Source organism: Marmoricola sp. URHA0025 HA25, from assembly GCF_054059435.1.
In genome coordinates this window covers 1-57,671 of sequence record NZ_JBSSCD010000001.1, presented here as the reverse complement: position 1 = coordinate 57,671, position 57,671 = coordinate 1, and the positions used below count along the sequence as shown (strand labels likewise).

44 protein-coding genes and 2 pseudogenes are annotated in these 57,671 nt (G+C 65.6%); 23 read left to right on the top strand and 23 right to left on the bottom strand.

Features of this window, described 5'->3' with window-relative positions; translation table 11 throughout:
- Positions 1-199: 199 nt before the first annotated feature.
- The 3 genes from ACVW00_RS00230 to ACVW00_RS00220 all read left to right on the top strand — a co-directional run bounded on the left by ACVW00_RS00230 (position 200) and on the right by ACVW00_RS00220 (position 4,244).
- On the top strand, positions 200-343 hold the full coding sequence (locus ACVW00_RS00230) for a hypothetical protein (RefSeq protein ID WP_457108894.1): 144 nt from the start codon (positions 200-202) through the stop codon (positions 341-343).
- Positions 344-1,063: 720 nt separating this feature from the next.
- Entirely contained in the window at positions 1,064-3,199 is a 2,136-nt protein-coding gene (locus ACVW00_RS00225) for a hypothetical protein (protein WP_457108893.1), read from the top strand.
- Between the two features lie 28 nt (positions 3,200-3,227).
- Entirely contained in the window at positions 3,228-4,244 is a 1,017-nt protein-coding gene (locus ACVW00_RS00220; RefSeq protein WP_457108892.1) for an MBL fold metallo-hydrolase, read from the top strand.
- A gap of 342 nt (positions 4,245-4,586) precedes the next feature.
- Here the strand turns inward: ACVW00_RS00220 and ACVW00_RS00215 are convergent, their stop codons facing one another.
- The 6 genes from ACVW00_RS00215 to ACVW00_RS00190 all read right to left on the bottom strand — a co-directional run bounded on the left by ACVW00_RS00215 (position 4,587) and on the right by ACVW00_RS00190 (position 11,000).
- Positions 4,587-5,519: a hypothetical protein gene (locus tag ACVW00_RS00215; RefSeq protein WP_457108891.1), complete on the bottom strand. Its 933-nt coding sequence runs from the start codon at positions 5,517-5,519 to the stop codon at positions 4,587-4,589.
- Entirely contained in the window at positions 5,512-6,063 is a 552-nt protein-coding gene (locus ACVW00_RS00210) for a hypothetical protein (protein WP_457108890.1), read from the bottom strand. The genes ACVW00_RS00215 and ACVW00_RS00210 overlap by 8 nt, the downstream gene beginning before the upstream one ends.
- A gap of 488 nt (positions 6,064-6,551) precedes the next feature.
- Positions 6,552-8,081, bottom strand: coding sequence for an AMP-binding protein (locus ACVW00_RS00205; RefSeq protein WP_457108889.1), 1,530 nt, complete (start codon positions 8,079-8,081; stop codon positions 6,552-6,554).
- Positions 8,082-8,359: 278 nt separating this feature from the next.
- The gene (locus ACVW00_RS00200; protein ID WP_457108888.1) at positions 8,360-9,376 is read right to left on the bottom strand and encodes an ABC transporter permease; all 1,017 of its coding nucleotides are present in this window, start codon (positions 9,374-9,376) and stop codon (positions 8,360-8,362) included.
- Positions 9,373-10,155 carry an ATP-binding cassette domain-containing protein gene (locus tag ACVW00_RS00195; protein WP_457108887.1) on the bottom strand — a complete coding sequence of 261 codons (783 nt, stop codon included), beginning with the start codon at positions 10,153-10,155 and terminating at the stop codon, positions 9,373-9,375. Before ACVW00_RS00195 ends, ACVW00_RS00200 begins: the two co-directional genes overlap by 4 nt.
- The gene (locus ACVW00_RS00190; RefSeq protein ID WP_457108886.1) at positions 10,152-11,000 is read right to left on the bottom strand and encodes a sugar ABC transporter substrate-binding protein; all 849 of its coding nucleotides are present in this window, start codon (positions 10,998-11,000) and stop codon (positions 10,152-10,154) included. Before ACVW00_RS00190 ends, ACVW00_RS00195 begins: the two co-directional genes overlap by 4 nt.
- A 195-nt stretch (positions 11,001-11,195) precedes the next feature.
- Between ACVW00_RS00190 and ACVW00_RS00185 the strand changes: the two are divergent.
- The 3 genes and pseudogenes from ACVW00_RS00185 to ACVW00_RS00175 all read left to right on the top strand — a co-directional run.
- Positions 11,196-12,137 (top strand): annotated as a pseudogene (locus tag ACVW00_RS00185) (FGGY family carbohydrate kinase); the annotation flags it as partial.
- A gap of 27 nt (positions 12,138-12,164) precedes the next feature.
- On the top strand, positions 12,165-12,848 hold the full coding sequence (locus ACVW00_RS00180) for an FGGY-family carbohydrate kinase (RefSeq protein ID WP_457113056.1): 684 nt from the start codon (positions 12,165-12,167) through the stop codon (positions 12,846-12,848).
- Positions 12,845-14,086 carry a hypothetical protein gene (locus ACVW00_RS00175; RefSeq protein ID WP_457108885.1) on the top strand — a complete coding sequence of 414 codons (1,242 nt, stop codon included), beginning with the start codon at positions 12,845-12,847 and terminating at the stop codon, positions 14,084-14,086. Before ACVW00_RS00180 ends, ACVW00_RS00175 begins: the two co-directional genes overlap by 4 nt.
- 68 nt (positions 14,087-14,154) lie before the next feature.
- On the opposite strand, the gene ACVW00_RS00170 is transcribed toward ACVW00_RS00175, so the two are convergent.
- Complete coding sequence (locus tag ACVW00_RS00170) at positions 14,155-14,907, bottom strand: DeoR/GlpR family DNA-binding transcription regulator (RefSeq protein WP_457108884.1); 753 nt, start codon at positions 14,905-14,907, stop codon at positions 14,155-14,157.
- A gap of 121 nt (positions 14,908-15,028) precedes the next feature.
- Here ACVW00_RS00170 and ACVW00_RS00165 point away from each other — a divergent pair, with 121 nt between their 5' ends.
- The 3 genes from ACVW00_RS00165 to ACVW00_RS00155 are packed head-to-tail and all read left to right on the top strand — an operon-like array spanning position 15,029 to position 17,353.
- The gene (locus ACVW00_RS00165; RefSeq protein WP_457108883.1) at positions 15,029-16,021 is read left to right on the top strand and encodes an alcohol dehydrogenase catalytic domain-containing protein; all 993 of its coding nucleotides are present in this window, start codon (positions 15,029-15,031) and stop codon (positions 16,019-16,021) included.
- Complete coding sequence (locus tag ACVW00_RS00160) at positions 16,018-16,806, top strand: triose-phosphate isomerase (RefSeq protein ID WP_457108882.1); 789 nt, start codon at positions 16,018-16,020, stop codon at positions 16,804-16,806. The genes ACVW00_RS00165 and ACVW00_RS00160 overlap by 4 nt, the downstream gene beginning before the upstream one ends.
- A gap of 52 nt (positions 16,807-16,858) precedes the next feature.
- On the top strand, positions 16,859-17,353 hold the full coding sequence (locus tag ACVW00_RS00155) for a YjbQ family protein (protein WP_457108881.1): 495 nt from the start codon (positions 16,859-16,861) through the stop codon (positions 17,351-17,353).
- 293 nt (positions 17,354-17,646) lie between these two features.
- Here ACVW00_RS00155 and ACVW00_RS00150 read toward each other — a convergent pair whose 3' ends face one another.
- From ACVW00_RS00150 to ACVW00_RS00135, 4 genes are all read right to left on the bottom strand, one after another.
- Entirely contained in the window at positions 17,647-18,165 is a 519-nt protein-coding gene (locus ACVW00_RS00150; protein WP_457108880.1) for a M48 family metalloprotease, read from the bottom strand.
- 317 nt (positions 18,166-18,482) lie between these two features.
- Entirely contained in the window at positions 18,483-18,671 is a 189-nt protein-coding gene (locus ACVW00_RS00145) for a hypothetical protein (protein ID WP_457108879.1), read from the bottom strand.
- Positions 18,672-18,706: 35 nt separating this feature from the next.
- Positions 18,707-19,651 carry a DUF4192 domain-containing protein gene (locus ACVW00_RS00140; protein WP_457108878.1) on the bottom strand — a complete coding sequence of 315 codons (945 nt, stop codon included), beginning with the start codon at positions 19,649-19,651 and terminating at the stop codon, positions 18,707-18,709.
- Between the two features lie 207 nt (positions 19,652-19,858).
- Entirely contained in the window at positions 19,859-20,347 is a 489-nt protein-coding gene (locus ACVW00_RS00135; RefSeq protein ID WP_457108877.1) for a hypothetical protein, read from the bottom strand.
- Positions 20,348-20,625: 278 nt separating this feature from the next.
- Between ACVW00_RS00135 and ACVW00_RS00130 the strand changes: the two genes are divergently transcribed.
- The 3 genes from ACVW00_RS00130 (at position 20,626) to ACVW00_RS00120 (ending at position 22,779) form a co-directional block, all read left to right on the top strand.
- Positions 20,626-22,224: a ParB/RepB/Spo0J family partition protein gene (locus tag ACVW00_RS00130; RefSeq protein WP_457108876.1), complete on the top strand. Its 1,599-nt coding sequence runs from the start codon at positions 20,626-20,628 to the stop codon at positions 22,222-22,224.
- Between the two features lie 82 nt (positions 22,225-22,306).
- Positions 22,307-22,546, top strand: coding sequence for a hypothetical protein (locus ACVW00_RS00125; protein WP_457108875.1), 240 nt, complete (start codon positions 22,307-22,309; stop codon positions 22,544-22,546).
- Positions 22,543-22,779 (top strand): hypothetical protein, encoded by a 237-nt coding sequence (locus ACVW00_RS00120; protein WP_457108874.1) that lies wholly within the window; start codon positions 22,543-22,545, stop codon positions 22,777-22,779. The genes ACVW00_RS00125 and ACVW00_RS00120 overlap by 4 nt, the downstream gene beginning before the upstream one ends.
- Before the next feature lie 50 nt (positions 22,780-22,829).
- On the opposite strand, the gene ACVW00_RS00115 is transcribed toward ACVW00_RS00120, so the two are convergent.
- Together ACVW00_RS00115 and ACVW00_RS00110 are read right to left on the bottom strand one after the other, a co-directional pair.
- Complete coding sequence (locus ACVW00_RS00115; RefSeq protein WP_457108873.1) at positions 22,830-23,342, bottom strand: hypothetical protein; 513 nt, start codon at positions 23,340-23,342, stop codon at positions 22,830-22,832.
- 28 nt (positions 23,343-23,370) lie between these two features.
- Positions 23,371-23,736: a hypothetical protein gene (locus ACVW00_RS00110; RefSeq protein ID WP_457108872.1), complete on the bottom strand. Its 366-nt coding sequence runs from the start codon at positions 23,734-23,736 to the stop codon at positions 23,371-23,373.
- Positions 23,737-24,041: 305 nt separating this feature from the next.
- Between ACVW00_RS00110 and mobF the strand changes: the two genes are divergently transcribed.
- Positions 24,042-29,996, top strand: a complete 5,955-nt coding sequence (gene mobF, locus ACVW00_RS00105; protein WP_457108871.1) for a MobF family relaxase — start codon at positions 24,042-24,044, stop codon at positions 29,994-29,996.
- A gap of 182 nt (positions 29,997-30,178) precedes the next feature.
- Here the strand turns inward: mobF and ACVW00_RS00100 are convergent, their stop codons facing one another.
- A complete protein-coding gene (locus ACVW00_RS00100; RefSeq protein WP_457108870.1) occupies positions 30,179-30,487 on the bottom strand; it encodes a hypothetical protein in 309 nt (102 codons plus the stop codon).
- An 828-nt stretch (positions 30,488-31,315) separates the two neighbouring features.
- Here ACVW00_RS00100 and ACVW00_RS00095 point away from each other — a divergent pair.
- The 8 genes from ACVW00_RS00095 to ACVW00_RS00060 all read left to right on the top strand — a co-directional run bounded on the left by ACVW00_RS00095 (position 31,316) and on the right by ACVW00_RS00060 (position 40,136).
- Positions 31,316-32,569 carry a CaiB/BaiF CoA transferase family protein gene (locus ACVW00_RS00095; RefSeq protein WP_457108869.1) on the top strand — a complete coding sequence of 418 codons (1,254 nt, stop codon included), beginning with the start codon at positions 31,316-31,318 and terminating at the stop codon, positions 32,567-32,569.
- Entirely contained in the window at positions 32,569-33,063 is a 495-nt protein-coding gene (locus ACVW00_RS00090; RefSeq protein ID WP_457108868.1) for a MaoC family dehydratase, read from the top strand. The genes ACVW00_RS00095 and ACVW00_RS00090 overlap by 1 nt, the downstream gene beginning before the upstream one ends.
- 20 nt (positions 33,064-33,083) lie before the next feature.
- A complete protein-coding gene (gene betA, locus ACVW00_RS00085) occupies positions 33,084-34,775 on the top strand; it encodes a choline dehydrogenase (protein ID WP_457108867.1) in 1,692 nt (563 codons plus the stop codon).
- Positions 34,776-34,815: 40 nt separating this feature from the next.
- A complete protein-coding gene (locus ACVW00_RS00080) occupies positions 34,816-36,279 on the top strand; it encodes an aldehyde dehydrogenase family protein (protein ID WP_457108866.1) in 1,464 nt (487 codons plus the stop codon).
- A 116-nt stretch (positions 36,280-36,395) separates the two neighbouring features.
- The gene (locus tag ACVW00_RS00075) at positions 36,396-37,499 is read left to right on the top strand and encodes a hypothetical protein (RefSeq protein WP_457108865.1); all 1,104 of its coding nucleotides are present in this window, start codon (positions 36,396-36,398) and stop codon (positions 37,497-37,499) included.
- On the top strand, positions 37,493-38,143 hold the full coding sequence (locus tag ACVW00_RS00070) for a bifunctional 4-hydroxy-2-oxoglutarate aldolase/2-dehydro-3-deoxy-phosphogluconate aldolase (RefSeq protein WP_457108864.1): 651 nt from the start codon (positions 37,493-37,495) through the stop codon (positions 38,141-38,143). The genes ACVW00_RS00075 and ACVW00_RS00070 overlap by 7 nt, the downstream gene beginning before the upstream one ends.
- A complete protein-coding gene (locus ACVW00_RS00065) occupies positions 38,140-39,102 on the top strand; it encodes a sugar kinase (protein WP_457108863.1) in 963 nt (320 codons plus the stop codon). Before ACVW00_RS00070 ends, ACVW00_RS00065 begins: the two co-directional genes overlap by 4 nt.
- A gap of 182 nt (positions 39,103-39,284) precedes the next feature.
- Positions 39,285-40,136: an IclR family transcriptional regulator gene (locus tag ACVW00_RS00060; protein WP_457108862.1), complete on the top strand. Its 852-nt coding sequence runs from the start codon at positions 39,285-39,287 to the stop codon at positions 40,134-40,136.
- Between the two features lie 142 nt (positions 40,137-40,278).
- Here the strand turns inward: ACVW00_RS00060 and ACVW00_RS00055 are convergent, their stop codons facing one another.
- From ACVW00_RS00055 to ACVW00_RS00035, 5 genes are all read right to left on the bottom strand, one after another.
- A complete protein-coding gene (locus ACVW00_RS00055; RefSeq protein WP_457108861.1) occupies positions 40,279-41,964 on the bottom strand; it encodes a CocE/NonD family hydrolase in 1,686 nt (561 codons plus the stop codon).
- 143 nt (positions 41,965-42,107) lie between these two features.
- Complete coding sequence (locus ACVW00_RS00050) at positions 42,108-43,112, bottom strand: sugar ABC transporter substrate-binding protein (protein ID WP_457108860.1); 1,005 nt, start codon at positions 43,110-43,112, stop codon at positions 42,108-42,110.
- Positions 43,113-43,255: 143 nt separating this feature from the next.
- On the bottom strand, positions 43,256-44,020 hold the full coding sequence (locus tag ACVW00_RS00045) for an ATP-binding cassette domain-containing protein (RefSeq protein WP_457108859.1): 765 nt from the start codon (positions 44,018-44,020) through the stop codon (positions 43,256-43,258).
- The gene (locus ACVW00_RS00040; protein ID WP_457108858.1) at positions 44,017-45,075 is read right to left on the bottom strand and encodes an ABC transporter permease; all 1,059 of its coding nucleotides are present in this window, start codon (positions 45,073-45,075) and stop codon (positions 44,017-44,019) included. Before ACVW00_RS00040 ends, ACVW00_RS00045 begins: the two co-directional genes overlap by 4 nt.
- A 29-nt stretch (positions 45,076-45,104) precedes the next feature.
- On the bottom strand, positions 45,105-46,517 hold the full coding sequence (locus tag ACVW00_RS00035) for an APC family permease (protein ID WP_457108857.1): 1,413 nt from the start codon (positions 46,515-46,517) through the stop codon (positions 45,105-45,107).
- Between the two features lie 911 nt (positions 46,518-47,428).
- Here ACVW00_RS00035 and ACVW00_RS00030 point away from each other — a divergent pair.
- Together ACVW00_RS00030 and ACVW00_RS00025 are read left to right on the top strand one after the other, a co-directional pair.
- Positions 47,429-49,483 carry a site-specific DNA-methyltransferase gene (locus tag ACVW00_RS00030; RefSeq protein WP_457108856.1) on the top strand — a complete coding sequence of 685 codons (2,055 nt, stop codon included), beginning with the start codon at positions 47,429-47,431 and terminating at the stop codon, positions 49,481-49,483.
- Positions 49,480-52,023 carry a DEAD/DEAH box helicase gene (locus ACVW00_RS00025; RefSeq protein ID WP_457108855.1) on the top strand — a complete coding sequence of 848 codons (2,544 nt, stop codon included), beginning with the start codon at positions 49,480-49,482 and terminating at the stop codon, positions 52,021-52,023. The genes ACVW00_RS00030 and ACVW00_RS00025 overlap by 4 nt, the downstream gene beginning before the upstream one ends.
- A 338-nt stretch (positions 52,024-52,361) precedes the next feature.
- On the opposite strand, the gene ACVW00_RS00020 is transcribed toward ACVW00_RS00025, so the two are convergent.
- The 4 genes and pseudogenes from ACVW00_RS00020 to ACVW00_RS00005 all read right to left on the bottom strand — a co-directional run.
- The gene (locus ACVW00_RS00020; protein ID WP_457108854.1) at positions 52,362-53,021 is read right to left on the bottom strand and encodes a hypothetical protein; all 660 of its coding nucleotides are present in this window, start codon (positions 53,019-53,021) and stop codon (positions 52,362-52,364) included.
- On the bottom strand, positions 53,018-55,150 hold the full coding sequence (locus tag ACVW00_RS00015; protein WP_457108853.1) for a type IV secretory system conjugative DNA transfer family protein: 2,133 nt from the start codon (positions 55,148-55,150) through the stop codon (positions 53,018-53,020). The genes ACVW00_RS00020 and ACVW00_RS00015 overlap by 4 nt, the downstream gene beginning before the upstream one ends.
- Before the next feature lie 66 nt (positions 55,151-55,216).
- Positions 55,217-57,124, bottom strand: coding sequence for an endonuclease/exonuclease/phosphatase family protein (locus ACVW00_RS00010; RefSeq protein ID WP_457108852.1), 1,908 nt, complete (start codon positions 57,122-57,124; stop codon positions 55,217-55,219).
- A gap of 55 nt (positions 57,125-57,179) precedes the next feature.
- Positions 57,180-57,671 (bottom strand): annotated as a pseudogene (locus ACVW00_RS00005) (ATP-binding protein); the annotation flags it as partial.

Genomic DNA, 57,671 nt, shown 5'->3' with positions numbered 1-57,671 from the left:
CTCACCGAGCCGGGCAATGTCTGTGAGTCCCCCACCGCCCGCGCGCCGGCGCCGCGCCGTCGTCGCCTGGGGAGGCCCGGGCCGTCCGGAGAGGCTCTGCCGAGCTGCGGCGGGTCGCGCTGCGCGCCAAACTTCGTGGTCCGGTCGTCTCGGCGGGTTTCGAGATCGCGCACATTCGTTCACAGGACGGCTCTCGGGCGTGATCCACCAGATCGTCGTCATGGCGACATTGAGGTTTGTCCACGCCTATCTGGGCACCAAGGACGCGGAGCTGGCCTGCGACATCCCGGGTCTGATGCCACGCAGACGGGTCATGTCGTGCCCACAAATTGCGCCAAAATGACGCCCCGAAACCCTGCATGCGATCTCTGCACTGGGTGAGCAGCTCGCCAGCGCGCTCATGAGCCACCACTCCCCGACCCGTCGAGTAGCGGTCCCTCATGAGTTCTGAGGCCACAACGGCGCGGGTGGATCGCCGTTCCGATCCGGATCAACCTGTTCGAAGTGGAGGTCAGAAGGACCAGGACGTCACTGGGTCCCATCAAATCGAAAGTACGGCGGACCCGTCAGTGACTGGCGCGACTTCGAAGCGGGTATGCCGATTGGGGGCGTGGGCGTCACGCCGCCGACCTGAAACCGCTGGCTCCCGGCCAAATCGCTACGCCGCTCCGTTGGGGGCGGGGCGTCCATGCGCGGTGTTTATGCGCGTCGGGCGCCGGCCCGGGTCGCGCCTGGTGCAGAAGGCAGTCACGCGTAGACGCTCGGGTCAACATATGGTCCCTAACGTCTGGTCAGCGAACTGGTCCGGCCCACCTTGTGTGTTCAGGCCTCGGTCCCACGGCCCGCTCGGATACTCTTCACGCGTGGTATACCACTCCTTGCAAGGTGCACGAGGCGGGTTCGCATGGCCTCTGGCTCGTTGCACCTCCACGGGGCCTTGGAGGGTCGAGACGGACTGCGCTCCCCGCATGGTGGCTCGTAAAGGCTGTGGCGTAACTGCCGATGAGCGAGGTTGGATGGAACGCGGACCCGTGCTTCCGCTTAACTTCAACAGGTTGGACTAGTGGACTTGTACGGTGGCCAAGACAGCGGACTTCGAGAGTTCTCGAGCCCGCTTGAGGCGCTGAAGGATGTAAGTGACGTAGAGCTTCGCGGCGGCATTCTCCACTTGTTCGAGACAGCCCGGACGCTTGGCGATGTCGGTGACGTGGACCTGGTCGTGCTTTCAGCTCGTCGTCTGGCATGTCTGTACCAGTTGGTTGTGAACGCTGGCTTTGAGCCAATCAGTTCTGTGCCGGTGGTGTCCGATAGGTACTTCGACGTTGGTCGCGACTGGACTGGCAAACGAATCCTCATTCTTGACGACTCGGTCGTGGTGGGAACGACGCTCTTCCGCTTGACGGAGTCGGCCAGGGCTCTTGTTGGTCCGACTGGCTCTGTCTCATGCGCGGCGGTGTGCGTCGACGAGGAACAGCGCGCCGACTACTTGCTCGACGCCATCGAGTTCAAGGCGTTGAACGTTCGCGCTTCGAAGGCTGTCGACAGGTTCGCAACGGATGTCGTGACGGCGCTGTTCCGCAACGGCATTCCTTTCTTTAGCGACTTCCCCGCGACTTACGCGTTCACCGTTGAGGAGTCAGCCTGGGGTGATTGCCTAGCGGTCAATCGTTGGCATGTGGCGGACGTGACCGCGCCCCTAATCCCCGACGAACCGAGGTCTGCGTACGTTCACGTTCCGACGACGAAATCGATCGAAGCGGCATTGCGCGTTCTGCCGGCGTCGGTCGAGTCGCTGGTTGAAAGTTTCAAGGTCCGTTCTTACGCGGCGAAGTTCCAGCCTTCGGACACCATCACCGAACCGTACGTCCGAGTTCGACTGGTGCCGATTGCTCTGGTTCGTCCAAGTTCAGAAGACGCGTTGGACCGCGCACTCCGCGACATCGCGACGCAGACGCGTAGCGATTGGTTGGCGAGCGCTGTTGAGCGTTTGGAAGGGGAAGGTAAGCATCGACTGTTGCAGATGCTTGTGGCCACGCAGGTGTTGGCGCATGTCCTTTCTGAGAAGGCGTTCCATAGGGCGTTTTCGATGTCGAGTGTCGAGGCTCTCGATTCGCTTCCGTTGGGTCTGTATTTTGCTGCCGATGCAGAGGCTTTCAGCGAGTGCGCCAATCGTCTGACGCAGGTGTCTGCTAGTCGCGTGCGGCGCCGTCCTGCGGTTGATGTCAGGTTCGACCGTCCGACTCCTTCTCCACTACTTGCGGACAACCAGCTGGACGAAGTCCTCTGGCTTCAGCGCGAAATCGTTGCCGCCCACGGCGTCGTTCCAGAAGAGCCTCAGGCGGGTGCGCTGACGAAGGTCGGCTTGATCTTCTTCCACAGCATTGCCAGTGTTTTTGGGTACATCGACCAACGGTTCGAGAAACCGCAAAGGCAGCAGATTCGGCAACTAGATTCGATTTCGGCATATAGGAAGCACTACGCATCGAGCGAGGTGCGTGTGTTGGATCAGGGCCTGACGTTGCGGGAACTTACCGAGAGCCTGGCCCCGGAAAGTCTCAACGGTCCGCCGTGGCTTCGGTCGATTGTTTCGTTGGGGATCGACATCGGCAACGACCTCGGCATCATTGTCCCCGCCACCCAGAAGGACCCGCGGTCGGGCCTGATCTACCGCTGCTACCGACTCGGAGAGACCGCACACCTCGCCGCACGCCCACTATTCGAAGCAGCTTGGACGCAGCAGTGGGATGAGCTGACCCGACGGGTCGAACAAGGGTTCCCGATCATGTCAACGACTGCCGACCTCAAAGTTGCGTTTACATCGCCCAAGGAACTGTCCTTCACTTTGGACCCGTCGGCCCTCAAGAACTTGCGGGAAGCGGTCATCAGGGTCGTTCCGAGCATGACTGTCCAGGGACGGTTCGCGGGAACTGTCACACACGTCGAGGCAGATCACTTCCAGGCGGACATCGTCCGCGAACCCGGCGGCGACGCCGGCTATGGTTCCTTCCAGGTCAACCAAGTGGCAGCCGAACAGCGCCACTCGTTGCGCGAGGGCATTGAGTTCTTCTGGACGCTTTACGCGTCCGAAGGAAACGGCGAACCGCAATCACGGATCCGGTTGGTACTCCGTCGGCCATTCGACCGCGCCGTCATTCGGCGTGACGTTGCCAAGCTCGCGCAGCGCGGTGGCACCGAATAGTAGACCCCCCGCCGCCGACGAGATCGAAGTGACGTTGCTCGGCCGCGGAGTGGGTGAGTCCTGCGTCGTGCACTACGGCGACGGCAACTGGTTGATAGTGGACAGCTTCACTCAAAGCAACGCGAGCAATCAGCCTGTTCCGGCCGCACAGACGTATCTCGAACGTTTGGGCGTTGGGCCCCGCGCCGTGAAGCACATCGCGATCACTCATCTGCACACGGACCATTACAGAGGCACTGAGGCGCTTCACACGGAGTACGAGCAGGCAAAACTATGGGTGACAGACGCTTTGTCCGAGAAGCGCTTCAAGGGACTGCTGGTGGACGAGACGGAGTCGGTGCTGTCCGAGCTCAGCCGTGCGGTCAATTCAGCGTCTGGTCGTACGGACGGCAGCGGGAACGAACTGCTCGGGTATCTAGCTTGCGGCATGACTCTCGTCGAAGACGAGGTCGATGGGCTCCGCATCAGATCGCTCGCGCCGACGACCACGGCAGTGAACGCAGCTGCCAGAGACCTCGCCAAGGCGCTCAAGGAGGATCACCTCGCTCGGAAGTTTCTTCGCGATGACAACCGAACGAGTGCATGTCTGCATATTCGCGCGAAGGGCGTCACTGCTCTCTTGACCGGAGACGTGATCAACCATGGCAAGTTCGGATGGCACGCGATCCTCGGCGACGGTCGCAACGCCAACCTCCCACCCGTTGGGCTCGTCAAAGTCCCTCATCACGGGAGCGTCGAGGCACATCATCCACCGATGTGGGATGGCCTGGTCGAGCGTGGTTCACCGTCGTTGGTCGCTCCGTACTGGCCCTCAGCTATTCCGAGGGCGGAGGGCATCAAACTTCTTACCGACCGGGGACCGGTGTGGCAGGCGCACGAGTCTTCGTCACCGCAGACCGTCGCAGGGAACACGTTCGAGATCGCAGAGACGACCGGCGTCATTCAGGCAAGACGCACTGCGAGCAGGGATTGGGACGTCAAGTTCGCAGCGCCGGCGTTCCACATCCCGTCGACAGCAACGCCCGTATCTGCGACTGCTCCGTAACGGCTGGGTGACCCGGCCGGTGTCGCGAGAGCGTTCTCTACTGACAGTCAACTAGAAACGGGGACAGCCCAGCCCGGTGGCGGATGAGCGTAGGTGCCGGCGATCGACGCGACGGTTGTAGGAGCGCTGGACAGCACTACCGTCGAGCATCGGACATCGAGCTATTTCGCAACGGTGCAGGTGTGCAACAGATCGCTTCCAGCCTTCGCGAAGCAGAGGAAGACATACGAGCAACGACTGCCCATGCAGGCAACACCATGTACGGGACGCGCTCGGGCGCTTCAATCCACCGCTTCGGAGCGTGCCGTCATGGGCACCCGAAGGACGCTATCCCCACTTTGGCTACCGAGCAGCCTTCTTGTCCGCTCGGAAGCCGGACTGGGTGAGTGCTCCGTAGAACAGATCTTCGTTGAGAAACTGGAGCACCTCGGGGATGTCTTCATCCTCGAACGTGAGTCGGTTCTTCGAATCCACGAGTCGATCGGGGTCGAGACCGACCTGTGTCATGGCTTCCCGAAGCTCGGAGGGATCGACATCTTGGAGATGGCCCCTCGTCGTAATCGCCTCCAGTCGACGCTTCAATCGCGAGTCGCGCAGCGTCCGCGCCTCTAGCCGCTTCGCTCCCTTCCTAGTCATTGGCACGTGATTTCGAAGTGTCTCGACCCAGTGCGGAACCTGCGCGGCCAGTTCGTCATTTGCTCGAAAGAGTGCAGCGAACGCGGTCTGGCTCAGGACAAGGACATGGTCATCTTGGAAGACGAGATCGACCTGATCATCGAACCCGAAGATCGGCTCTTCGACCCGGGTCAGGGAGTCGCTCAAACTGGTGAACCATTTGCCTCTCCTGAGACCTCGGCGCGGATTGCTTCTCCGAAGGAAGACGGTCCGATCATTCGGATCATCGCCACAAGTGAGCGCGTAGAAGGACAGGTCGGCTGCGGGCAGATCGTCCGCGTTCAGGCGTGGCAGGTCTGACGCAGATTCAAGAGCCTCAGGCAGATTGGTGAATGCAACGTCCGAGGCCAAGAGAGGCGCACCGCCGATCGACTCCCGCGAGGCGACGAGATAGGTCTCTGGCGTGACCTCAGCGTCAGGAGTCCACGCTTCCGCCTCACGATTAGTAAGTGCGGCAGACACGTCCTCGAGCACGTCGCGGAACTCGTCAGCTACCTCAGCGACCATCGGGATCCGCGCGAGCTTCGTCTTTGTCCCCGACCGCCAACCGACAGTGAGAGTCAGGGCCGCAGACAGATCTACAGGCGAATAATCAGCCACGTGGCCGCCTCTCCAGGGCCGTGAGCTTTAATCCGCTAGCCGCGAACGGAAGCGCTTGAATGGTGTCACCGGTTCGCGGCTCAACGTGGCTGAGTAGCAACGTTCGAGTTCCCCCGCTCGTCTCGACATCATACAAATGGAGTCCGAGCAGCAACAAAAATGGATTCACGAGCACGAGGTCCGTTCCGAGCGCAAGTGTGACGATCAAGGCTAGGAAGATGCCGACGACGACCAGGTCCGACGGCTTGTTGACATCGGCCGTCACGAAGGGCAACAGATACGACAGGAGGAAGGCGGGGACCTGAGAACTCTCGTCCTTGACGGACGAGAGAACGAATGGATCGGCGCTCAGAGCGTTTCGAGCTCGCACCATCGCGAACAAGCTCACCACCGAACCGAGAGCGATCGCAGCGAGCAAGAGCGCCAACCGAGGATGATCGCCGACCAGTCGCACAGCGAACATGAGAAGCATTGGCGCATACGCCGAGAGGATAAGTCGGAAGCGCACCCGTTCCCTCTGTTGACCATCCGCGCGCCGCAGCATGCAGCAACCCTGGGACCATCCTTCCGGTTCGCACCGACATAGGTAAGTGCCTCCCGAATCCGTCGGTCGCCGTAAGGCGATCATGTTGGTAGCCACACGTCCTCGGCTCTGAGACATGCAAGGTCGACGTCGAGCCGCGCGGATCGCCTGCGCGACGCGTCCACGTGCCGTCGCGTGCCGAACTTGACGATGGACATGCCGTGATTCGTTAAGTGGCAGAAACCGTGCGCACGCTGCCCTCCCTCGCTGAGCTGTAACCGCTACTCGTCATATCGTGGGATTGCCGATCCCCGGCAGTCCGGCCTCAGGCAAGGTCCGAACAGCTCATTGGCAGCGAGGTGGGCGGCCACCTCATCGGTCACCTGGACTAATACCGGTCGGCATCGTTGGCCTGCCATCACGCCAACCTAGGCCAGCGATCTACTGCAGCACAGCCGCTGCGGCGGCGTGTGCGTGACTACTCAGATCTGTAACCCGAGGGGTGAGATTCAGGGGTCTGTGGGGGATTGGTTGGTTGGGCTGGTTCTATTGCGCAGTTCAAAGCGTTGGACCTTCCCGCTCGGTGTTTTCGGGAGGGCGTCGACGTAGTGGATTGTGCGCGGGTAGGCATGTGCGGCGTAACGAGTCTTGACCACGGTCTGAAGGTCAGTTGTGAGGTCGTCGGAGGGTTCGTCACCGGCTTCGAGGACCACGAATGCGACTAAGACCTCGCCGCGTAACTCGTCGGGTGCTCCGACGACTGCGGCTTCAGCGACGGCGGGGTGGGTGACCAGAACACTTTCGACCTCGAACGGTCCGATCCGGTACCCAGCCATGAGGATGACGTCGTCGTCACGGGAGCGGAAGAACACATTTCCGCGGTCGTCGATCGAGCCGACGTCACCGGTGAGGTACCAGCGTCCGTCGTCGGTGACGCGTTCCGCGGTCCTATCGGGATCACCGAAATAACCCCTGAACCAAGCGAGCGGGCTTTGCTCCATATCGATCGCGATAGCGCCTTCGATGACGTCGACGGTGAACCCCGGGAGTGCCCTGCCCATTGACCCCGGTTCTGGGTCTGTAAGTACATCTGAATGCCACCCGTTGGCGATCACCATGCCCTGCTCGGTCTGCCCGTAGTGATCACGCACCTCGACTCCCCACGCGCGCGAAGTCCACGTCGGCACGTCAGGGGTCAGCGGCTCCCCGGCCGAGGAAGCCACCCGAACTGAGAGGCTCTGGGCGGTGGGCTCAGCGCGCAAAGCCCGGTACACCGTCGGCGCGGCGGCGAAGTTGGTCACCCCGAACCGACGGATCACCTCAGCCGTCAAGGCCGGGGAGAACGGGGCATTGAGCAGTAGGTTCGAACGGCCAGCCGCCAGCGGGCCGAGGATGCCGTAGTACAGCCCGTAGGCCCACCCTGGGTCCGCCGCGTTCCAGAAGACGTCGTCCTCGCGCAGGTCCAACCCGAAATGAAGGTAGGAACAAAACGACGCCAGCGCCCGGACCGGGATCGAGACGGCTTTCGGGTCGCCCGTAGTCCCGCTGGTGAAGAGGCGGACCAGTTCGGTCTCGCCACCGAAGGGCCCTGCCTGTGTCCAGGGAGCCGCGTTCGGAATCAGCGTCGCCAGCTCCTCGGCAACGACCACGTCCAGATCACTGATCTGTGCAATCTTCTCGCGCTGATCGGCACCAACCACGGCAACACTCGCTCCCGATCGTCTCACCCGCAGTTCGACCGCCGGCGCCGCGAACGCCGTGAACAACGGCACATGAACCGCGCCGAGCCGCCAGATCGCCAACAACACCACCGGCAACAACTCGGTCTTGCCCATCAACACAGCAACCCGGTCACCGGCAACCACCCCCCGGGCCGACAGCACGCTGGCAAGCCGGCGAGATCGGTCACTCAGCTCACCAAAAGAGACATCGCGGCCCGTCAGGTCCGGGCCAACCGCCGTGAACGCGACCCTCGCGGGATCGTGGCCGTCACACAACACCTCCGCGGCTTGAACGTCGCGTGAACCGAACCGCTCCAACCACCCCGCAACCTCAACAGCTCCGACTCTCGGTCCCATGGACATACCCCTTCAGCTACCTGTAGTGATGACCACGACATCGGCATGCCTGAACGTCCCGGACCGTTCGTCGCGATCTAGCGGTCCTCCCGATCTGTTGCGCCCACACACAGGCGACCCGCAGGTACGCGTCCAGAACACGTGTCCGCGATGCCAGGCGTGGCGTTCACGCCAGACGATGGTCCTCGACACGCCCAAGCAGGGCCATCGCGAGTCCCCGTGCCTGCGACAGCCCTGCGTCACCGTCGTTGCCGATACAGGCGCTCGCGTCGGAGGTGATCAATTGCCACGGCGCCAATCAGGATCGCGCCGATGACAATCTGGTTGTACTGCGGAGGTATGCGGGATACGACGAGCGCGTTTTGCACCAGGGACAGCAGTACGGCGCCCAGGGCGACACCGGTAATCGACCCCAATCCGCCCAACAGGCTGACGCCACCGATCAGTACCGCGGTGATGACCGACAGGGTCACTGACGGGCCGCCTGCGGAGACCTGGCCTGCGCCGATCCGGGCAGCGTGGACAATTCCAGCGAACGCAGCCGTCGCGCCAGCGATCACGTACAGCCACAGATCGAGTCGTCCGACGCGCAGACCGTTTCCGACGGCGGCTTGCCTGTTACCGCCGAGAGCGCGAATGTTGATCCCGAAGCGGGTCCATTCCAACAGCACCCAGAAGATCGCCCCGATGACCGCGGCGTCGAGCACGATGTACGGCACGCCTAGGACTTTGCCCTGTCCCAGCGTCTGAAACTCGAGCGGCAGAGGGAGCACGTCCATACCGCCGGTGATCTGTGCGTTCGTGCCGACCAAGACAAAGAATGTCCCTAGCGTTGCAATGATCGGAGGAACATGGAGAAAAGCGATCACCGCGTGATTCACGAGTCCAACGAGGGCACCGCCTAGCACTCCAAGCAGCACGGCGAGAGCAAACGGCATGCCGTCGACCATGAAGGACGACGCGGTCAGGGCGCCGAAAGTGAAGACAGCTCCGACGGAGAAGTCCAGCCCCCCGCCGACGACGAGCAGCGCAGCTCCGCATCCCATCACGAAGTAGATGACAGCGCCGTTCAGGATCTCGGCGATGTTGCTCGGCGTGAGAAATGCCCCGTTGCGGATCCAAGCAGCCATGCCAATCGCGACGATGACGAGGACCAACGTTGCCTCCTGCCGGATTAGAAGGGCACTCCATCGGCCCGAGCGTCTGGCAAGCGTCGTCGTGTTCACATCGCGTGTCGCCGAGCCCTGCGTGTTCACGCCGACTTCCCCGATGTCTGGACCGAGTCGCCTTCATTGGGGACCCACAGCCCGGTGATCATTGAGATCAGCTGGTCACGGGTGACATCGACGATCCGACGCGTTCCGACAGTGTTTCCAAGGCGGAGAACGGTGACCCGATCTGCGTGTGTCATGACGAACTCCAAGTCGTGGCTCACCAAGATCACGGCTTTGCCGGCGTCGCGCAGACCATCGATGATCTGCCCGACCTGGGCTGATTCCCGGACACCGAGGGCAGCGGTCGGCTCGTCTAGGAGAACGATGGGCTTGTCCATACGAACGGCGCGCGCGATGGCGATCACTTGCCGTTGTCCGCCTGAGAGCAAGCCAACCGGTGTTGAAACGTCCTCGACACGTGCGCCGAGTTCCCGTAGAACGGCCGCCGCCTCGCGGTTCATCCGCTGCCGGTCCAAGAACAACGCCCACCGCCGCGGCAGGTTGCCTAGTGCCATGTTCGCCGCGATGTCGAGGCATTCGACCAGTGCGAGGTCTTGGTACACGACGGCGATCCCGCGATGCTGACTCTCGACCGTGTCGAGGTGGCTAGCAAGATCTTCGCCCTGAATCGCGATACTGCCGTCGTCGCGTTGGTGGATGCCGGCAAGGATCTTGATGAGCGTCGATTTCCCGGCACCGTTGTCGCCCACGATCGCGTGGACTTCATGGCGCTCGGCTCGTAGATTCACGTTCTCGAGCGCATTCACTGAGCCGAACGCCTTCGAGACGTTTCTAATCTCCAGGGCCGGAGCGTCGCTCATCCCCATCCCTCGGCCTGCAACGACTTGAGCTCGTCATCGTTCGCGATCTTGGTCTGCACAGTGATGCCGGACTTGCCCTTCCCGTCCTTCGCCCACGAGATCGCCGTTTTCACGATGTCCTCACCTTCCTGGCAGAAGTTCTGGAGCAGCTGGCCGGCCGATGCACCGCTTGCGAGCGCTTCTTTTCCTCCGTTGTCAGGCCCGTTTCCGATGAACACAATGCCGGAGCTCTTCCCGCCGCGCGACTTGATGGCCGCCACTGCGCTCTGCGTGGTGGTGCCCATATGCGAGGCAATCACGTTGATGTCCGGGTGTGCTGTGAGCAGAGCGTTGACCTGGTCGAGCGCTTTTGCCGAGTCATCGTTGGTGAATACTTCTCCTGCAACGGAGACGTTCCCCGCCGTCTTCGCCTCCTCTTTGAAGCCGTCGAGCCACAACTTGCCCTGGCCGGTGTCGGAGACGGCGACGAGGCCGACGACCTGTTTTCCGCCGCGCGCCGCCACGGCATCTGCATACAACTTGCCCAGGGCCTTCCAGTCAAAGCCCGCATTGAAGTCCGCGCCGGTGTCCGGCCCCCCGGTCCCGTACGCGGTTCCGGTGACGATTCCTGCGTTCTGCGCCTGCTTGAGCAGCGCTGCGAAGCCGTCACTTGCGGGGTAGGTGACGATGATGTCCTTCTTGCTGGAGATCGCCTGCTGCACCTGCTGTGACATCTCCGTCGCATCGGCGGGCGAGGTCGGGCCGCTCTCGGCGTACTCGACGCCCTGACGCTTGGCTTCGGCGGCCATGCAGTCATTGAACTTCGACCACTGCGGGTAGTCCGGCAGGGGATTCACGAACTGCATGGACAGAGTCCGGTCGGGGTCCTTGGTTGCCTTCGTGCCCGATGGGTCCGAGCTGCTACAAGCTGACACGGAACTGAGCACGGTGATCGCCATGCAGATCGAAGCGATACGGCGAGTCGACATTGTCACTGTGATGCCTTTCGGAAAGGGCCCGAGCCGCGCCGCAGGCACGGGAGCCTACGGGACAGGTGCTTGATGGCGACCATCATGGCATCATCTTCACTCAAGTTCAATCACGATTTCTCAGATTGTTGGTTTGGGTGGTACGGTTTTCACGCTCACCGAGACGAATCGGCAGCCGTCAGCAAGCCGACGCTGGCTGGAATGATCGGACTTGAGGAGAGGCCGGCTCGTCGTTCGCATGCGCTCGTGTTTGCCACAACCGGATCACGGAGGGTCAGAGGTGAAGGTCGATGTTGCTGCACGGGGCGCCTCGTGAGGCGCCAGGTCGTCGCCGGAATCGACGTCAGCACGACCGGCGCTCGGGTCGTGTTGCTCGATGACCAGGGACAGGTGACAGGCCTAGGGGCTTCCACGTACGCCGACAGGCCGACTGGAAGGGCCGACGAAGGGGGCCCGACGGCCTGGATCGGCGCCGTCGATGACGCTTTTGACGCTGCGGTGAGTCAGGCTGCCGGAGCCATTCACGTTCTGTCCGTTGGAATCGCCAGTCAAGGCGTCACCGTGGCACCTCTGAGCGACAATCAAGCTGGAACTCAGACCCCGGTCAGCTGGCTGTCCGCGCCTCCCGCGGCAACGCTGGAACCATCACTAGAAGGTCGCTGGTACGACCTGTCGGGTCGTCGCGTTAACCACGCGACCCTCCTCGTCCTCGCTCGCGAACGTGCTCGCTCCGCCCTCACCCAACCAGCACGGTGGGCGCTGGTCGGTGACGTCGTCGGCGCCCACTTGACTGGCCGCCACGTCGTAGACCCGTGTCTGGCATCGACGACGGCCTTGCTTGACCCACGAACACGAAACTGGTCCGATCCGTTGCTGACCGACGCAGGAGTGCCCCGGGCGGCGTTGCCGACCGTAGAGGAGGCAGATTGGTCGGCGCCATATTGTCCACGCGAAGGTCCAGGAGCGCCCGCAGGGCTCGATCGCCGAACCGTCGTCACATCGCCCACCCAAGACCAAAGAGCTGCCTGTCACGTCGCCGGGGTGGACGAGGGAAACCTAGTAATCACGTCCGGCACCGCGTCCGTGGTTTCGGCTCAGCTGCCGGTGCCCGCCCTCGACCCGACCGGCCGGATCCCGCTCACGCCGTCGTGGAGCCCAAACCACTGGGAACTCGAAGGCGTCGTCGGCGCTGCTGGTGCCTCCCTGAGCTGGGCGAGCGATGCTCTCGGGTTTGCTGATGTCGCCTCATTTCTGGAAGCAGCGTCGGTGTCCTCCCCCGGGGCGAACGGTGTCCGATTCAGGCCCCATCTGGGGGGCGCGACCTCGCCTCGTTGGCGGCCGGATCTGCTTGGCAGCTTTTCAGCATTGTCCATCAGCGCTTCAAGGCACGACCTAGCCCGCTCCGTTGTGGAAGGCGTGTGCGGAGAGATCGCCGCCAACTGTCGGATCGTTGTCGAACTCGCTGGTGAACGACCGCGGTGCCGGTTCCTCGGAGGGCTCACGCGGCACCCGGTCATGGCCCAAACGCTCGCGTCGATGCTCAATCGACCCATTGAAGTACTTCAGCTCGCACAGCCAACAGCGATAGGTGCTGCCATCCGCGCGGCGGACGTCGTCGGCTGGTCCGATGTTCGCACTGGGGTTTCGACGAACTTGAGCATCAAACAAGTTGACCCGGATAGGGCGGCTGCTCAGGCCTATCAGGACATATTGGAGTTGCCTTGAAGATCGGCATTGCAACGAGACTCGCGAATCCGCGGCCAGGGACGCTGCTCGGTGGCTATCCGGACGTCGTACGTCCCTCCATCGGAGTGCACGACTCGTTGCATTTGTCTGCCGTATGGCTGAAGGAGCGATTGGGCCCCGGTTTACTGATCGTTGCCTTTGATGGATTGACCGTCTCACCACTACTTGCTGCGGCTGCACGCAGGGCCGTCGACCTAGGCGACCATGTAGTGGTTTGCGCGTCGCACAGTCATGCTGCGCCTTCACTGAGCATGCCCAACTGGGACCAAGCGGCCGGAGGGCCTGCGGACCTGGCCTACGAAGAGTGGCTTGCAACCCAAATTTTCGACGCCGCAACTGAGGCCGTTGCCACCGCGACGGGCGGTGAGATCCGGCACGGCCGGGCAGACGTCGCCGCACCGGTCGGCAGCAACCGTCGCCATCGAGAGCGTGCGGGCGATCCAGCCGTCAGAATCGTTGAGGTCGTCAACGAGTCGACGCGAACCCTGTTCGTGATCCACGGTTGCCATGCAACAGTTCTTGGGCCCGACAATCTCTTGTCGAGCTCTGATCTTCCCCTTGGCCTCCGATCCGGGCTCGCGGCGCGGGGGTATCCGGGGTCAGTGCAGTTCTTGCCCGGTGGCGCGGGCGACCAGTCCACCCGGGCAACTCGACGGGAAGCCACCTTTGCAGAAGCTGTCCGGCTCGGCGACGTGCTGGCGGAGGCCGCGATGCGTGCCCTCAGACACGCGCCCGGCGGTGCCGGCCTCGACATCCGTGCCGGATCAATGACCCTGCCGGTCCGCCCGCTTCTCAGTCTCGACCGCGCCGAGGCCGCCGTGGCAGCGCTTGACAGGGATATGGAGTCCGCCAGACTTTCCGGCGCCGACGAAGTCACCCGCCGCTCTCTCGAGGTCGAGATGTACGGGCGACAACACGATCTGCGACGCGCACGCGAGTGGGCTGCAATGCCCTCATCGCCGATCGAGGTGACAGCTGTGAGGTTCGGTGCGCAGCGCCTGGTCTTCACGCCGTTGGAACCATTCCTCGACGTGGCCCTGAGCCTTGAAGCCGAGTGCGATTCGTGGTTGGTCGGTTACACCAACGACTACCGGGGCTACTTCATGCCTGACGGTGAGATCGACTTCGGAGGCTACGAACTCGCAGCCTCACCGTTCGACTTCGGCGCCTGGGACGCCTTCCGGGCGGTAGTTGTGCCGCTCGTATCTGCCCTGTGATGTGCCGAGCGGAGGTGACGGCGCTCGCGGGCGCTGCGACGGCGAAATGGCCGGCGCTCGCGGACCACTCACGCGGTCGCAATCTTGAGACCCGCATCCGCCAAATCGAGCAGGTTCGACTCGTCGGCGCCTGGGTCCGAGATCAACATGTCGAGGCGATCGAGCGGACAGACTTGGACAAGGCCGCGCTTCCCGAGCTTCGACCCGTCGGCCAAGACGATCACCCGCTCGGCGGCGTCAACGGCAGCAGCCTTCGTCTCTCCCTCGCTGAGGTTGAAGGAACTGAGGCCGTCTCTGTTGATCGCGCTGGCGCCCAAGAATGCGATCTCCACATTGATCGTTCGCAACGACGCTACTGCCATCGGCCCCGCGGTGGATCGTGTCCGATGACGCAGAGCGCCGCCAATGAGAATGACTTCAACTCCCGTATCCCCGCGTGTGATGTCGAGAGCGATGTCGGGACTGTTCGTGACGACCGTGAGACCCGGGATCCGTCTGACCAACGGGACCATCGATTGCACCGTCGTGCTGGCGTCGAGGAAGATCGTCGAGCCGGGACGGACGAGCTTCGCTGCGGCAGCGCCGATGGCGCGCTTCGCTTCGAGGTTGAGCTGAGACTCCAACGAGATCGGACGCTCGTCGGGCTCTACTGCCAACGCGCCGCCACGGACGCGCTTGATGAGGCCTTCGTCAGCCAGGGCCGCCAGGTCGCGGTACACGGTCGCTGGCGCGATGCCCAAGTCGCCGCAGAGCGCTGCCGCTGTGGCGCTTCCCTTGTCAGTCACGTACGCGAGCACCTTCGCGCGGCGTTCGGCGCTCAACCTCGGTGCGCTTCTTTGAAGGCTCAAGACCCCAACACTCCCGTCCTCAAAACATTTCTCTCGTCCATGATAGAGGGTGAACGATCGTGATAATTAAAGCGCATTCAAGGCCGGTACGGCGGTGAGGGCCGCTGTTGCGCACGGCGGCGGGCGGATCAGCATCGAGTCGGTCCCTGATCCAACGCCGGCTCCCGATGACATAGTCGTCCGAGTTCGCGGGTGCGGAATCTGTGGCACTGATCTCCACGCCCTCGGCGGAGAACTTGGAATTTCTTTCCCGCGGATCCTCGGGCACGAGGCATGGGGGGAGGTCGTCGCACTCGGAGGAGGCGTCCACAATGTCGCGATCGGCGACTCGGTCGCCATCGACCCGACACTCATGTGCCGAACGTGCGATGAGTGTCTAGCGGGCCACACGAACCTGTGTGTCAATCGCGGTGTCATCGGCGGCACTCAAGATGGCGCCTGGGCCGAGCTTGTCAGCATTCCCCAACAGAACGCACATGTCCTTCCGCCGGATTACCCTCACGAGCTCGCTTCCCTCATCGAACCGATCGCCTGCGCAGTTCACGGCCTAGAGCGACTCAACCCTGATCCCGGAAATGCGGCTCTCGTCCTGGGCGCCGGAACGATGGGCTTGCTGATGGCCGTCATGTTGGAACATCGAGGCGTCGGGCCCGTGGCAGTGAGTGATGTCAACCCGGAGAAGCTGCTCAATGCCAGAGAAGACTTCGGCCTCACGACCATCAACCCTGACATGGTTGACGACCGCTCTTTCCGTACCGTCGTGGAAGCAACGGGCAACCCCTTGGGCTTTGAGGCAGCGATGCGTGCCGTGGGGCCCGCGGGGGCCGTGCTTGTCTTTGGTGTTGCATCTCCAACCGCCTCAGCCCGCGTTAACCCGCACCAGGTGTACGCGGATGAGTTGAGAATCGTTGGGTCCATGGCGATCCTCGACTCGTTCGCCCCAGCTCTCGAGGAGGTCGTGAGCCTACGTTCTCGCTTGGCTCCACTCATCACGCATCGGTTCCCACTGGATCGCGCTGCTGACGCCGTAGAAGCGCTGCGGGCTGGCGCCGCAATCAAGGTAGTACTCGAACCGGGGACTAGATGAACGCGCAAACTGGACCCTCTTCCTCGCCGACATCGGCGGCGCAGTCACTTCTCCCGGGCAAACCGCGCTCGCGGGGTGTGCCACGCCCGCCTCTGTTCGAGGTCGGCCCGAAGAATTATCTCGATCGTCTTGCAGTGCTCGACTTGGCACGGGCCGCGGCAGAAATATCCGACGCCTTGGACGTGGACATCATCTTCACCGCACCAGTATTGGACGTCGAGGCCGTCAAGCGCAGCGCACCATGTCTCTGGACCTTCTCCCAAGCTGTCGATGTGGCGGACGCCGGACCGAGCTTGGGTGCGATCCTCCCTGACTCTCTAGTCGCCGCGGGGGCGGATGGTGTCATGCTCAATCACAAGGAGAGGCCGCTCGACGCGACGACTCTCGCTCAGGCGATCCGTCGCTGCCGAGAGGCCGGGCTGCTCACCATCGTCTGCGCCGACGATCGCGAGGACGCCAGACGAATCGCGTGCCTCAACCCGGACATTCTCTTGGTCGAACCACCCGACTTGATTGGCACACAGCTTGGTGGTGAGCGGCCATGGATTCGCGAAGTCGACACTGCCGTCCGCGAAATCAGCCCGGAAATCTTGGTAATGCATGCCGGAGGCATTGCTTCCGCGCGAGACGTGGAGACCGTTGTCAGGTCGGGGGCCCTCGGCACCGGTGCGACGAGCGCGATTGTGAACGCGACTGAACCATCCCGTGCGCTGCGGGAGCTTGTGCAGGCCGTCCGAAACGCCTGGGACGAGCGTCCACCTGTCATGCCAGCCGGCGGCACCTGAACGACAGAGCGGTGACTCCACCACCTGCACGACCACGAGAGAGGATCGTTCCTTGAGCACTCACGCTGCAACCTTGATCATCGACACTGAAGCCCGCATTACCTACACAGACATCACGGATTTCGTGATCGACACGGTCCGTGCATCCGACATCGAGCAGGGCATCGTCGTCGTGTCGTCGCCACACACCACGTGTTCCGTGGTCATACAAGAGGCCTCGCACGACGTCAACTATTACGGAACTGAGTTCCTCATGCAGGACTTGACGCATGTCCTCGAGACTTTGGCCCCCCGGACGACGACCGAGGGGCGATATCTCCATCCAGGGCCGATTCACATCGAGGAGGCGCGCCGCCTGCGGTCTGAAGAGGCGTGGTGGAGCCTCAATGTCGATGGCCACCTTCGCTCCGTGCTCCTGGGACGCTCAGAGTCAATCCCGGTCGTGGCCGGTAACCCACAGCTTGGCGAGTTCGGCTGCGTCTACTTTGCGGACTTCGACCAAGTGCGCGCGCGCACTCGCAGCGTCAAGGTCGTCGTAGTCGGGTGATGCACGCCTGCGGGCATCCATTTGCTCCACCCTCGGCCGCTAAACTGAACAGCACAGGTTCGTCACGGCGCCGCGGTGATAAAGCCGCCGACTTCGTCGCGGAAGGCGGAATTCGCGAGGGTCATTTGTCGCCCGCTTGGTTGCTCGCATTGACCGTCCCCTCTATTGGCCGACCCTCGGTGAGGGCAGAAGGGCTCGCGTACGACCTCGGCAGGCTCTCAACCCTGGCGTGGTGTCCTACGGTCGGAGCCAGGCACCCTGCGCAAGGAACTTGCTCAGATTTGCGACCGGGGTTACGCCGTATGTAATGGGACGAGCTGCTCACCGGGCGATGAGGTGGCGGTCCATCGCATCCAGTCGCGTCGCCGGCGCCGGGCGGGTCTCGAAGTACCCTCAAGGGAGTGGAGGAGGGTGCCGAAGCGGCCGCTCTTGGTGCGCGCGAAGACGTAGAGATCCATCAGCTCGGCCGCGCCAGCGAGGTCACCGGTCAATTCAATCGCGTACAGATCGGCCGCGATCTCCTGGCGCCTGGACAGGTAGGTCCACCACGCGAGGACGACCGCAGCGGTCAGCGAGGCCACGGGGAGCGCGACCGAGACCGAGGCTGCGCGGGCGACCCCGATCATCAGAGGGATCATGACGAAGAAGGGCACCACCACGGCGTAGTGGCGCAGCACCGACCGTCCGGTGGCGTACGTGACGGCGTAAGCCAGCTCGTGGGCGAGCAGGCTGTCCAAGCCGACCCGGCTCACGACCCCGGCCCCGCTGGCCAACAGGATGGTCGCCGGCTCGTTGAGTCGGAACCTGGTCACCGCCGGACCTCCGGTTCCCAGGCCGGCGACGGAGGCGGGGGCTGGGCGGCCGAGGATCGGCACGACGGTGACGTCGACGCGCGGCTCGCCGGCCCGCGCGCAGAGCTCGTCGAGGAGCTCCTAGGCACGCCGGGCGAGTTCAGGGTCGCTCGAGGTGGCCGGCGGTCGCCACTCCTGGCGCAGTTCAGTGCGCAGATTCGCAGCTGGTGGACCACACCGAAGACCATCAGCGCCAGGCCAGCCAGTGTCAGAGCCACCGCGAGCGCCAGGGCTGCCCACTGAAGAGCACTCATTGGTCGGTCACCTGGGTTCCGCCGCTACAGCCGGTCCTCCGGGTCGATCTGGACGACGTCCACGCGGACCTTGCCGGGACTCGGCGCGCCGCCGACCAGGTCGGAAAGCTGGTCTTCGATGAAGCTACCCGACCCGCTCGCGCGGGCGAGGCGACCCCACGCCAGGTCCAGACGACCAGCAGAACAGGTGTCGGGGTGGTTGCTGTCGTCCATCTCGCGTCTTCTCCCTCCTGTTGCGTCCGTCGTGGTCAGCGGGCCGGGCCAGCGGGTGGACGGCCATGTGCCAAGGTCGCCGGCTCCGGTCGCTGCCCGCGAGCGTTCGGACTCTCGACGGTCTCGGGCGGCGAGGCGTCGAGACCGGCGGAGCGGACCCGGTCCCACGCGCTGGGGTGGACGCCGCCCTCAAGTGCTGAGGCAACCAAGAGGGCGAGGTTGTAGGACTGCAGCTCGTCGGCCGGGATCCGGTCCAAGGCGGCCCAGGCGCGTGCCCCGTCGCCCTTGCACCAGTTCGACAAAGCCGCGAGCGTCGCGACGGGCGCGATGAGCTCGTCGGGTGATCGCCGGGTCAGGTCTTCCCACAGGGGACTCCAAGACGAGGCGGTCTCGCCGGTGATCCGGGCGGCCATCTGGTCGCGCACCGGAACCGATTGCAAGCAGGCGAGCATGCGAGCCGCCTGCGGGTCAGTCAGGGACCGACCGTCCTCGAGGAAGGCCTCCGCGCGCCCGATGGCCCACTGCCGCTCGCGGGCCGGCGTGCTGTTCTCCATGTCGCCGGCCACACCGGGCAGGTAACGCATGACTGGCCCCGGATCACCGCGGAACGCCTCCTCGAGCGCTGCTCGCGACGGCGCCGGCGCCCGACGACCAGCGTGGACCATCTCTGCGTCGATCCGGCTGGCTGCGTCGCCAGTGCGCACTCCGCTGACTCCGGTGTCGAGGTCGGCCCAGCGCTGCTCACCGGCCCACAGCCGACCGCGGACGTGGACACCGGCCTCAGCCAGCGCTTCGCGCAACTGGCGGCTGGCCGGATCGACCTCGCTCGAGCTGTCCGCGAACCCGATCACCATCACGTCGCCTCCACCGGTGCGACCGTAGGCGCGCATGAGGCTGTCGACCATCTCCGTCCGCTCGGCCTGGCTCGACGGCAGGTCGACCCGCGAGCCTGGCAGCCCCGGGCTGACCGGGATCACCACGATCGATGACTCGACGCGACAAGCCCATCAGGTGCGGTACAGCCGCAATCAACTCGTCAGGGTTCCTGACCCTCAGCTCCATCACTTCGCCTCCTGTCCGGATGCGCGGGCGCCCGCCCGCTACCCACAGAAGGCATCCGAGGTCCGCCTCGTGCTCACCGCGGCGTGAGGTCGCCCCATGAAGCTCGGCCGCCACGGTTCGGGTTGTCAGCCGAATCGGCGCGGCCGGCGGTTCGGTAGCTGATTGGGAGGTGGCGGCAGAGTGCCCCCGCGACGACGGCGGGCTGTCTCGGCCGCAACGAGGACCGCCTCGCGGACGAACGCTGAACGTGACGAGACGCGGCCGAACTCCCTGCGGTCCCCGAGGATGGCCTCCTTCACCTGTTCGAGCAGCTCGACCGGCAGCGGGTACATCTGGTTGAAGCCCCGGCCAGGAGTCACCTCGGGCAAGTCGGAGGCGCGATCGGCTCGAGCCTTCGGTGTCAGCTCAGCGTGCTCGTCGAGCGCCCGACGGAGCCAGTCGACGAAGAACTCCGGGCCAGCCGGCGTCGCGTCGAGGTCGGCGACGTACGCCGACCGCGCCAGGTCGTAGACCTGTCGCTGCCAATAGATCCCGGTCCGGACCATCCCAGACTCGGTGCCGCCCGCAGCGCCGGCCGACCCCGCCGGCGTAGGGGTCTGCGAGCTCTCACTCATCCGACCACCCGGCTAACACCAACGCCGTTGCATTCCCGGTGCGCGTCCTGTTCGACGTCTCCCAAGTCACTGTGCCATTCCAGCTCACCAGAGCATCGAGGGCGCGCAGAAGCGCGAACCCGCGCCGTTGCGCGGGCGGCGTACGGACTGCGGCTTTCCACATCGATCACCAGAGCGGTCCTTTCCACAGTCGCGGGATCGACCAGCCCGCAGAGGGCCGGTTCTCGGAAGACTGATCCTGTCAGTTAGTTCTATTAGACACCAAGGAGCAGTCTGCCATGACCGACCAGATGACCGACCCGTCGATTGGCCACTTGATCGACCTCGACCCCGCCACCCTCACCATCGCTACGAACGTGCGCACCGACGTGGCCGAGGACAAGGACTTCGCCAACTCGATCAAGACACGCGGCGTCTTGGAACCGGTGACCGTGTACCACGCCGAGGACGGCACCTACGCCGTGCTCCGGGGCCAGCGCCGCACGCTGACCGCCGCCAAGGTCGGCACCCCGAGCGGCACCATCCCCTGCCGGGTGGTGGCCCGTCCGGAGGACGCCGACCGGATCGGCGACCAGATGGTCGAGAACATCCACCGAGCCGGGATGAGGCAGAGCGAGATCCTCGACGGTGTCGAGCAGCTCGCACTCCTGGGCGTCTCTGCCGCCCAGATCACCAAGCGGGTCGCGCTCCGGCGAGCCGAGGTCGACGCCGCGCTCGCCGTGGCCAGCAAGGAGCACAGCCGCACCCGCGTGGACAGCGGGGACCTGACCTTGGAGCAGGCCGCGATCTACGCCGAGTTCGAAGGCGACGACGCCGCGATCGAGCGCCTGGACAACGCGGCGCGCTGGGGCCGGTCCTTGGAGCACACCGCCCAGCGGCTGCGCGACGAGGCTGTCGAGCGCGAGGCAGACGCGGCTGCGTTCGCCGAGGCGTTCGAGCGCCTGACCGCCGAGGGGCTGCCGGTACTGAGCGCGGAGGAGGCCGAGCAGGCCGAGGAGTCGGGCGAGGTGCTGCGCATCTCCCGACTGGTCACCGCCGAGGGCGAGCCGGTTCCGGAGGAGGAGTGGCCGTACGTTCCCAGTGCCCGAGTCCAGATCGTCAAGGAGTGGATCTACCCCGACGAGGACGAGTGGGACGACGACACCGCCGACGCCACCGACGGCACCGAGGACGGGGCGAGCGACGAGGAGGACCGGGACGACGAGCACGCCGAGCCGTATCAGGCGTGCGTGCCGGTGTGGGTGGTCACCGACCTCGACGCGTCTGGCCTGCGTCGTCGCGGCACCGCCACGGACAGCAGCATCGGTGTCGAGAGCGAGGCGAACGCCGAGGCCCGCGCCGAGGCCAAGCGCGAGGAGCGCCGACGCGTGATCGCCAACAACAAGGCATGGACGAGCGCCGAGGCCGTGCGTCGCGACTGGGTGACCACGTTCCTGTCCCGCAAGACCCCGCCCAAGGGTGCCGAGGCCCTGATCTGCGAGGCGGTCGTGACCGGCGCGCACTTCCTGTACAAGGCCATGGAGAACAACCACCCGATGCTGCGCACCCTCAGCGGCGTCGGCGCGGAGAAGACCCGGTGGGACTCAGCTGGCGAACTGGCCACCATGGTCGCCAAGGGCAGCACCCCGAAGACCGCGACCATGACCACGCTGGCCGCAGTCGTCACCGCGTGGGAGGCGACGCTGGGCAAGCACACCTGGCGCAACCCGTCGCGCTGGGACGCCCGCATGCTCACCGCCCTGACCGAGTGGGGCTACCAGCCCAGCGAGGTCGAGTCGCTGCTGCTCCCCCACCCCGAGGTCAGCGAGGAGGCTGGCCCCGAAGCCGAGTCCACCGAGGACACGGACGAGGTCAGCGGTCAGCACTCGGGTGCCTGAGTTCACCGCCGATCCCCGGTGGCGGGCCATGAGACCCCGAGGACTCCGGCCCGCCACCGGCCAACGCGGAAGGACGCCAGCCATGACCACCCCCACGACGCCCGCCGTCGCCCAAGACGCCCGAGCACTGCGCGAGACGACCTGCGAGCTGATCCTGATCGAGCACCGCCTGCGCGGCCTGCGCCGCTGGACTCCTGACAGCACGACGTTGTACCTCGACCAAGCGCTCGTCAACCTCGCCGCCGCGCTCGACAGCCTGCACGCCGCGCACCAGACCCGCACCGTTCCCAACCCGGCAAACCGGAACGGAGAACGAGCATGAGCGTGCACGTCAAGCGGCTCGCCGCCAACGCAACCTGCGCCAAGGTGATCGCACCCGGGGAGGACTGGGTCCCCGCCCAGCACCACCGCGCCGAGCGCTACGTCCTCGCGCTCTCCACCGACGACGTCACCGCGTTCGAGGGCACCCTGCCCGAGTTGCGCGCCCTCGCCGCCCGCATCACCGCCGTCGTCGCCTCCGTCGCGAGCGCGGTCGACGCCGGACTTCGACGATGAAGGCGGTTCGCCCTTCCGGACCCGTCCGCCTGAACCCGTAGCCGGCGGTCTCACCACAGCGTGAGCTGCTCGCCCAGCAGCTGACGCAGCCGCTCGAGGTCAGCGGCCACCGCCTCAGGGTCGGTGCGCGCCAGATCGCGCAGTTCCCGCGCCCGCCGGCGCGGGCCGCGCGGGTCGGCCAGCGGGCTGCCCACGTCGTGGCGGCGCACCGCCCACTCACGCCGGTTGCGCAGAGCGCTCGACCGCTCGACGTGCCCCGCCGCGATCCGCTGGCACAGCGGGTTGTCACAGCGGTGTCCGAGCAGCCGCGCCTCCTCCAAGGCCTCGATCCCGTGCATCACGGCGTACGCGAACCGATGGGCGATGATCACCCGCCCCGGCGCGACCCAGAACCGCCCGTGACCTCCCCCGGTCTGCGCCTCCCGGCGCGACCGGCCGGCCACCGCGCCGGTCCACCACAGGCAGTCGTTCCCCGGCACCGTCACGATCTTCGATCGGTACAGCGCCAGCCGTGCCGGATCGGCCAGCGCCGCCGCGAGCGCGGCGACACCGGCCTGATCCATCCGTCGTACGGGCACCTACTCCCCGCGCTCAAACCGCCGCCGCGACCGTGTCGCGGCTTACCCCCGCCGCCGCCACCGCTGCCCGCTTCTCCTCGACCTGAACAATCCGGCGCAGCCGAGTCGCCTCCCGCTCGTCGAGCCGGGACCCGCACGCCTCCAACGCCTCGCGCACGCTCAGACCCTCGACGTCGACCAACTCCTGCAGCGCGCCGCCCGCGAGCCGCTCGGTCCGCTCGACCACCAGGTCACGCTCATCCAAGTTCGCGATCACCGTCGTCGCGAGGTCCAACACCCGCCGCTCGCGCGCTCGCGCCGCCTCGCGCTGCTTGGTCTGAGCATCGCGCGCGGCCTTCCGTGCCTCCGCGAGCAGCGCTCGCTGGCTCTTCTCGCTCATCGTGGGTTCCTTTCACACGTCCGGTTCGGAATCTGTCACCCACGTACGACATTTCGACCCGCCCTCGTGCTCATCACCAATCAGATTTCTCGCTGGAACCTCGCCGCCACCACCAGCCAGCACCCCACCTCCAGCACGACCGCCACTCAACCGCCTGCCGGACTCCCGCCGACCAACGTTCCTCCTGCCCGAACCGCGCCATCAATCGACAACACACCTTTTGCATTCTCGGCGTCTCTAATAGAACAAATACAGTGCGGGAGTGAGCACCAGGAGTGGTCCAGATCCCTTCTGTGGGTGTGACCATGTCCATCCACAAGCTCACCGCGGGGTCCGGGTACGACTACCTGACCCGCCAGGTGGCCGCCCAGGATGCGACGAGCAAGGGCGGCGTCGGCCTGTCGACCTACTACACCGAGAAGGGCGAGACCCCCGGCGTGTGGATGGGCGCTGGCATGGAGGGCATCGACGGCCTGGCTGTTGGCGACCAGGTCACCGCCGACCACATGCAGAGCCTGTTCGGCTCCGGGCACCATCCGCTGGCAGACCAGCGGATCAAGGAGCTCGACCTGCGGATCGGCCGCGCGGGGGAGACGACACCGACCGCGGCGGAGTACAAGGCCGCGACCCGGCTCGGCACGCCGTACAAGGTCTACAAGAACGACGTCACCCCCTTCCAGCGGGAGATCGCCACCCGGTTCGCGGCGTTCAACGAGGCCGCCGGGCTGCCCGGCGACTGGCCGATCCCGGCCGCCGACCGCGCCCGGATCCGCACTGAGGTCGCACAGGAGTTCTTCAAGGCCGAGCATGGCCGTGACGCCACAGACGCGCGCGAGCTGGCCGCCACGATCGCGAAGAACTCCCGCGCGAAGACCACGGCGGTGGCCGGCTACGACCTGACGTTCTCCCCGGTGAAGTCGTTCTCGGTGATGTGGGCGCTGGCCGATCCCGCCACCGCCGCGAAGCTCGAGCAGGCCCACAACCAGGCGGTCACCGACGCGCTGAAGTTCATCGAGGAGAACGCCCTGTTCACCCGCGAGGGCACCAACGGTGTCCGCCAGGTCAACACGCGCGGCCTGGTCGCGACCGCGTTCACCCACCGCGACTCGCGCGCCGGCGACCCGGACCTGCATACGCACGTGGCGATCGCGAACAAGGTCCAGACCCTCGAAGGCAAGTGGCTGGCAATCGACGGCCAGCCCCTGCACAAGATGGTCGTCGCGGCCTCGGAGTTCTACAACGCGCGCCTGGAGGCCCACACCCGCGACATGGTCGGTGTCCGGTTCGCCGAGCGTCCCAACGCCGACGCCCGCAAGCGGCCGGTGCGTGAGATCGTCGGGATCGACCCCGCGCTGTGCCAACACTTCTCCAAGCGACGGGCCAGCGTCGAGCAGCGCCGCAACACGCTGGTCGCCGAGTTCCAACGCACCCACGGCCGCCCACCGACACCGGTGGAGACGATGCAGCTGGCACAGCAGGCCACCCTGGAGACCCGCGAAGCCAAGCACGAGCCCCGCACGATAGCCGAGCAACGCGACGGCTGGATGCGCGCGGCCGAGGGACACCAGGGCTCGGTCGAGAAGGTCCGGGAGATGATCCGGGCCGCGGCCAACCCCACGGCGGTGAACGGCGTACGGGCCGACTCGAAGTGGTTCACGCAGACCGCCGAGCGGATGGTCGCCACGATGGAAGCCGCCCGCGCCACGTGGCAGGACAACCACGTCATCGCCGAGGCCTGGCGTCACATCAAGGCCGCCGACATCCCCACCGACCAGCAGGCCTACGTCGCTTCCATGCTCGTCGACGACGTCCTCACCGGCCGCTCGATCAGCCTCGGCCGCCCCGCCGGATCCGAAGAGGACCGCATCACCGAGCCCGCCGAGCTGCGCAAGGTCGACGGCACCAGCGCGTACGCCAAGGCGCACACCGCACTGTTCACCACCGAGCGTGTCCTGGCCGCCGAACAGCGCCTGGTCGACGCAGCCGGCCTCAGCGAAGGGCGCCCCGTCGCCCCCGGGACCGTCGACATGGCGCTGCTCGAATCGGCCGCGAACGGCGTCACCCTCAACCCCGGCCAGACCACGCTCGTGCGCGAGATGGCCACCTCCGGGGCCCGGCTCCAGCTGGCGATCGCTCCCGCCGGATCCGGCAAGACCACCGCGATGAAGGTCCTTGCCCGCGCCTGGGGCGAGGAGGGCGGCATCGTCATCGGCCTCGGTCCTTCGGCCGCGGCCGCGGCCCAGCTGGGCGAGCAGTTCCGCGCAGCCAGCGACTCCCAGCAGGCAACCGCCGACACGCTCGCGATGCTCACTTACGCCCTCGACAACGGCAAGCCGCTGCCGGAGTGGGCCCACGACATCGACGAGCGCACCCTCGTCGTCATCGACGAGGCCGGGATGGCCGACACCATCTCGCTCGATACCGCCGTGCAGTTCGTGCTCTCCCGCGGCGGCAGCGTCCGACTCATCGGCGACGACCAGCAGCTTGCCGCGATCGGTGCCGGCGGCGTGCTGCGCGACATCCGCGCCACGTACGGGGCGCTCCAGCTCTCGGAGCTGATGCGGTTCAGCGACCAGGCCGAAGGCGCAGCCTCACTCGCGCTACGCGAGGGACGCGCCGAGGCGCTCGGCTATTACCTCGACAAGCAGCGCGTACACGTCGGCGACCTCGCCACGATGACCGAGGAGGTGTTCACCTCCTGGCAGGCCGACCTAGGACTCGGCCTAGACGCGATCATGCTCGCCCCCACCCGCGACCTGGTCGCCGACCTCAACCAGCGCGCCCGCGCACACCGCCTTGAGGGCACCGACCGCGCCACCATCGGTCGCACCGTGCGCCTCTCCGACGGCAACGACTCCTCCATCGGCGACGTCATCATCACCCGCAGGAACCAGCGGTCCCTGCGCATGACCCGCACCGACTGGGTCAAGAACGGCGACCGATGGACCATCCTCGACGTCACCGCCAACGGCGGCCTCCAGGTCCAGCACATGAAGACCGGCCGCCTGCTCAAGCTGCCCGCCTCCTACGTCCAGGAGTGCACCGACCTGGGCTACGCATGCACCGTTCACACCGCCCAGGGCGTCACCGCCGACTCCATGCACGGCCTGGCCAACGGCGAGGAGTCGCGCCAGCAGCTCTACACGATGATGACCCGCGGCCGCCACGCCAACCACGTCTACCTCGGCGTGGTCGGCGACGGCGACCCGCACTCGGTGATCCGCCCCGAGCTGCTCAACCCCCGCACCCCCACCGACGTCCTCGAGCGGATCCTCGCCCGCGACGCCTCCCCGAAGTCGGCGACCACACTGCGCCGCGAGGCCACCGACCCAGCCATCCGGCTCGCCGAAGCCGCCGCGGCCTACACCGACGCGCTATATGTAGCCGCCGAGAAGACGCTCGGCAGCGAGGTTGTCGCCCGTCTCGATGAGGCCGTCGACCGCGTCGTCCCAGGCCTGTCGGAAGAAGCGGCCTGGCCCGCGCTGCGCGCGCACCTTCTCCTGCTCGGAGCCGCCGGCGAGGACCCCGTCGTCATGCTGACCGCGGCCGCAGGCGACCGTGAGCTGACCACCTCGCGCGACAGCGCCGCGGTCCTCGACTGGCGCCTGGACGCCTCCGGCCTACGCAACTCCGGCCGCGGACCGTTGCCCTGGCTACAGGCCGCCCCTGCCGCGATCGCACAGCACGAGACCTGGGGCCCATACCTCGAGCAGCGCGCCCAGCTCGTCACCACGCTCGCCGAGCAGGTCCGAGAGCGGGCCGCGTCGAGCATCATCACGCCGACGTGGGCGACCAATGGCACCCGCTTGGACCCCACGGTTCGAGGCAACGTAGAGGTCTGGCGGGCCGCGATGGGCGTCGACCCTGCCGACCAGCGACCCACCGGCCCCACCCAGCAGCAGAAGGTGGCAAGCACCTGGCAGCGGCGCCTCAACAAGCAGGTCGCCGGCGACCGGACGCCAGCGGTCCGCGAGTGGAAGCACGTCCTGACCAGAATCAGCAGCAGCATCGCCGGGGACGAGTTCAGCCCCCTGTTGGCCGAGCGGCTCGCGTCGATGTCGCGCGCCGGCGTCAACGCACGCAGCCTGATCACCGCCGCCGCGCAGGCCGGTCCGCTTCCTGACGACCACGCGGCCGCCGCACTGTGGTGGCGCATCTCCCGCCATGTCGCTCCCGCCGTGGCGGCACGCCTCGCCGCCCGCGAGCAGGTCACCGCGGCGACTTGGACCCAGCAGCTCGTCGACCTCATCGGCACAGACCGGGCAACCGCGCTCCAGCAGAGCTCGTGGTGGCCCGCGCTCGTCTCGGTGGTCGACCACGGCCTCCAGCGCGGCTGGGAACTCCACCGGCTTCTCGACCTCGACCCCACCAACTCGGCCGGACTGCCCGCCGACGTCGATGAGTGCCAGGCGATGGTCTGGCGAGCCTCGCTCTCGACCGACGACATCCCCACCGACAACCCCGACCAGCTGTGGGACATCCCCGAGAGCCTCCCACCCGAGGACCTCGAGGACCTGCTCAACGAGCTCGCCAGCGAGCACCAGGTCCGCACCCGAGACACCGACTCGACGGACGGCGACGAGCAGACGCACCCCGAGCACACGACCGTGCCCGGCGAGGACTGGACGCCCCTCGACGACATCGAGGCGCCCTACGACCCGGCATGGGAGGAGGCCATGGCCGCCCCCGAGCGGGACCACGGCCAGGCCCCGGTCGACACGTTCGATGTCGACCGGACGCTGCTCTTCGCCCGGTTGAGCCGCGACGTCCGGGTCATCGATGAGAAGACCTTCTACTCCGAGGCCGACATCAAGCGGCAGATGGACCGGGCCGATGCCTGGCATGTCTCACCGGTCTCTCGGGATCGGATGCTCCAGATCAACGAGATGACCCAGCAGTTCTTCGAGCGTCAGTTCACCGCACAGGGCTCCTGGGGACGCCCGTACCTGGCCGAGCGGTTCGGCACCGACCTGGCCGGGCACGAGCACTTCCGGCCCGGCCAGGCACCCGCAGGCTGGAACAACCTGGTCAAGCACCTGCGCCGCCAGGGCGTCACCGACGAGGAGATGGTGGCCACCGGTGTCGCCACCATCGCATCCAACGGGAACCTCATCGACCGCTTCCGCGACCGGGTGATGTTCCCGATCACCCACCCCGGCTCCAACGGCGCCAACCGCACCGAGATCCTGGGGTTCGTCGGCCGCCGCCACTCCGAGGTCACCGACGACCGCAACCCGAAGTATCTCAATACCGGCGCCACTCCCCTGTTCAACAAGGGCGCCCAGCTGTTCGGCGCGATCGAACCGATGCTTGCTGCCGGCGCTACGCCGGTCATCGTCGAGGGTCCGATGGACGCGATCGCCGTCACCTTGGCCACCGAGGGTGCGCAGGTTGGGGTCGCGCCGCTGGGCACGTCGCTGACCGAGGACCAGGTCGCCCAGCTGGCTCGCCAGTTCCAGCGCACCGGCCGCGACCCGGTCGTCGCCACCGACGGCGACCTCGCCGGCCAGGTCGCCGCCGAGCGCGACTTCTGGCTCCTTACCGGCATGGGACTCGACCCCTCTCACGTGCAGATGCGCGAGGGCAGCGACCCCGCAGATCTCCTCACAGAACACGGTCCGGCTGCTCTCGCCGAGACCCTCTCCACGCCGCGCTCGCTGGGCGAGGTGCTGCTCACCGAACGCCTTGATCACTTGCCGAACGACCGAGCCCGCCTCGAAGCGGCCAAGGTGCTCGCGGCCCAGCCCGGCCGCGCTTGGGAGCCCGGACTCGACCAGGTCGTCGCGAGACTTCAGATCTCCCAGATCCAGGCACGGCGCGACCTCGCTGCCGCAGTCACCGCCTGGGACGCTGACCCCCGCAAGGCCGCCAACGACGGCGTCAACGGGGTCAGCGACGTCAAGGCCCGCATCGAGCGGGAGAAGGCAGCCGCGCTCACCCCGGCCGAGCGGTGGGCACCGGTCGCCGCGGCCGCCGACGCTCGCCTCGTCGAGCAGCTCGACTGGCCACTGCTCGCCAACATGATGCAGGAGATCTCCGACGCCGGGCACGACGTCGCCGGCACGGTGCGCCGGCTGGTCGACGAGAAGCCGCTCGCCGACCAGCCGGCCCGCGACCTGCGTTACCGGCTCGTGTCACGCGTCGACGTCACCGTCAAGACCGGCGAGGGCCCGACCGTCGGCGCTCGCCGCGGCGCGGAGGAGGCTCGCCGCAAGGCGCCGACTCCCCCGACGCAGCGCCCGGACGGTCCCCGTCGGTGACCCCACGCTCGTGACGCGACCCCAGCAGTGTCAGCGTGCAGACCGGACGCCACCGCCGCCCCTGTTAGCCGTCGCTCTTGAAGCAGGCGATCGCGCGCAACTTCGGCACGTCCCACATCCACCGGTTCGGCGTCTGCCAGACCAACCTGGACGGATAGCCGAGCACCTTGCGGCACTCTCGATTAGCGGTCGCGTCGAGCGGCCTTCCCGGGGAACCGGCCGCTCAGGTGCCAAAGTGCGACGGCGCGAAACGCGTGCGGATCGCTGGAGGCAACCGTGGGGTACTTCGGTCCACCGCTGGTGCACAACTGGTACACCACTGGGACGGAGCCGGCCTTCAGTAGCGGGAGTGTGCGCCCTGCAGCGGTGTGACCTGGCTCCTGCTTGGTCCAGATGCCGGCGATCAGGTCACACCGGTACCAGTGGGCACCCCGCTTGATCTCGCTGCGCGTCGGCACGACGTAGGCGTACTGGATCGTGGTCAGCTGCACGTCCTTGACGCCGGCGGCGCCCGGAAGGCTGTTCCGCAGCGGGTCCCGACCAGTCTTGCTACCCGGCGGTGCGGCATGTTCACGAGATCCACGGTCGCTGGCAGGAGGCCGACTGCGAACGTGAGCGCGGTGTGCGGCTCGGAGCAGTCGGCCACGGGGGTTGTGTTCGCTTCCGGTGGGACGTCCTTGCGCCGCAGTGCTCGGCACTCCCCGACCGCCGGCATGTTGAGCTTCGGGTCAGGAGCCGCGGCAGCCGGTGCGGCCGCCGCAGTCGAGGTTTCGGCTCGTTCGCTGAGGACGACCAGCCGGCCAGCGATCCAAGAATGGCCGCAGACTGAGTCGGGGCGCGCGCCTGACAGATTGCTCCTCCATGACCCAATCCGAGCAGGCGTGGGGCGCCCAGGTGCGCCCAAAATGCTTCCTGGCGAACCATCGGGCCACGAATTCGCCCTCAAGCCGGCTACGGGCGTATGGAAGTTCTCTCAGAGCGATTCTGAGCGAGCGCCGCTCATCGAGCGTCGGGCCGGGTTGTGGACTCTGAGGCGGCATCGTGTGCTCTTAGGTCTGACCGCGAGCGTGGCCGGGGAAGACGGTTCAGCACGGATCCGGACGGGCAGCGAGCAGGGGGTCAGGTGCCATCTCAGCACCCACCTTGATGCCCGCCACTGCCGCCTCGCTCGTCGCCCGGCGATCGGGGGTTGCCTGCACGTTGACAGGGAGCCATCCAACGACTTACGTTCTCTGTGAACATACATCGTTATCTGACAGAGAACAAAGGCAGTGGGCCAATGCGCCCGCTACCTGTTGAGCAGATGAGAGGTGCGACAGATGTCGTCAGCGAACAGTGAGAGCTACAGCGGTCGCGCCGCAGCCCGCGACGATGAGCAGGGAGTGCCGGCTCTCGAGTTGCTCTCCGGGCTGCGTGTCGTCGCGTTCACAACCTTTCTCGTCGGCCCGGCCGCGGTGCAGTACCTGGCTGACATGGGCGCAGACGTGGTCAAGATCGAGGAACCGCACCGGGGTCCGCATGAACGGCGCTGGTCCGGTGCCGGTCACTTCGTGGGCGACCAGAGCGTTCTGTTCCTGATGAGTAGCCGGAACATCCGTTCTATCGGGCTCGACCTCAAGAGCGAGGCTGGACGCAAGATCGCAGCCGAGATGTGCGTCGAGGCCGACGTCGTCGTCTCGAACTTCCGTCCAGGTGTGATGGACCGCCTCGGCCTCGGTTACGACGACCTCAGCAAGCAGAATCCTGGCGTCATCTACGCGAGCGCCTCGGGGTATGGCGCACGCTCGACCCACAGGCACCTGCCGGGTCAGGACCTGCTCGTCCAGTCCGTCTCGGGCCTGGCGTCAGTGACTGGATCGGCCGGCGCCCCGATCGCCTCGGGGGCAGTAGTTGCGGATGCGCACGCTGCGACGCTGTTGGCTCTCGGGATTCTGGGCGCTCTCAACGAGCGGCACCGGACCGGGCGCGGACAAGAGGTCGAGGTGACGATGCTGCAGTCGTCGCTCGACCTGCAGGCCGAGGGAATTGCTCTCCATCTGAATGGCGCAGATCTCCGTCGGCCGCGCAACGGCCTAGCCACGACCTATCACGAGGCTCCGTACGGCTTCTACGAGGTCGAGGACGGGTATGTCGCCATTTCGATCAGCCCCATTGCACAGATCAGCCACGCACTGGATAGCCCGCCGGAGTTGGCGGACTATCTGGACCCCTCGATCGCATTCTCGGCCCGCGAGGACATCTACGACGCTCTGGCGCCACTACTGAAGGGGTACACCAAAGAATCCCTCGTCAAGCTGCTGCGAGATCACGACGTCTGGTGCGCGCCCGTCCAGACCTACGAGGATCTGGAGTCGGACCCGGTACTGGCCAGTCTTGGGGCCATCGAGGAGTTCGAACACCCGGATGCAGGCCGGGTCCGGGTCGTCGGCCACCCGATCCGGTACGGCAGTGGGACGGCGAAGGTCCGGCAGGTGCCGCCTCGTCTGGGCGAGCACACCCGCGAGGTATTGGAAGAGCTGGGCTACATAGCGCAGGACATCGACCGGCTCATGGAGGAAGGAAACGTGAAGTGATGGCTGAGAGCATGAAGACGCTCGATCCGACTGTGCGCGAGCCGTTCTACTACGAGGACTACGCCGCCGGGCAGCGCTTCGTCAGCCGGGGGCGCACCGTGACAGATGCGGACATTCGGATGCACGTGGGTTCCACGGGCGCCGACCACCCCAACCACACCGACGACGAGTACTGCAAGAACCACCCCGTGCTCAAGGGCGTCTGCGCACACGGCCTGCTGGTGCTCGGCCTGGTCGACGGGTTCATCACCGACGAGCTGCCGAAGTACATGGGGCCCTCAATGAACTACGGGCACGAGAAGGTCCGCTACATCGCGCCGGTCTATGTCGGCGACACGATCCACGCAGAGATCGAGATCGCTCGCTGCCGGGACAAGGACGAGACCTGGGGGCTCCTCGAACTCGAGGTCAACGCCGTGAACCAGGACGGCGTCTGCGTCCTCTACGACTACCACATCCTGATCGTCCAGAAGCGCGCGTCCGTCGCGTCCTAGACCCCCGGAGACCCCGAACCATGAGCAGAATAGACGGCACGACGCCGTCAAGTGAGCACTACGACTTCATCATTGTCGGCGGCGGATCAGCGGGCTGCGTCTTGGCGAACCGGCTGTCCGAGGACCCCACGACCCGGGTACTGGTTCTCGAGGCGGGCAGATCCGACTACCCGTGGGACCTCTACATCCACATGCCCGGCGCCTTCCAGTTCACCCTCGGCAAGAGCCTCTACGACTGGAAGTACCAGTCCGACCCCGAACCACACATGCATGGGCGCCGCATCGCACACCCGCGCGGCAAGGTGCTCGGCGGCTCCAGCTCCATCAACGCCATGAACTATCAACGCGGCAACCCCCTCGACTTCGAACGGTGGGGCGCGGACGAAGGCATGAAGAACTGGGACTTCGCCCACTGCCTGCCGTACTTCAAGCGCATGGAAGGCTCGACTGGCGACCAAGACCTCCGCGGAACCGACGGCCCGCTCAAGATCGACCGCGGCCCGGCGAAGAACCCACTGTTCGACGCCATGTTCGCCGCGGCCCAGCAGGCCGGCTACACACTGACGGACGACGTCAACGGCTACCGGCAGGAAGGCTTCTCGGTCTTCGACCGCAACATCCACCAGGGCCGTCGACTCAGCGCCGCACGCGCCTACCTGCACCCGGTGATGAACAGGCCGAATCTCACCGTTCGAACCAACGCCTTCGTGACCGGCTTGGCCATGGAGGGCAAACGAGCAGTCGGGGTGAACTACCGGCGCTACGGGAGAAACCGCTCGGCGCGCGCCGCCGAGGTCATCCTCTGCGGCGGTGCCATCAACTCCGCGCAGCTCTTGCAACTCGCCGGCATCGGCGACGCCGAGCACCTCAAGAGCGTCGGCGTGAAGCCGTTACACCACCTGCCGGGCGTGGGCGAGAACCTCCAAGACCACCTCGAGACCTATGTGCAGTACGCGTGCAAGGAACCCGTCAGCCTGTCTCCCGCGCTCAAGCTGCGCAACCGACCAAAGATCGGCCTGCAGTGGCTCTTCACCCACACCGGCCCGGCTGCGACGAATCACTTCGAGTGCGGCGGCTTCATCTGCAGCGACGACACCGTCGAATATCCGAACCTGATGTTCCACATGCTCCCCCTTGCGATTCGAGTGGATGGGACCGCCCAGCCGGGACACGGCTACCAAGGACACATCGGGCCCATGTACTCAGACGCCCGAGGTTCGCTGAAGATCAAGTCGCCGGACCCGCGCGAGCACCCGTCGATGCTCTTCAACTACCTGTCGACCGAGCAGGACCGCCGCGAATGGGTGCAGTCCATCCGGATCGCCCGGAAGATCCTCACCCAGCCTGCGTTTGAGCCCTTCAACGCGGGGGAGCTGTCTCCGGGTCCGAGCGTCCAGACCGACGAGCAGATCCTCGACTGGGTCGCACGCGAGGCCGAGACCGGCCTCCACCCCTCGTGCACCGCGAAGATGGGCGTCGACGACATGGCCGTGCTCGACCCGGACTCCATGCGCGTATGGGGCATCGACGGCCTCCGAGTCGTCGACGCCTCCGCGATGCCCTACATCACCAACGGCAACATCTACGCCCCGGTGATGATGCTCGCAGAGAAGGCCGCCGACCTCATCCTCGGCAACACCCCACTCGAGCCCGATCGGCACAGCTACTACCGGCACAAGACCCGGCACCGTCCCTCGCAAGCAAATGCCTGAGCCCGGACAGCGGGATCACCGAAACCAGGAAGGAAGAGACGTGGTCAGTTCCGTCCGCACCTACGGGCATCACATCAACGGAGTCGAGACCCCCGCGGCCGAGCTCATCGAGCGACGCAACCCAGCCACCGGCGAGCACGTGGCGTCCTTCGCCGACGGCAACGCCGCGAACGTCGACGCCGCCGCCGCCGCTGCCCGAGAAGCCTTCGACGACGGTCGATGGAGCTCACGGTCCGGCGCCGAAAGATCAAGGTTGCTGCTCGCACTGTCGGCCGCCGTCGCCGAGAACAGGGAGCACCTCGCCCGCATCGACGCCGAGGAGGTGGGAAAGCCCCTCGGACTGGCTCGTGCAGATGTCGACGGCGCGATCGCGCACTTCGAGTACGCCGCCGCTCTCGCCCACGAGATCAGGGGCGACCTCTACTCCAACCTCGGCGACGACTACCTCGGCCTGGTGGCCCGCGAGCCGGTCGGGGTGGTCGGACTGATCGCACCTTGGAACTTCCCGGCACTCAGCTATGCCGAGAAGGCCGCCTACTCCCTGGCCGCGGGGTGCACCTCGATCATCAAGCCCTCGGAGTTCACCTCGGGCTCGACCCTCGAGATCACCCGCCTAGCCGAGAAGGCCGGCATGCCCGCTGGGGTCCTCAACGTGGTCACCGGCTACGGGAGAACCGTCGGCCAGGCCATCGTCGAACACCCCGCCGTCGACTTCGTCTCGTTCACCGGATCCACGGCCACTGGCCGTCAGATCGCGATCACCGCGGCAACCCGGCTCAAGCGGGTGGCCCTCGAACTTGGCGGCAAGGGCGCCAACATCATCTGTGCCGACGCGGATCTCGACGACGCGGTCGACGGCGCCCTGTTCGCGGCGTTCTTCAACACCGGTGAGTGTTGCGTCGCCGGATCCCGGCTCCTGGTCGATGAGGCCATCGCGGACGAGTTTCTCGAGCGGGTCGCCGAGCACACGCGTCAGCTTGTCGTCGGCCCGCAGGAGGACGCACACATCGGCGCCCTCATCCACGACGCCCATGCAAACCGAGTGATGGCCTTCATCGACGAAGCGCGCTGTGACGGCGGCGTCGTCGTGGCCGGCGGCGAGCGTGCAACCGCCGACGGTCCGGCGACCTTCGTGCAACCAACCGTCATCGACCGGGTGACGCCTCAGATGCGGATCTTCCGCGAGGAGGTGTTCGGACCGGTGCTGTGCGCCACCCGCTTCAGCGGCATCGACGAGGCCATCACCTTGGCCAACGACACGACCTACGGACTGGGCAACTCGGTGTGGACGAAGAACCTCGACCATGCCCTGCGGTTCAAGCGTGAGCTCCGTTCCGGCACGGTCTGGGTGAACACCACCATCGACAGCGCTCCGCAGATGACCTTCGGAGGAATGAAGGACTCCGGCTACGGCCGCGAAGTCGGCCGTGCCGGGCTCGAGGAGTTCACCGTCCTCAAGAGCTGCGTAATCCGGTCCGGGAGGCGAGCGCCGAGTTTCCAGTGAAGTCCCGACTGATCGGCTGATTCCACAGTCCCAGCTAGCAGGGGCTTTCCGGGTCCGACATCGCCAATACGCACGGCGTAAGAACCCATGGTTACCACCATTCGAAGGGCAGACGATTGACCATTGAGACCGGCCAGCCTCCTGTCGCCGAGCGCGCGTTCGCGACCGCGGCAGCCAAGTTGCGCCGCCTCGTCGAACAACATCCAGGCAAGGTGCCGGTGTACACGGTCAACGGAAAATGGCACCTCGACAGCGATGCCTGGGCGCCCATGTGGACCGCCGGATTTCTCGCCGGCCAGTTGTGGCTCCTGGCTGAGCACACCGGGGAGGCGTGGTGGCGCAGACACGCGGAGCAGTACAGTCGCGACCTCGCCGAGCGACGCTTCGACGCCGGCACGCATGACATTGGGTTCCTCTTCACCCCAAGCTGGGGCCGCTGGCGTCGTTTCGAGGACACCGAGGAGGTGCGGGCCGTGCTCGTCGACGCGGGCCGCACCATGGCGAGGCGATTCAACGAACGTGGAAATTACCTGTCGTCGTGGGTCGATCCCGGCAGCACCTTCATCGACGTAATGATGAATATCGACATCATCTGGGAGGCAGCAACGATCGCCGACGACCCGGCTCTCGCCAAGATCGCCACCGCGCACGCCTTGACCAGCCGACGGTACTTGGTGCGCGGAGACGGCACGACGGTCCACGAGGCCTGGTTCGACCCCGAGACTGGTGAGTTCCTGCGGGCGGCCACTCACCAAGGATGGCGGGCGGACTCCTCCTGGGTACGCGGCCAAACCTGGGGCATCTACGGCTTCGCAGCGGCGTACGCCCGCACCGAAGACACAAGATTCCTGGATACGTCACGTCAGTTGGCAGCCACCTACATCGCGAGAACGCCTGAGCTCGTGCCGCCCAACGACTGGGACGAGCCCGCGCCGGCGCACCGGGTGGAAGCCTCAGCGGCAAGCGTCGCCGCAGCAGGACTCGCCTACCTGGCAAGCGTGAGCGGGGATGAGTCCTACGCGGACCGCGGCCGACAGATCATCCGGCGGCTGAGCGAGCCCGACTATCTCTCCTCCGAAGCGGAGGAGTGGGACGGCCTGATCCAACAGGCCACCTACCATCAACGAAACAACCTGGGCGTGAACGAGTCCGTCATGTGGGGCGACTACTACTACCTCGAGGCAGTGCATCGCCTCTACGGAAAGGGCACTTGGTGCTAGTCGGCCCCGGCAAGGTCATCCAACAGCTGACCGCGGCGCGCATCGTGCCCGTCTACACGGCGCATGCCCTTGATGAAGCCGAACCGGTCGCGCACGCCCTCGTCCGTGCCGGCCTTTCGGTGGTGGAGGTAACGCTGCGAACGTCGGTCGGCATCCAGGCCATCGCCACCATGTCAGATGTCGACGGCATCATCACCGGCGCGGGAACCGTAACAACCGCTCGTCAGGTCGACGCGGTCGCGGACGCTGGCGCCCAATTCGTGGTCAGCCCCGGCCTTGACGCAGAAGTCGTGGCGAGGGCACTCAAGCGCGGTTTGCTACCAATCCCGGGCGTGGCGACAGCCACCGAGGCCCAGGCAGCTGCTCGCCTGGGACTCACACTCCTGAAGATCTTCCCGGCAGACCTCACCGGCGGACCGGCGTTCGTGAGCGCATTGTCGGCACCGTTCCCGCACCTACGGTTCATGCCCAGCGGCGGCATCGACGAGACGACAGCAAGCCAATACCTCGCCCTTCCCACGGTGTCTGCTGTCAGCGGCAGTTGGATGTTCCCCGCTGACTCGATCGCAAAGGGACGTTTCGAAGACATCGAACGCCTGGCACTATCGGCGCGCACCACAGCGATGAAGGCGGCCGGTCCATGAGTCACTCCGAACAGCCGCAGCCGCAGGTCGTCACCCTAGGCGAAACCATGGGCCTGGTCTCCTCAGAAAATCCCGGACCGATGATGCGCGGTTCGTCGATGCGCTTGTCCTTTGGTGGCTCCGAAAGCAACGTCGCCATCGGCCTGCGACGCCTCGGCATCCCATGCGCCTGGATCGGTCGAGTCGGCGACGACATCGTGGGCCACATCATCGAGCGAGAACTAGCCGCGGAAGGCGTTACAACCCTCGTCCATCGAGACCCGGCACGGCCCACTGGTCTGATGGTCAAGGCACGGCGCTCCGACCAGTTCGCAAGCGTCACCTATTACCGCCGCGGGAGCGCGGGCTCAGGGCTCGCACCGGATGATGTCCCAGCCGACATCCTCACAACTGCAGTGCTCCTGCACGTCACGGGCATAACGCCGGCGCTGTCCGCATCGGCGTCAGAAGCCGTCGAGCACGCCGTTCATGTCGCGAGTGATGCAGGTGTATTGATCTCGCTGGATCTGAACTACCGCTCGCGACTGTGGTCGCCTGAGCACGCGAACGTCGTCTACCAACGACTGCTTCCACAAGTAGACATCGTGTTCGGAGGCGAGGACGAGGCGAGCATCGTGGTCGGCGACCGGAACCCGGAGTCGCTAGCACACGCGCTGGCCGAGTACGGGCCGAAAGAGGTGGTCATCAAACGAGGGGCGAGCGGAGCGCTCGCGTGCGCCGAGGGACGCTCGACAACCATCCCGGCCGTTCCGGTCCATCCAATCGATACAGTGGGAGCGGGAGACGCCTTTGTAGCGGGGTATCTGGCCTCTCGACTGCGGAACGAGCCGATGGCCCGGCGTCTGCGCACTGCGGTCGTGGCCGGCGCCCTTGCCTGCCTTACAGTCGGCGACTGGGAGGGACTGCCGCACCGCGACGAGCTCGAGCTGTTGGACTCCGAGGAACCTGTCTTGCGCTAGTGATACGGCCGATTTGGGCACGGGGCGCTGCCCTGACGAAACGGCGGCTATCGACCGTGCGATCCTCTTTGGGTTTGCGATCGCCCTTCATCCTGTGGCCGCCTCTTGTAGCGGCCGGTCCGCGAGGCGCTGGGATTACCATCCCGCAACGTGTAGCGTTCGGTAGCACAGACCCCCTGTTTGTGGCGAAGAACGAAGCCGCCACCGTCAGGGTGGCCGTTGGCGACGTTGCACGGAAGGTGGATCGAGTGGTGGCTGGTATCCAGGGACGAGAGATCCGTCCCGTCCAAGCGCTTGTGCACGCGGTCGAAGTCTTGGAGGCGCTCGCCGTGCACGGGGAGATGGGCGTAAGCGAACTCAGTCGCGAAGTTGGCCTCAGCAAGACCGCGGTCTACAACATCCTCGGCACCTTCGAAGGCACGCGCTTCGTCCGCCGAGATCCGGGATCTTCGCGCTATCGACTCGGATGGAGGCTCCACGAGATGGGCACCCTCGTTTCGGGTGCCAGCGAGCTGAGCCCCGTCGCCACGCGTCCGCTCCTTGAGGAGTTGGCGCTGTCCACCCGGGAGTCGGTGCTGCTGGGGATACGCGACCGAAACGGTGTCACGTACGTTGATCGGGTCGAGAGCGACAGGCCTCTCCGTATGGTGGCGTCACCTGGGCGTCAGAACCCGTTGCATGCGACCGCGTCTGGGAAGGTGCTGCTTGCCCACGAGCTACCAGAGTTCGTCGAGGAAGTGCTCGCCAGTGGCCTGCCGGCGTACACGGCCAAGACAATCACTGATCCCGACCGCCTGCGTATGGAACTGAAGCAGGTAGCCGAGCAGGGATACGCGCTCTGTATCCAGGAGCGCGAGGCCGACCTCTCGAGTATCGGCGTTCCGGTGCGCGACTACACCGGCCACGTCGTCGCGGCGCTTTCGATCGCAGCACCTGCGCTGCGCCTGGAGGATCAGACGGTTCGCGACAGCGTGCTCGCGGATATGCGGGTCACGGCGGAGAAGCTTGAGTCACATCTCGGCGCGCACGCCTGACAACACTGTCAGCCGGTCGGAGGCAGGACTGGCGAGGGTTTCGTCTGCCGTTCCGGTTCGTCGAACGTCGATCGGCATCGGGTACCAGTGGGCCCGTCGACGCTTGACCGCACTCCTCTTGGCGGAACCTTCGCCTACTCGGTTATCGGCGAAGATCTCGGACAGGAAGGACAATCGTGCTCAGACCGGACCCTCCGACCAGGAGTTCTTGCGTGGCCACCACATAGTCATCCTCGCCTTGGTCGCCCGTGTGCAGGTTGCGGTCCCACCGAGGAAAGTTCGAACCCGTGACATGCACGCGCAATCGGTGACCAGCCTTAAACACTACGTAGGTATTCCACAGATCGACCTCTATTTCGCGCCATGCCCCGGGCTCGTGGACCGCCCGAACGACTCCGTCGCAGAGATTGATCGAACTCCCGTCCGGGTAGACGTTGCAAAGCCGAGCGACCCAGTCTGCTGAGACGACATCGGCGCGCGCCGTGAGCCTCACGGTGACTCGGCCACAAACCTCCAAGTCGTCCTCGAGGGGCGGCGAAGAGAAGACGAGCACGTCAGAACGGTCCTCTATGGCTCGCTGGGAGACTGGACCTATGGCGAAATGCGTGGTCGCTACGCCGTTCCCTCCCACCGTAGGGACGGGAGAGCCGGGATCGGAGACGAAGTCTGCGATGCTCGCATCCGTCGACGTGCCCGAGAGAAGTAGATCGTTAGGCGAGAGTTGCCAGGCCACGTCGCGGACATCTTCAGGTGGCCAAGTTGTCTCGCAGCGCCATTCATTAACGCCCATTGCGAAAACGTGAACAGGCTGATCAGTTTCGGAGAAACCGTGGGGGCGGGGGCTCGACCATTCCAGATACTGGTCGATCAGGCTCTCGCCGTTCGGTCCACAACTCTCTCGATTCGCATGTGCTCCGAAGTGGAGTTCACCAATGGGATCCCCGAAGGTGAGGTGCGTCCACGGGCCTATGGTTAGACGGCAAGGGCCTTGGTCCTTAAGAGCGTGAAAATTGTCGATCGCTCCTTGCTGGAATTCGTCATACCACCCGGTCCACAGAAACGCGGGTAGCTCACCGACGGTATCCAGTCGCGGACGCAACCCCCTGGGCAAGGTTCCCGTCCGAACTGCGTTAAGGGCGCCAAGGTCGCCAACGCCTAGTTCGTCGAGCAGATCTGAGGAGTGGGCCGGCAGGCGCCAGTACGCGTCGACGTCAGCCCGTACCATCTGCCGCGACAGCTCGTTTTCGAGATCTCTGCGTTCGACCGGCGTCAATTCCTCTCGGCGCGCTATCGCTGCGTAACCGTTCTCCAACGCCCACCGATAGGCCAGGCCGAGTTCGAGGCAGCCACCGCGTGCAAACAACCCGTCCATCGGGTCAGACCACGCTGCACCTGGAGCAATAGCCGCTAGCGACGGGGGCAGCTCCACCGCGGCCGCGAGTTGCGCAAAGCCACAGTAACTGGCGGAAAGCATACCCACTGTCCCGTCGCACTCGGGGCGTCCGGCCAGCCATTCGATGGTGTCGTACCCGTCGGTCGCCTCAAATTCGTAGGGACTCCACTCCCCCTCGGAGCGGAACCGTCCGCGCACATCTTGAATGGCGACGACGTATCCCCGTGCGGCCAGCGCGACTGCATTGAATCCCGCCCACGTCTGCTGCTCGAGGTCGTCCTTCCCGTAGGGGGTTCGGACCAGAAGCCCACGCCCGGGGACGCCATGCGCAGGAGAGTACAGGTTGGCTCGGAGGAGGATCCCGTCCCGCATCGGCACGTCGACATCGATTGCGACCACGACCTCGCTCGGCGATCGCTCAGCACTGCTGACCATTAAATCTTCACTGCCAATCAAGTCGCAATCCAAGGGGCACTTCGTATCCAAGTCGGCTCATGGGGTCACCCTCTGCACAATCAATCGAGTGACCCCATGGGCCGTTGCTCAGCCTCGTGCGCTTTCAACGAGGACCAAGCAAACTACCCGCCGCTGGTGAAGGTGTCGACGTTGTCCTTGTCCACGACAGTCAGAGGCGTGTTAATCGTCGAGCTGATCTGCTTTCTCTGTAGGAGCTTTGCCATTGCGTCAACGGCCTCGCTGCCCTCCGCGGCCGTACCTTGGTCTCCCACCGCGGCAACTCGACCAGAGCGGATCAAGTCAGCGAGCCTCGAGTCGAGATCAAGCGTAAGAAGCACGGTATTTGTGCTGTGGACAGCTTGGCTCGCACCTTGACCGATGGGTCCATTGGCGGCGAACACGGCACCAAGGCCTGGATGAGCGGTGAGCAGGTTCGTCGTCTGCGTCCTAGACTTCTCAAGAGACAGGTCGGTTGAAGCCGTGGCGACGACGTCGAAGCCGGCCGCCTCCGCAGCCTCCTTGAATCCGGCAACCCGCGCGTCCATAGAGGCGTCGACGCCAGGCGCGAACGAGACAATCCCTACCTGCTTACTCGAAGGCGCATGATTGCCGAGCCAATCTCCCATGATGGCCCCGAGCTTGTGGTGGTCGGCGCCGACGATCGCCGACTGACACTTGATCCCCTCGGCAGGTGTGTCGATCACGATGACCTTCACACCTTGGTCGCAGGCCTTGTTCACCGCCGCGGTCTGCGCCGACGGCCCAGTCGGCATCACAATCATCCCGGCAGGTTTCAGTTGCAGGCTGGTCTCGATGAGACTGTTAAACGCTGCTGTGTCTGAGTAGTCATTCCCGGTCTTGAACACCAGCTCGTAGTCGCCCGGTAGCGCCGCGGCAGCCTTCTTCATCCCATCGCACATGGTGGCGAAGCTCTCGATGAAGTTGCACGGCACTGGCATCGCAACGATCAGGAGCTTCTTCCCACCCGCCGCGGCCGGCGAATCAGATGAGCTGTTCGATGAGCACGCGCTAACGAACGCACCGGAGACCAATAAGCAGGCGGCCATCAAGAGACCCGACGGCCGAGCAATCTTTCGAAACACAAGTTTCACCCTTCTGCTCTTCACGGCGCCCTCGAGAGGCCATGTTCTCTGCCACAGATATGTGGCCTTACACACAATCTGAAAACGCGCGGACTCTTATCCAGTTCTCGACGCCTCCGAGCGCTGGCGATCTTTCGACGCTCGAAATCTGAGCTCGGCTGGGACTCTTAACCAGCCTGCCGCGCTACGCCGCCGACGATCATTGACACCATCTCTTCGTGGCGATCGCTCGTTGCCTCGCATTGACCAACGAACCTGCCTTGCCGAAGAACCACCGCCCGGTCCGCAACTTCGATTACCTCTTCGAGGTTGTGGCTGATAATCATCACTGAAATCCCGGTTGCTGGCAGTTGCTTGACCAAGCGAAGAACGTTCCCCCGCTCACGGAGGCCGAGAGCGGCCGTGGGCTCATCAAGCACCACCAGGTTTCGCGCGAAGGCGATTCCCTTAGCAACTGCGATTGCTTGCCGCTGGCCACCTGAAAGGAGACCCATGGGCGACTTCAGGTTGGGTACGCGCACTTCAAGACGATTCAGCGTGGCGCGGGCTTCAGCCAGCATGGCCTTACGCTGCACTACGCCAAGTGCTCCTGCCCATGTCGGTCGTCGCAGCTCTGAGCCTGCGAACAGGTTCTCCGCTACAGAGAGGTTGTCGAAGAGCGCGAGGTCTTGATAAACGATCCCGACCCCATTTGCTCGAGTGTGCGCAGGCGAACCACCGTCGACCTGATTGCCCCTAACAGCAATGTGGCCAGAGTCGGGGGTATAAATGCCAGCGATGCATTTGACCAGCGTCGACTTTCCTGCACCATTGTCCCCAAGTAGGGCCACAATCTCGTTCGCGCCAACGGAAAAGCTGACACTGTCAAGCGCCGCGTGAGTTCCGAATTGCTTCGTCAGACCGACGACATTCAGGACTGGGTCTGCACTCACGGCTTTGCCTCCGCCTGAAGTTGTGCCTGCCGGACGCGAAGGCGGCCCTCGAGGTTGTTGCGGAAACGATCAAGACCCACAGCTGCGACCAATACCGCACCGACAGCGAATGGTGTCCAGTTCGGTGAGACTGAGAGCAGGGTCAAGCCGTTTGTGATGGATCCCAGGATGACGGCTCCAACGAGGGTGAACCACGCATTTCCGCGTCCGCCCGACAGACTCGCGCCGCCGATTACTACTGCCGCGATCGCGAGGAGGATCGAGTTGCCGCTATCCATGGCACCCGCACCATTGCGCCCCAGGATCAACACCGCCGCCAAACCGGAGAATGCGCCTGCGATTACGTAGACACTGAACATGACTCGTCTGACGGGGATTCCAACCTTGTCCGCCGCATCAGCGCTGCCACCGATCGACACAATCCACCGACCCCAGACGATCCTGTTCAAGAAGAGGGAGAGCGCGGCGGCGGACACCACCACCAGGACAATCGGCCCTGGGATGCCAGCGAGCTTGTCGTTGGCCAAAGCCGTGACGTAGTCGGGTACGTACGGAATTTGGGTTCCGCTGGAGCCGACTGCCGAAAGGCTTTGGACTACGTAGAGCATCCCCAGCGTGACGATGAATGCGTTGCCGATTCGCAGCCCGACGATGATCGTGGAGTTGACGAATCCAACCAGGAGTGTCGCCGCCAGGATCACGGGCACCACGGCCCAAGCCACCCCTGGATGGTCCCGAGAGAACACGGCTCCGGCGACCGTCCCGAGTCCGACAGCGGCCCCGAGCGAGACATCGAGCGCTCCGACGATGACTACGACCATCGACCCGAGGGCAAGCAACCCGACCGCGCTGGACTGGACGAGCACGTTCTCGAGGTTGTCCCGCGTGAAGAAGTACGGCGTCAGGGCCGCGAAGACCGCCCAGATAGCAAGGAGGACCGCTAGTGGACCTGCCGCCAGTACACGAAGGGCAAGTGCCAGGCCAAGGCCTCGGTTGCCCCTCTTTGAGACACCGGCAGACTCGTCGCCCGCCACTCGTCTCGCATCGGAGATCACGCCTACGCCCATCGTCGTCTCTGACTCTGTCAACGGTCCTGCACCGGCCGCAGGCCGGAGCCACTAAGTTCCGGTTCGGAAGCGTCGACCCCATCTGTCTCGAACATGGTCTTCCCAGCGTGGACCAGCCAGGCTTCACGTCCCGTCCTGCTCATTCGCCATACGAGAAGTACTCCGACGAGCACCCAGGCAGCGAAGACAAACGGTGACCAAGCCACCGGTCCCGTCGGCAGTGGCACCACTGACTTGTAGCCGACCCATACCAAGGCTGCGGTAGAGATCACCGGGACAACTCCGTGCAAGAAGAAGCGGAAGTGGGATCGGCGCTCGGTAAGGAAGTATCGAATGACTCCCACATTGCCAGCGCTGTACACGAAGATCAGTCCAAGCGTGATCACGACACCAGTCATGTAAAGCTCTTGATCTGGGCCGATCCAAAGACCCACTCCGAGTCCATACAGCACGGTGATGGTGGCCTGCAGCCGGATCGCGTTGATAGGCGTGCGGCGCCTCGCACTAACTGCGGCCAAGGCTGAAGGCATGACTCCCGACCGCCCCATTGCGAAGAACATGCGCGTGGAGGCGTTTGCAGCCGCGATGGCGACCGCCAGACCAGAGTTGATAATCGCAAACAGAGCGATCCATTGGGCCCCACCGACCAGGCTCGACGCTACCTGGAGAAGCGGGTTCTCCTCCGTCGCTGCCAAGGCATGCACGCTGTCGACCCCGAATGCCGTTACGATGCCCCAACTCGCGATGACGTAGAAGGCTCCCATAGCAAAGATGGACCCGATAACCGCAATCGGCAGGTTCCGTCGTGGGTTGACGCTCTCCTCGGCAAGTGGGGCCACGGACTCGAACCCAGAGAAGGCCAAAATCGTGAACACGATGGCCAGATACAATCCGTGGCCAGAAGAGGCGTTAGCCGGATTGAAAGAACTCAAATTTGTTCCGCCGGGTCCCGGATTGATCAGACCGCCAATTGCGATCGCCAACACAATCCCAATTTCGAGGCAGCCAAGGGTCACCATTGCGCGCGCAGAGACCTTCGCCCCCCGCATCAGAAAGGCAGTCACGATTCCCGCTGCGACGAGGAAGATCGCCCACCATGGGACCGCGACGTCATAGTTGCTCTCGAAGAACGCCGACACGATATATCCGAGGTATCCCAAACTGATCGTCCCGGCGAGCGGCCAGACCAAGAACGAGATCCACGCCGTTAGCAGTCCAGCTCGGGCATGGATCGTGCGACTGACGTACGTGAAGTAGCCGCCTGCCGATGGGAAGTTCTTCGCCAATTCCGTCACACCGACACCAACAGTCAGCACCACAAGGAACCCGGCGAAATACACGATCGGCGCAACAACTCCCACCAGAGACGTGACGAATGCGACCGTGGTCGCGACCCCTGTCGCGGGTCCGATGTGCGTCACTGCCTGCATCAGAACGTCCGTCAGGGTGAGGACGCCCGTCTGAAGGCTCGGCTTTCCTTCAGGGGACCCAGGTGTACGCGTTTCGGTCTGTCCAACTGCCATTGGTCGTTCCCTCGCTCGTCTTGCCGACTGCCCATTGTTCTCGTGGAGAGAACATTACTCTGTGACAGGGAACACTACGCCGGGTGCATGGCTGCGTCAATGTTCCAGTCGTGTACGCGCTCTCCGCTCCGGCCTGTCTGCCGTCGGACCATGCGTTCACGTGTCCGTGGGCCCAGCCTTCCTGTGCTGCTGCGGCAATCGCGGATCGGAACGATCTCTTTCGTCCCAGTTGTGAATGAGCCGACATAGCCGCCTACTGCATCCGTCCCTACGACGACGGGCGACCAGCGAGCATGAGTCCGTGACTGAACTCGCCGGCACCGTGCCCGTCGACGTGGTCCTGGCGATCCTCGCCGCACGGCGCCCGGTGTTCCACTCCGAGGCCGACGTGCAGCACGCGTTCGCGTGGGAAGCCCACCAACTCGACCCGAAGCTCGAGGTGCGACTGGAGACCCACCCAGAGTCGAACGCGCGACTGGACCTACTGCTCGCCCGGCCCGACCTTGGCAGGCACACCGCGGTCGAACTGAAGTACCTCACCGCTCTCTGGAGCGGAGACGTCGCCGGCAGCTTGCCGACGCCGACCAGCTGCTCGTGGCCTGGCTCGAACCCAACGGGATCCCGGCGACGTAGAGGCCGAACTGATCGCAGCCTTCCGGGCTCGCACTGGGGCGCTCCCCTACGCCAACCTCAACCAAGGCCGACGCAGGCCAACTAACTGGAGGTGATGCCATCGGCCCTACACAGCGTCTGACCCGCACGCCCGTTTGCTCGACCGGCCTCCCCACTTTCCACGTATTCCCTGCCGGCGGTAACCGTTGCGGCAGGATGTCGCTTACGCGCATGCGAACAAGAGGAGCAGACGACCGGTGGCAGAAGAGACCATCCTGGATGAGGCAATCGCCAGGATCGAGGATGCGACTCTTCGTCAGCGCATCGCCCGCGAGGTCGAACTGCTGCGCGGCTCTCGGCGGTTCGGGCTGGTCTTCGACCGTCACCTGCCCGAGTCCGTACGCCTCGCAGACCACCCCATCCGCAAGGGCGTCAAGGTCACCCTGCGAGACGAGTCGTCCCCCGAGACCTGGCGTGTTGTCGGGTTCACCGACCACACCCGTCAGACCGCGATCCTGGGCGACGACGCCGGCGAATACCCGGTCACCGACGTGGTCGTGGTCCGCGAGTTCGGCGAGCCAGTCTTCCCCGGCCTGGTCTCCGTCGACCGGATTCCCAATGGCGCCGACGATGCCCCGTGGCACACCGTCATCAACGGCGAGAACTTCCACGTCCTCCAGGCGCTCCGCTCGACCCACTACGGCAAGGTAGACCTGATCTACATCGACCCGCCGTACAACACCGGCAACGAAGGCTGGATCTACAACGACCGCTACGTCGCAGATCAGGACCGAGCGAAGTCCTCGAAATGGCTCTCATTCATCGAGCGCCGCCTGCTCATCGCACGTGACCTGCTCAAGCCCACCGGCGTCATCGTCGTGGCGATCGACGACGGGGAGCAGGCGCGCCTCAAGATCCTGATGGATCAGGTCTTCGGTGACCAGAACTTCCTCGCCAACATCATCTGGCAGGGCAGCGGGAAGAATGACGCTCGCTACACCGCGGGTGGAATCGACTACATGCTTGCCTACGCCAAGGACGAGCCCTCGTTGGCCGAGAACGAGATTAGGTGGCGGATGGTCAAGCCTGGTCTCGATGTCGCCCTCGACGCGGCCTTTAGGGCGTGGGAGGAGTCGAACCACGACCCGGCCGAGGCGACGAGGCTTTATCGATCAGCGCTCCGAGCACTTCGCGGCCAGCTCGAACCGGCAGTCTTTCGCTACGACCAGATCGACGCGCACGGTCGCGTCTTCCAAGCGGGCGACCTCAGCAGCCCCAATCCGCGAGAGAACCTCAAGTACGACGTCGTCCACCCAGTCACCGGCCGCGCAGTCAAGATGCCGCAGAACGGTTGGCGCTTCGACGCCTCAGCGATGGCCGAGCGTCTCGCCGACGATCGGATCCTGTTCGGACCTGATGAGACCACATCACCGCGGCTGAAGCGTCTTCTGATCGATCAAGCCGACCAGGTCCCCTATCCCACGTTCACCATGCCTCGGATGCCTGGTTCCAAGAGGCTCGAGCAGATTCTCGGCGACCGCCGCTTCCCCTATCCCAAGGACCACGAGGTCCTGGCGCGCTGGTTCGGCGCCGTCGCTCCTCGCGATGCCGTGGTTGTGGATTTTTTCGGCGGTTCGGGAAGCACTACCGAGGCTGTGCTCCGACTCAATGCCGAGGACGGCGGGACCCGGCAGTCGATCCTCGTCACGAACAATGAGGTCGGAGCCAAGCAGGCGCGCGAGCTCCAAAGAACCGGCCACCACCCAGGCGATCCCGAGTGGGAGGCCATGGGCGTCTTCGAGTACGTCACCCGGCCGCGGGTATCGACGGTTGTCACCGGCAAGCGGCCTGACGGGTCGCCGTACTCCGACGGCCTCTCCGCGAACGTTGAGTTCCTCCGGATGAGCTACCTAGACCCGGGCATGGTGCGACGCGGCCGCGAGTTTGAGGCGATCGCCCCGCTCCTCTGGCTCGAGGGCGGCGCGATCGGCGAGCGCATCACCGAGGAACCCGCGGCCGGGTGGGCGCTCACCGATCACTACGGGATCCTCTTCACCGTTGACGCGGTGGCACCGTTCGCCGCCTCAGTTAGCGAGGCAACTCAAGCCGAGCGGACGCCGCGAGTCGTCTTCATCATCACGGACTCGCCCACCGAGTTCCAGGCGGCCGCCGAACGGCTCCCGGTTGGGGTCGACGCCGTGAGGCTCTACGAGTCGTACCTGGCCAACTACACGATCAACGTGCTCGGGGGTGCTCGATGAGGTTCACCCTCGAGGACTACCAGGTCGCCGCGACCGAGGGAGTCCTGACTGGCATCGCTCGCGCACGACGGGACTACCGCGAGGACGGCGAGCGCACTGCGGTCGGTCTGACAGCGCCCACCGGTGCAGGCAAGACCGTGATCGCCACGGCAGTCCTTGAGGGGCTCTACTTCGGCACCGCCACACGAGAGGCCGATCCGAACCTGACCGTGCTCTGGCTGACCGACGACCCCGCGCTGAACAGACAGACCATCAACAAGATCCTCCAGGCCTCGGGCGGCCGACTCGACGCCAACCGCATCCGGTTCCTCGTCGACACCGACGAGCGCACCCTGGAGCCCGGGTTCATCTACTTCGTCCACATCCAGGCATTGCAGCGCAACTCCAATCTGCACGCGGTCCGCGCGGACGGCACCCGCTCCGACAAGCGCACCTACGGCGCATGGGAGATGATCGCCAACACCGCCCGTGAGCGAGGCGGCGACTTCGTGGTCGTCTGGGACGAAGCGCACCGCGGCGCCGGCACGACCTCGACGGATCGCAAGACGATCGCTGGCACCATCGTCAACGGCGGTACCACCAACATCGGTACCCAGCAGCCTGCTGCACCGATCGTGCTCGGGATCTCGGCCACGCCGGAGAAGTTCCAGGCGGCGATGAGCGCGTCGGGCCGCACGATGCGCCTGGTCGAAGTCCCCGCCGGCGACGTACGCCAGTCCGGCCTGTTGAAGGACCGGATCCTGCTGCGCAACATTGCCGAGGACCAGACCGCAGACAACACCATGCTCGCCCTTGCCGTTGACGATCTGAAGGACTCCATGATGGCGTGGGCGAGCCACCACGAGGCCAGTGGGGACAGGCTGGTCGACCCGCTTCTGGTCGTCCAGGTGCCACCCAAGGTCACTGAATCCCGGCTGGGCGAGATGCTCGCCGTGATCGAGTCCAGGTGGCCCGAGCTGAGCGACTACGCGATCGCGCACGCCTTCGGCGACCCCCACGGCCCGCTCAAGGTCGGTGACAAGACGGTCCGTTACCTGCCCCCCGAGGCCATCGCGGGCGACGACCGTGCGCGCGTCGTGCTGTTCAAGTCCGCCCTCACCACGGGCTGGGACTGTCCTCGTGCCGAGGTGTTGGTGTCCTTTCAGGGCAAGGACTCGTTCACCGAGATCGCTCAGTTGATTGGTCGTCTGGTCCGCACCCCTCTCGCGCAGCGCGTCGACGCCGGAGACGACCGGCTCAACGAGGTCGTGGCCTACCTGCCCGGCTTCAAGACCGAGCACGTCATCCGCGTCGTCAAGGCACTGACCGAGGACGAGACAGTCGAGATGGAGGTCGTGATCGCGCCGGTGGTGTGCCAACGCTCGAGCGATGTGCCGGCCGAGCTCTTCGAGCTGCTCGACACGCTCCCGTCCTACATGCGCCTCAAGGCCGCCTTCTCGACGCGCACAGCGCAGCTGATGCGCCTAGCAGCCACACTCAACGAGCACGGCCTGGTCGCCAACGCCTCGACGAAGGCCCGAGCGTGGATCGTCAACCAGATGCGCGCCGCCGACTCCCAGCAGCAGGACGAGATCGACGCCAAGGTCACCGACACGCTCGCTCTCACGGTCGGCACCCTCACGGTTGGCCTTGGTCCTGAGATCACAACGTCGACGAGCACCACCGACTCCCCCACTGTCGAACGAGACCTCGACGGCTACTACACCCGTGCGCAGCGCCTTCTTCCAGATGGGGCGGCGGCCTGGTATTTCAACGACCTGTGCGACCGGGGGTACGACGAGATCGACGCCGGCATACGCCTGGCTGCCATGGCAGGCCTCGGGTTCAAGGACATCATCGAGCGACAGGCCACCGAGCAGATCAAGGCATGGCGCGACGCCCACGCATCCGCGGTCTCCCGCATGCCTCGCGCGACCCGAGACCTTATCGAGCCGCTGTGGTATTTGGGTTCCTCCCCCATGCACCCGACGACAGTGGAGGCCCGACAGACGTACGCCGCGGCGTCCGAGAGGATCGTTGGCGCGACAACTGTGGCGATCAAGACGTATCCCAAGCACCTGTACGTGATCCCGGTCGGCGCCAAGGGAGCCGGCGAGTTCCCGGCTGACACGTCGAAGTCAGCTTGGGAGGCCGAGGTCCTCGAACTCGAGGTCGCGGCGGCCACTCTCGTCGGCTGGTACCGCAACCCGTCCTCGGGTCGCTACGCGCTCGCGGTCCCCTACGAGTTCGGGGAGAAGACGTTGCTCATGCACCCGGACTTCCTTTTCTGGCACGACGACGGCGCCGGCGAGTACGTGCTCGACATCATCGATCCGCACCGTCACGACCTGGTCGACGCGGCCCCCAAGTGGGCAGCCTTGGCCAAGTACGCCGCCGACCATCCCGACCGTGTCCGTCGAGTTCTCGCAGTGATCCGCGACGCGCACGGCGATCTGCGTGCGCTCGACCTAACGGCCCCGGGTATCGCCGAGAAGGTCGCTGCGGCGACGAACAAGGACCTCATGGAGGCCCTGTTCACGAGCGAGGGCATGGCCTACTGAGGTTCCGCCCTGGCCAGCGGGTACAGCCGCCACTTCAGCGACCCATGCCCTGCCCAGGCGCGAGGTTCACCCCATCAGTCCTCGACGCTCGGCCTCGGGCCGGCGCAATGCGCCGCCGATCTGCCGGCCTGCTGCTCCCACCTCTCGGCCGAGGCGAGGGCCTCGGCGTAGCGGGTCGTGAAGATCGAGGCAGTCAGCCTCTTCGCGGTCGATCTGGGCCGACCGGTAGTAACCGTCGATGCCCTCGCCGCCCACGTACGGCTCTCGAAGTCGTGTCACCGGCGCCGCATGCTCACCCTCAACTGGCTTCTCCACCGCGCTCACCTTCCTTCAGATGGTCAGTTCTCGACGTCGCCGAGAATCTCGCCGGACGTGGTGTCGACGATGCTGAGCCGCTTCGGGGTGACGCTGTTCCGCCCCGCCCGCGCGGGACGTGGGAGGTTGCTGAGGGCGTCGAGGTCGACGGCGTATGCGTTCTCGCGCTCGTCGAGGGACTCCTCGGAGATGTGCCGGGTGTAGCGGCCACGGGAGGGCCAGCCCTTGTGTCCGTCGCCGCAGTGGTCCTTGAGGCGGCCGCGCATCCGGTCGATGAAGGAGGGCAGGACGTAGCGGTGCCATTCCTCGAGCGGGTCGCTGGTGACGCCGAACATCGTGCGGCGGCGCTGGTCGGCGACGACAGCGACCTCGTGAACGATGTGCGGGTGTAGCGGCCAGCAGCTGGGGATCAGCGGGGCGACGTCCCAGCAGTATTCGTGGTTGAGCCAGGTGACTACGTCCTCGAGCCAGGCCCACACCTCGTTTCGCAGCTCGGGGTCCTGGCAGGTCTCGGGATCCCAGGGCTTGGGGAGGTTGAAGATCGGGCCGAGGGCCTTCTTCTCGTCGTCCGTGCCGTTGATCGCGATGTTGAGTTCCTTGTACGCCAACGCGACCCTCAGACCCGGGGTGGGGAAGGGAAGCACCATGAGCTCGTAGGAGACGCGCTCGGGGCTGATCGTCATCGGTAAGTCCTCTCCATGTGGTCGTCGACATGGATGTCAGGGGTGAGCCCGCGGCGCCGAGCCTCGACGAGAGCGGCTTCGGCGGCGGCCTCGGGGGTCACGATGAGGCGCTGGGACTCGTTGAGTTGGTTTCGGAGTCGCTTTTGGTCTGCGAGCAGTTGGCGGCCGCGGTGGCCTTCGATGCAGCGGTTGAGCTTGGCGATGATTGGCTTGCCGTTCTCGGCGATGACGAGGGCCTGGCCCTCGGGGAGACGGCGGATCTCTCCGGAGGTGAGGATCGGGATGTCGTCCCCGGAGATGGTGCGGCCGGCCATGGCGCCGGACTGCCAACTGGTGCGGTGGACGCGGACGGTATCGAGCAGCTCGGAGATCTGCTGGTTGAAGTTGCCGTCCTTGGAGCCGCCGAAGATGGTGAGCACGTTGGTCAGCCCGATGACGGCCTCGGCTTCCTTCTCACCGAAGATCGCGTCGAGTTGGGCGCGCACCTGGGCGGCCCAGATGAAGGAGAGTCCGAGCGCCCGTTCGTTGGCCATCCGGGTGCGCAAGGTGGGCAGCGGCGCGGTGGAGGGCATCTCGTCGAGAACCGCGAGCAGCGGCGGGCACAGTCGGCCGCCGTATGGGGACTGGTTGGCCAGCAGCAGCCCGGTGTCGAGGACCTGCTCGGCGACCGCGGTCATCATCGGCGAGGCCGACGCGTAGGGGTCTTCGCGGCCGAGCAGGTAGATGGTGCCGCTGCGGCGTACGACATCGAGAAGATTGGTGACCGGCCGGTCTAGGCTCGGCACGCAGCGACGTCGGGTCTCTTCCTGGAAGAAGAGCGCCATCGCCTGCTGCATGGTGGTGATGGTGTTGCCCGCGGTGCGGTCGTCGCCGTGGAGCGCGCGGTGGAGCAGGCCGTTCCAGAACTTCGCGGCGTGCGGGTGCTGGGAAAGGGTCTCCTCGGGTTCGGTGGTGCCGGTGGGGTTGGCGACCCAGGCCAGGACGTCGTCGAGGTTGCGGCCGGTGAGCGCGGCGGCGTGAAAGTAGCACTTGAGGACCTTGGCGGACTCCTCGGCGTAAAACCGGGCAGCGTCATCGCCGGACCCTTCGGTCATGGCGCCTGTGACGGTGCCGGCGGCGAAAGCCTTGGCCCGGCGCTCCGCGATCTTCGAGGAGACGCAGCCGTCGATCGGGTCCCACACGACCTCATCGACGACGCCCTCAGCCAGGCCGAAGGGGTCGAGGACGACGCAGGGCCGGTCGTCGCGGGAGCGTTCGGTCAGGCTGAGCAGCAGGTCCTCGGGCTTGGTCAGGGTGACCAGCGCGGCTCCGGGCGCGTCGAGTAGCGCCGGGGTGAGGACGTCGAGGGTCTTGCCGGATCCCTGGGGCCCGATCACGCCGGCGGTCCGGTCGAACGGCACCCACAGCTCACCGCCGCGGGGCTCGTGTGCGTCACCGAGGCACCAGCCGACGTCGGTGGGGTTGAGACGGATCTTCCTCACAGCCAGGTCCTCGTCTTCTCGGTGTTCTGGGTCTTCTCGACGCTCATGGTCGGTGGCATGTCGTCGCTGTCCCCGCTCGGCAGGAACTGCTTTGACAGGCCGCGGCCGAGCGGGCTGCTCTCTACTTCGCGCATGGGCTCGGCGTCGCCATAGACGACCTGTTGGGCGGGCCGCGGACTGCTTGCTGCCGTACAGGTCGGGGCGTACCACTCCAGCGACCTTCCACAGCCGGGTGCGGCCCAGGAGCCGCTCGGCCTCCTCGCGGCTGGCCATGCCCAGCACCCGCCATGGGCCCCAGGCGCGCAGCACGTAGAACGTGGCAAGGCCGTAGGCGATCAGGAAGAGGAGTTCGGTGCCGATCAGCGAGCCGTGTAACCGGCTGGTGCTGGCCAGGTGGGCGAGCTGGTGCGGGTGGGCGATGCCGGCCGCTGGGTCGCCGCCGATGACCTCGAAGATGCTGGTGACAACGTTGCTGGCCAGGGGCCAGGTGAATCCGGCGCCTGCGAACCAGTTGGCCAGGCCGCGGCCGATCTGGATGCCGAGGAGAAGGACCATCAGGAGCATCAGCGCCCACAGGGCAAAGGGCTCCCAGGTCCAGGGGTACGGATCGTGCCGGCGGGCGACCTGCATCCGTTCGCGAGCAGCCATGGCGGTGAATCCTTCGAATCGGAGTCGTCTGTCACCCACAGAACGCATCGAGGGTGGTCCTCGTGCTCACGCGGCGAGCGACGACTTCACCGGGGCGCCCCATGGGACGACCCAGCCCTTGTAGTCGCCCTGGCTGGCCAGCCACTTCTGGACGTCGGCGGCCGGTCCGATCTTGGCGGTGCCGTTGCCCCAGGTGTCGGTGCCGGCGACCAGGTTGTTGCCCAGGTAGACCACGACGTGGTTGTCGCCGTAATACAGCCAGGCGCCGGCCGGCGGGCTCATCCCGTCGGCGCTGCCTGCCGCGTGGGCGGCGCCAATGGCCAGGAAGTGACTCCACGCGGAGGCCGCTGAGGTGTAGCCGCTGGAGGAGCGGCCGTCGAGGTTCGCGACGAAGTGCTGGCAGTCGTCGTACCAACTGCCGTCCGGCTCGGTGCCGAAGAACGGGTCGAGGTTCTGGCCCGTGCCGTTGAGCGCCATGATCTTCTGCATCCGGGCGACCAGCTCCCCGGGAGAGTACGGGCCGACGTAGGGAACCGAGGTGTTGGGCGTGAAGTTGCCGCTGCCGTGTATGCCGGCCGGCAGCGTGCTGCTGGCGTTGCAGGTCGCGACTGCTGGCATGGTCCCGCTGGCGACGGCCGCGATCGCTTTGCGGGCGGTGTCGCCGTACTTGGCTTCGTTGGCCGAGGTGTGTGCCGACCAGTCGTCGAACCGGCGCGGGGGCCCGCCGTCTCCCAACCGGGAACCACCGCGGCCGCGATAGAGCGCGAAGGCCCGCCGGGCGTTGGTGAGTGGGTCGTAGATGCCCGGAGGGGCGACGCCGGCGTGGATATCAGAGATCTGCCACAGTCCGTAGACGTAGTGCCGGGTGCCTGCCTCGAGGTAGCTGTTGATCGCCTTGGTGTTGTAGCCGGACTCGCCGCCCGCGATCCAGACCATCGTGTAGAGGTCGTTGCCCCGGAACCCCGCCTGGTAGGCGGCGGCCGCCGCAACCACGGCGTCGTGCAGCGACCCAGTGCTACCGCTGGCGAGTGCGATCGACTCGGTGCCCCCGGTGCCCGAGGTCGCGTTGGCTCCGAGGTTGTTGCCGCCCGTCGGCGTGGTTGCGGCGAGCGCGGAAGCCACCTGGGCGCTGGTGTGCACGAATGGGTGGTCGGTGTAGTCGTGCGCGCCGTCGTTGGTGCTCTGGTCGACCACGGTGCCGGAAAAGGTCACGCTGGGGCTACCCATGATCCAGTCGATCTGCCTGTCGGTGGGGTTGGCGGTCGACCAACCGGGTCCGGCCAGGGACAGGAACAGTTGTCTGAAGCGGGCCCGGTCGTTCATGTCGCCGGTAAGGAACAGCGACGTCGCGGGATCAGATGTCTGCTGCTGCCGCAGCGATGTTGCCTCCGCTCTCACCGCTGAGTCGCGCATCGCGTCGGTGCCATTGACCACGTCGGCGGGATTGTGGGTATTGAGCACCCAGACGTCCCCGAGCCCACTGGTGGACTTGAACCGGACCAGCGGGATCTGCACCGTTGGGCCTCCGTAGCTGATGGAGACGTACCGGGTCTCGACGACGCTCCAGCTGGCCGGCTGATAGGCGATCGCGTCGCGGGTGTCCGGCTGTCCGTGCGCGCGTCCGCGGACGATGTCCCACTGTCCACGGACGGTGTTGAGAAATGCCTGGGCCTGCGGGGGCTCGAACTCCTGGAAGCCGATGATGCTGGCGCCGGAGGCGTTGATCTTGGCGATCATGTTCGGGACGCGCGCGGAGTAGAGCCGCTCGCCGGGGTGCGGGTTCTTCTTGTAGTGCGAGGCGCCGCGCCAGTTGAGGGTGCCGATCCCGAACGACCCTCCCCCGCTGCCCGTCGTCGAGGTGGTGCACGCGGCCGCCTGGTTGATCCCGCCGACGCCGGCGACGGCGAACAGCACCAGCAGCGGGAAGAACAGCACCACTGCCAGCGGGGTGGCGACCAGCGCTGCCTTCTTCATCCTCGATGACGTTCCTTCACCGTTGCCGACCGTTCGTCGAGATTCCGGCGAACTTCTAGGCGGCGGCGTCGATGGCGGAGTTCGTGTAGAACATCCGCTTCTCGTCGGGGTGAAGGACGGTCTGGACCTTGTAGGTCGTCTCGCCGATGCGCCACAGCGCGCGGCCTTTGGCTTGGCGGGCCCATCCGGTGACGAGCTTCTGCGCCTTGGGCCCGAGGCCGAGCATCGTGTCGAGCTCCTCGCCAACCTTGCGGTCCTGGCCATGGAGGATCTTGATGTCGGCCAGGTCGATGAGGTCCTTGGCGATGGTGACGGCCTGGCTGCCGGCGTCGCCGGCTGAGAGCAGGTCGGAGGGCTTGTGGGCGACGGCGAACTGGATGTCGCCGCCCTGGCCGGCCGCGCCGCGCGAGAGCCGCAGGTCGGCGTCGAAGGACTTCACGGCCTCCACACCGAGGCGCAGCTGGAGCCAGGACTCGTCGCGTACGACGATGCGCAGGTCGCCCTGGGCGGCGATCTCACGCATGCCGCGGCCCCAGGAGTTCAAGCA

Excerpts from the sequence above, each read along its gene's own strand:
- ACVW00_RS00210 (WP_457108890.1), bottom strand. The coding sequence starts at position 6,063 with ATGCTGCGGCGCGCGGATGGTCAACAGAGGGAACGGGTGCGCTTCCGA.
- ACVW00_RS00195 (WP_457108887.1), bottom strand. The coding sequence starts at position 10,155 with ATGAGCGACGCTCCGGCCCTGGAGATTAGAAACGTCTCGAAGGCGTTC.
- ACVW00_RS00190 (WP_457108886.1), bottom strand. The coding sequence starts at position 11,000 with ATGCAGTTCGTGAATCCCCTGCCGGACTACCCGCAGTGGTCGAAGTTC.
- ACVW00_RS00160 (WP_457108882.1), top strand. The coding sequence starts at position 16,018 with ATGAACGCGCAAACTGGACCCTCTTCCTCGCCGACATCGGCGGCGCAG.
- ACVW00_RS00145 (WP_457108879.1), bottom strand. The coding sequence starts at position 18,671 with ATGGACGACAGCAACCACCCCGACACCTGTTCTGCTGGTCGTCTGGAC.
- ACVW00_RS00135 (WP_457108877.1), bottom strand. The coding sequence starts at position 20,347 with ATGAGTGAGAGCTCGCAGACCCCTACGCCGGCGGGGTCGGCCGGCGCT.
- ACVW00_RS00130 (WP_457108876.1), top strand. The coding sequence starts at position 20,626 with ATGACCGACCAGATGACCGACCCGTCGATTGGCCACTTGATCGACCTC.
- ACVW00_RS00125 (WP_457108875.1), top strand. The coding sequence starts at position 22,307 with ATGACCACCCCCACGACGCCCGCCGTCGCCCAAGACGCCCGAGCACTG.
- ACVW00_RS00120 (WP_457108874.1), top strand. The coding sequence starts at position 22,543 with ATGAGCGTGCACGTCAAGCGGCTCGCCGCCAACGCAACCTGCGCCAAG.
- ACVW00_RS00115 (WP_457108873.1), bottom strand. The coding sequence starts at position 23,342 with ATGGATCAGGCCGGTGTCGCCGCGCTCGCGGCGGCGCTGGCCGATCCG.
- ACVW00_RS00110 (WP_457108872.1), bottom strand. The coding sequence starts at position 23,736 with ATGAGCGAGAAGAGCCAGCGAGCGCTGCTCGCGGAGGCACGGAAGGCC.
- mobF (WP_457108871.1), top strand. The coding sequence starts at position 24,042 with ATGTCCATCCACAAGCTCACCGCGGGGTCCGGGTACGACTACCTGACC.
- ACVW00_RS00095 (WP_457108869.1), top strand. The coding sequence starts at position 31,316 with ATGTCGTCAGCGAACAGTGAGAGCTACAGCGGTCGCGCCGCAGCCCGC.
- ACVW00_RS00090 (WP_457108868.1), top strand. The coding sequence starts at position 32,569 with ATGGCTGAGAGCATGAAGACGCTCGATCCGACTGTGCGCGAGCCGTTC.
- betA (WP_457108867.1), top strand. The coding sequence starts at position 33,084 with ATGAGCAGAATAGACGGCACGACGCCGTCAAGTGAGCACTACGACTTC.
- ACVW00_RS00065 (WP_457108863.1), top strand. The coding sequence starts at position 38,140 with ATGAGTCACTCCGAACAGCCGCAGCCGCAGGTCGTCACCCTAGGCGAA.
- ACVW00_RS00055 (WP_457108861.1), bottom strand. The coding sequence starts at position 41,964 with ATGGTCAGCAGTGCTGAGCGATCGCCGAGCGAGGTCGTGGTCGCAATC.
- ACVW00_RS00035 (WP_457108857.1), bottom strand. The coding sequence starts at position 46,517 with ATGCAGGCAGTGACGCACATCGGACCCGCGACAGGGGTCGCGACCACG.
- ACVW00_RS00025 (WP_457108855.1), top strand. The coding sequence starts at position 49,480 with ATGAGGTTCACCCTCGAGGACTACCAGGTCGCCGCGACCGAGGGAGTC.
- ACVW00_RS00020 (WP_457108854.1), bottom strand. The coding sequence starts at position 53,021 with ATGACGATCAGCCCCGAGCGCGTCTCCTACGAGCTCATGGTGCTTCCC.
- ACVW00_RS00015 (WP_457108853.1), bottom strand. The coding sequence starts at position 55,150 with ATGGCTGCTCGCGAACGGATGCAGGTCGCCCGCCGGCACGATCCGTAC.
- ACVW00_RS00010 (WP_457108852.1), bottom strand. The coding sequence starts at position 57,124 with ATGAAGAAGGCAGCGCTGGTCGCCACCCCGCTGGCAGTGGTGCTGTTC.